51 protein-coding genes (2 of these 51 running past the window's edge) are annotated in these 57,671 nt (G+C 72.7%); 33 read left to right on the forward strand and 18 right to left on the reverse strand.

What is annotated here, in order from left to right; all coding sequences use genetic code 11:
* The 13 genes from FLX07_RS16240 to FLX07_RS16295 form a co-directional block, all read left to right on the forward strand.
* A protein-coding gene (locus FLX07_RS16240; protein ID WP_189105003.1) for an MFS transporter crosses the window boundary here: on the forward strand, positions 1–915 show its 3' portion. It extends 525 nt beyond the left edge of the window; 915 of the gene's 1,440 nt are visible here — the last part of the coding sequence; the start codon falls outside the window, past its left edge; it ends in the stop codon at positions 913–915.
* A gap of 127 nt (positions 916–1,042) precedes the next feature.
* Positions 1,043–1,174: a hypothetical protein gene (locus tag FLX07_RS38430; protein ID WP_256863183.1), complete on the forward strand. Its 132-nt coding sequence runs from the start codon at positions 1,043–1,045 to the stop codon at positions 1,172–1,174.
* A 152-nt stretch (positions 1,175–1,326) separates the two neighbouring features.
* Positions 1,327–2,166 (forward strand): LLM class flavin-dependent oxidoreductase, encoded by an 840-nt coding sequence (locus tag FLX07_RS16245; protein ID WP_142571606.1) that lies wholly within the window; start codon positions 1,327–1,329, stop codon positions 2,164–2,166.
* Between the two features lie 94 nt (positions 2,167–2,260).
* The gene (locus tag FLX07_RS16250; protein WP_142571607.1) at positions 2,261–2,764 is read left to right on the forward strand and encodes a PH domain-containing protein; all 504 of its coding nucleotides are present in this window, start codon (positions 2,261–2,263) and stop codon (positions 2,762–2,764) included.
* Positions 2,761–4,416, forward strand: a complete 1,656-nt coding sequence (locus FLX07_RS16255) for a PH domain-containing protein (RefSeq protein ID WP_208762233.1) — start codon at positions 2,761–2,763, stop codon at positions 4,414–4,416. The genes FLX07_RS16250 and FLX07_RS16255 overlap by 4 nt, the downstream gene beginning before the upstream one ends.
* A 45-nt stretch (positions 4,417–4,461) precedes the next feature.
* The gene (gene speB / locus FLX07_RS16260; RefSeq protein ID WP_142571608.1) at positions 4,462–5,475 is read left to right on the forward strand and encodes an agmatinase; all 1,014 of its coding nucleotides are present in this window, start codon (positions 4,462–4,464) and stop codon (positions 5,473–5,475) included.
* Between the two features lie 73 nt (positions 5,476–5,548).
* On the forward strand, positions 5,549–6,541 hold the full coding sequence (locus tag FLX07_RS16265) for a hypothetical protein (RefSeq protein WP_208762234.1): 993 nt from the start codon (positions 5,549–5,551) through the stop codon (positions 6,539–6,541).
* Positions 6,542–6,639: 98 nt separating this feature from the next.
* Entirely contained in the window at positions 6,640–7,674 is a 1,035-nt protein-coding gene (mreB, locus tag FLX07_RS16270) for a rod shape-determining protein (protein WP_223853439.1), read from the forward strand.
* Positions 7,671–8,579: a rod shape-determining protein MreC gene (mreC, locus tag FLX07_RS16275; protein WP_142571609.1), complete on the forward strand. Its 909-nt coding sequence runs from the start codon at positions 7,671–7,673 to the stop codon at positions 8,577–8,579. Before mreB ends, mreC begins: the two co-directional genes overlap by 4 nt.
* A complete protein-coding gene (locus FLX07_RS16280; protein WP_142571610.1) occupies positions 8,579–9,172 on the forward strand; it encodes a hypothetical protein in 594 nt (197 codons plus the stop codon). The genes mreC and FLX07_RS16280 overlap by 1 nt, the downstream gene beginning before the upstream one ends.
* Positions 9,165–11,261, forward strand: coding sequence for a penicillin-binding protein 2 (gene mrdA / locus FLX07_RS16285; protein WP_223853440.1), 2,097 nt, complete (start codon positions 9,165–9,167; stop codon positions 11,259–11,261). Before FLX07_RS16280 ends, mrdA begins: the two co-directional genes overlap by 8 nt.
* A gap of 61 nt (positions 11,262–11,322) precedes the next feature.
* Positions 11,323–12,489, forward strand: coding sequence for a rod shape-determining protein RodA (gene rodA, locus FLX07_RS16290; RefSeq protein WP_167748248.1), 1,167 nt, complete (start codon positions 11,323–11,325; stop codon positions 12,487–12,489).
* 15 nt (positions 12,490–12,504) lie between these two features.
* Positions 12,505–13,548, forward strand: a complete 1,044-nt coding sequence (locus FLX07_RS16295) for a DUF2293 domain-containing protein (RefSeq protein ID WP_142571612.1) — start codon at positions 12,505–12,507, stop codon at positions 13,546–13,548.
* 103 nt (positions 13,549–13,651) lie between these two features.
* Here FLX07_RS16295 and FLX07_RS16300 read toward each other — a convergent pair whose 3' ends face one another.
* Both FLX07_RS16300 and FLX07_RS16305 read right to left on the reverse strand, forming a co-directional pair.
* The gene (locus FLX07_RS16300; RefSeq protein WP_142571613.1) at positions 13,652–14,554 is read right to left on the reverse strand and encodes a serine/threonine-protein kinase; all 903 of its coding nucleotides are present in this window, start codon (positions 14,552–14,554) and stop codon (positions 13,652–13,654) included.
* A gap of 107 nt (positions 14,555–14,661) precedes the next feature.
* The gene (locus tag FLX07_RS16305) at positions 14,662–16,878 is read right to left on the reverse strand and encodes an N-6 DNA methylase (RefSeq protein WP_142571614.1); all 2,217 of its coding nucleotides are present in this window, start codon (positions 16,876–16,878) and stop codon (positions 14,662–14,664) included.
* 57 nt (positions 16,879–16,935) lie between these two features.
* Between FLX07_RS16305 and FLX07_RS16310 the strand changes: the two genes are divergently transcribed.
* The gene (locus tag FLX07_RS16310) at positions 16,936–17,670 is read left to right on the forward strand and encodes a PP2C family protein-serine/threonine phosphatase (protein ID WP_142571615.1); all 735 of its coding nucleotides are present in this window, start codon (positions 16,936–16,938) and stop codon (positions 17,668–17,670) included.
* An 85-nt stretch (positions 17,671–17,755) separates the two neighbouring features.
* Here FLX07_RS16310 and FLX07_RS16315 read toward each other — a convergent pair whose 3' ends face one another.
* A complete protein-coding gene (locus tag FLX07_RS16315; protein WP_142571616.1) occupies positions 17,756–18,505 on the reverse strand; it encodes an SDR family NAD(P)-dependent oxidoreductase in 750 nt (249 codons plus the stop codon).
* A gap of 84 nt (positions 18,506–18,589) precedes the next feature.
* Entirely contained in the window at positions 18,590–19,159 is a 570-nt protein-coding gene (locus FLX07_RS16320) for a CGNR zinc finger domain-containing protein (protein WP_142571617.1), read from the reverse strand.
* Positions 19,160–19,231: 72 nt separating this feature from the next.
* Between FLX07_RS16320 and FLX07_RS16325 the strand changes: the two genes are divergently transcribed.
* From FLX07_RS16325 to FLX07_RS16335, 3 genes are all read left to right on the forward strand, one after another.
* Positions 19,232–19,996, forward strand: coding sequence for a class I SAM-dependent methyltransferase (locus tag FLX07_RS16325; protein ID WP_142571618.1), 765 nt, complete (start codon positions 19,232–19,234; stop codon positions 19,994–19,996).
* A 77-nt stretch (positions 19,997–20,073) separates the two neighbouring features.
* A complete protein-coding gene (locus FLX07_RS16330; RefSeq protein ID WP_142571619.1) occupies positions 20,074–21,192 on the forward strand; it encodes an acetate/propionate family kinase in 1,119 nt (372 codons plus the stop codon).
* 11 nt (positions 21,193–21,203) lie between these two features.
* Positions 21,204–21,986, forward strand: a complete 783-nt coding sequence (locus tag FLX07_RS16335; protein ID WP_142571620.1) for a PhzF family phenazine biosynthesis protein — start codon at positions 21,204–21,206, stop codon at positions 21,984–21,986.
* 81 nt (positions 21,987–22,067) lie between these two features.
* Here the strand turns inward: FLX07_RS16335 and FLX07_RS38435 are convergent, their stop codons facing one another.
* On the reverse strand, positions 22,068–23,177 hold the full coding sequence (locus FLX07_RS38435; protein WP_268239503.1) for a carboxymuconolactone decarboxylase family protein: 1,110 nt from the start codon (positions 23,175–23,177) through the stop codon (positions 22,068–22,070).
* Between the two features lie 95 nt (positions 23,178–23,272).
* Here FLX07_RS38435 and FLX07_RS16345 point away from each other — a divergent pair, with 95 nt between their 5' ends.
* Positions 23,273–24,544, forward strand: a complete 1,272-nt coding sequence (locus FLX07_RS16345; protein WP_142571621.1) for a sensor histidine kinase — start codon at positions 23,273–23,275, stop codon at positions 24,542–24,544.
* Positions 24,541–25,215 (forward strand): response regulator, encoded by a 675-nt coding sequence (locus tag FLX07_RS16350; RefSeq protein WP_142571622.1) that lies wholly within the window; start codon positions 24,541–24,543, stop codon positions 25,213–25,215. The genes FLX07_RS16345 and FLX07_RS16350 overlap by 4 nt, the downstream gene beginning before the upstream one ends.
* Before the next feature lie 91 nt (positions 25,216–25,306).
* Here the strand turns inward: FLX07_RS16350 and metE are convergent, their stop codons facing one another.
* Positions 25,307–27,595, reverse strand: coding sequence for a 5-methyltetrahydropteroyltriglutamate--homocysteine S-methyltransferase (metE, locus tag FLX07_RS16355; RefSeq protein WP_142571623.1), 2,289 nt, complete (start codon positions 27,593–27,595; stop codon positions 25,307–25,309).
* Between the two features lie 97 nt (positions 27,596–27,692).
* The gene (locus tag FLX07_RS16360; protein WP_142571624.1) at positions 27,693–28,544 is read right to left on the reverse strand and encodes a helix-turn-helix transcriptional regulator; all 852 of its coding nucleotides are present in this window, start codon (positions 28,542–28,544) and stop codon (positions 27,693–27,695) included.
* 85 nt (positions 28,545–28,629) lie between these two features.
* On the opposite strand from FLX07_RS16360, the gene FLX07_RS16365 reads away from it, so the two are divergent.
* The gene (locus FLX07_RS16365; RefSeq protein ID WP_142571625.1) at positions 28,630–29,439 is read left to right on the forward strand and encodes an SDR family NAD(P)-dependent oxidoreductase; all 810 of its coding nucleotides are present in this window, start codon (positions 28,630–28,632) and stop codon (positions 29,437–29,439) included.
* Positions 29,440–29,604: 165 nt separating this feature from the next.
* On the opposite strand, the gene FLX07_RS16370 is transcribed toward FLX07_RS16365, so the two are convergent.
* Complete coding sequence (locus tag FLX07_RS16370; RefSeq protein ID WP_142571626.1) at positions 29,605–30,345, reverse strand: methyltransferase domain-containing protein; 741 nt, start codon at positions 30,343–30,345, stop codon at positions 29,605–29,607.
* A gap of 28 nt (positions 30,346–30,373) precedes the next feature.
* Between FLX07_RS16370 and FLX07_RS16375 the strand changes: the two genes are divergently transcribed.
* Positions 30,374–30,802, forward strand: a complete 429-nt coding sequence (locus FLX07_RS16375) for a MerR family transcriptional regulator (RefSeq protein ID WP_142571627.1) — start codon at positions 30,374–30,376, stop codon at positions 30,800–30,802.
* 101 nt (positions 30,803–30,903) lie between these two features.
* Here the strand turns inward: FLX07_RS16375 and FLX07_RS16380 are convergent, their stop codons facing one another.
* The gene (locus FLX07_RS16380; protein WP_142571628.1) at positions 30,904–31,809 is read right to left on the reverse strand and encodes a MerR family transcriptional regulator; all 906 of its coding nucleotides are present in this window, start codon (positions 31,807–31,809) and stop codon (positions 30,904–30,906) included.
* Positions 31,810–31,926: 117 nt separating this feature from the next.
* Here FLX07_RS16380 and FLX07_RS16385 point away from each other — a divergent pair, with 117 nt between their 5' ends.
* The 11 genes from FLX07_RS16385 to FLX07_RS16435 all read left to right on the forward strand — a co-directional run bounded on the left by FLX07_RS16385 (position 31,927) and on the right by FLX07_RS16435 (position 45,639).
* Complete coding sequence (locus FLX07_RS16385; RefSeq protein ID WP_142571629.1) at positions 31,927–32,748, forward strand: SAM-dependent methyltransferase; 822 nt, start codon at positions 31,927–31,929, stop codon at positions 32,746–32,748.
* Positions 32,749–32,862: 114 nt separating this feature from the next.
* Entirely contained in the window at positions 32,863–33,300 is a 438-nt protein-coding gene (locus tag FLX07_RS16390) for an ester cyclase (protein WP_142571630.1), read from the forward strand.
* A 17-nt stretch (positions 33,301–33,317) separates the two neighbouring features.
* Positions 33,318–34,214 (forward strand): LysR family transcriptional regulator, encoded by an 897-nt coding sequence (locus FLX07_RS16395; RefSeq protein ID WP_142571631.1) that lies wholly within the window; start codon positions 33,318–33,320, stop codon positions 34,212–34,214.
* Between the two features lie 557 nt (positions 34,215–34,771).
* Positions 34,772–35,221, forward strand: a complete 450-nt coding sequence (locus FLX07_RS16400) for a DoxX family protein (RefSeq protein ID WP_142571632.1) — start codon at positions 34,772–34,774, stop codon at positions 35,219–35,221.
* 195 nt (positions 35,222–35,416) lie between these two features.
* Positions 35,417–35,953 carry an RNA polymerase sigma factor gene (locus FLX07_RS16405; protein WP_142571633.1) on the forward strand — a complete coding sequence of 179 codons (537 nt, stop codon included), beginning with the start codon at positions 35,417–35,419 and terminating at the stop codon, positions 35,951–35,953.
* Positions 35,950–36,456, forward strand: coding sequence for a hypothetical protein (locus FLX07_RS16410; protein WP_142571634.1), 507 nt, complete (start codon positions 35,950–35,952; stop codon positions 36,454–36,456). Before FLX07_RS16405 ends, FLX07_RS16410 begins: the two co-directional genes overlap by 4 nt.
* A gap of 348 nt (positions 36,457–36,804) precedes the next feature.
* A complete protein-coding gene (locus FLX07_RS16415; protein ID WP_142571635.1) occupies positions 36,805–39,309 on the forward strand; it encodes a glycoside hydrolase family 9 protein in 2,505 nt (834 codons plus the stop codon).
* A 13-nt stretch (positions 39,310–39,322) separates the two neighbouring features.
* Positions 39,323–42,085 carry a glycoside hydrolase family 9 protein gene (locus FLX07_RS16420; RefSeq protein ID WP_167748264.1) on the forward strand — a complete coding sequence of 921 codons (2,763 nt, stop codon included), beginning with the start codon at positions 39,323–39,325 and terminating at the stop codon, positions 42,083–42,085.
* A 64-nt stretch (positions 42,086–42,149) separates the two neighbouring features.
* Positions 42,150–43,622, forward strand: coding sequence for a cellulose binding domain-containing protein (locus FLX07_RS16425; RefSeq protein ID WP_167748265.1), 1,473 nt, complete (start codon positions 42,150–42,152; stop codon positions 43,620–43,622).
* A 90-nt stretch (positions 43,623–43,712) separates the two neighbouring features.
* Positions 43,713–44,480, forward strand: coding sequence for a ribonuclease HII (locus FLX07_RS16430; RefSeq protein ID WP_142571638.1), 768 nt, complete (start codon positions 43,713–43,715; stop codon positions 44,478–44,480).
* A 163-nt stretch (positions 44,481–44,643) separates the two neighbouring features.
* Complete coding sequence (locus FLX07_RS16435) at positions 44,644–45,639, forward strand: hypothetical protein (RefSeq protein ID WP_142571639.1); 996 nt, start codon at positions 44,644–44,646, stop codon at positions 45,637–45,639.
* Positions 45,640–45,761: 122 nt separating this feature from the next.
* Here FLX07_RS16435 and panD read toward each other — a convergent pair whose 3' ends face one another.
* The 8 genes from panD to FLX07_RS16470 form a co-directional block, all read right to left on the reverse strand.
* Positions 45,762–46,187 (reverse strand): aspartate 1-decarboxylase, encoded by a 426-nt coding sequence (gene panD / locus FLX07_RS16440; protein WP_142571640.1) that lies wholly within the window; start codon positions 46,185–46,187, stop codon positions 45,762–45,764.
* 216 nt (positions 46,188–46,403) lie between these two features.
* The gene (locus FLX07_RS16445) at positions 46,404–46,982 is read right to left on the reverse strand and encodes a sarcosine oxidase subunit gamma (protein ID WP_208762235.1); all 579 of its coding nucleotides are present in this window, start codon (positions 46,980–46,982) and stop codon (positions 46,404–46,406) included.
* A 28-nt stretch (positions 46,983–47,010) separates the two neighbouring features.
* Positions 47,011–49,920: a 2Fe-2S iron-sulfur cluster-binding protein gene (locus tag FLX07_RS16450; protein WP_189105005.1), complete on the reverse strand. Its 2,910-nt coding sequence runs from the start codon at positions 49,918–49,920 to the stop codon at positions 47,011–47,013.
* Positions 49,917–50,195, reverse strand: coding sequence for a sarcosine oxidase subunit delta (locus tag FLX07_RS37035; RefSeq protein ID WP_189105010.1), 279 nt, complete (start codon positions 50,193–50,195; stop codon positions 49,917–49,919). Before FLX07_RS37035 ends, FLX07_RS16450 begins: the two co-directional genes overlap by 4 nt.
* 16 nt (positions 50,196–50,211) lie before the next feature.
* The gene (locus FLX07_RS16455) at positions 50,212–51,474 is read right to left on the reverse strand and encodes a sarcosine oxidase subunit beta family protein (protein WP_142571642.1); all 1,263 of its coding nucleotides are present in this window, start codon (positions 51,472–51,474) and stop codon (positions 50,212–50,214) included.
* The gene (glyA, locus tag FLX07_RS16460) at positions 51,471–52,736 is read right to left on the reverse strand and encodes a serine hydroxymethyltransferase (protein ID WP_142571693.1); all 1,266 of its coding nucleotides are present in this window, start codon (positions 52,734–52,736) and stop codon (positions 51,471–51,473) included. Before glyA ends, FLX07_RS16455 begins: the two co-directional genes overlap by 4 nt.
* A 26-nt stretch (positions 52,737–52,762) precedes the next feature.
* Positions 52,763–55,201, reverse strand: coding sequence for a GcvT family protein (locus tag FLX07_RS16465; protein ID WP_142571643.1), 2,439 nt, complete (start codon positions 55,199–55,201; stop codon positions 52,763–52,765).
* Between the two features lie 222 nt (positions 55,202–55,423).
* Positions 55,424–56,197, reverse strand: coding sequence for an IclR family transcriptional regulator (locus FLX07_RS16470; protein ID WP_142571644.1), 774 nt, complete (start codon positions 56,195–56,197; stop codon positions 55,424–55,426).
* 109 nt (positions 56,198–56,306) lie between these two features.
* Between FLX07_RS16470 and purU the strand changes: the two genes are divergently transcribed.
* Positions 56,307–57,173, forward strand: a complete 867-nt coding sequence (gene purU, locus FLX07_RS16475) for a formyltetrahydrofolate deformylase (RefSeq protein ID WP_142571645.1) — start codon at positions 56,307–56,309, stop codon at positions 57,171–57,173.
* A gap of 17 nt (positions 57,174–57,190) precedes the next feature.
* On the opposite strand, the gene FLX07_RS16480 is transcribed toward purU, so the two are convergent.
* Positions 57,191–57,671, reverse strand: partial view of a response regulator gene (locus FLX07_RS16480; protein ID WP_142571646.1) — the 3' portion only. 170 nt of this gene lie beyond the right edge of the window; only the last 481 of its 651 coding nucleotides appear in the window; the start codon falls outside the window, past its right edge; its stop codon occupies positions 57,191–57,193.

The following is a 57,671-nucleotide window of genomic DNA, read 5'->3' on the forward strand; positions in this document are numbered from 1 at the left end:
ACCAGCCTGCTGTCGGCCGACCTCGGCTGGCGCCTGCTGTTCGGCCTGGGCGCCATCCTCGGCGTGGCGATCCTGCTGGTCCGCCGCACGGTGCCGGAGAGCCCACGCTGGCTGTTCATCCACGGCCGTGAACGCGAGGCCGAGGAGATCGTGACGCAGATCGAGACGAAGGTCCGCGAGGAGAGCGGCAAGACGCTCGAACCCGCCCAGGGGGAGATCCGGATCAACCAGCGGACGCACACCCCGCTCGCGGAGGTGGCGGCCACGCTGCTGCGCCGCTATCCCAAGCGCACGACCGTCGGCCTTTCGCTGTTCATCGGTCAGGCGTTCCTGTACAACTCGATCTTCTTCACGTACGCGCTGGTGCTGTCGAAGTTCTATAAGGTGCCGGACGGCAGCACGCCGTGGTACCTCGTTCCGATCGCGATCGGGAACTTCCTCGGCCCGGTCCTGCTCGGCCGGTTCTTCGACACGGTCGGCCGCCGGACGATGATCGCGGGCAGCTACGTGCTGTCCGGCCTGCTCCTGCTGGGCACCGCCGCGCTGTTCGACGCGCGCGTGCTGACGCCGGTGACCCTTACCGCCTGCTGGATGGTGGTCTTCTTCTTCGCCTCGGCGGGGGCGAGCAGCGCCTACCTGACGGTCTCGGAGATCTTCCCCATGGAGACCAGAGCGCTGGCGATCGCCCTGTTCTACGCGGTCGGCACCGGGCTCGGCGGCATCATCGGGCCCGTGCTGTTCGGCCGCCTGGTGGAGAGCGGGGTCGTCGGCAACGTCGTGGTCGGTTACGTCGTCGGCGCCGTCCTGATGATGGCGGCCGGGCTGGTGCAGTGGTTCATGGGCGTGGAGGCGGCCCGGCGCTCGCTGGAGGACATCGCGGCCCCGCTCAGCGCCGAGCAGCGCCAGATGGTCTGACCGGACGCACCGGTACGGCTCGCACCTTGGAGGCGCGAGCCGTACCGGCCGGGTGTCTCACGCCTCACTTGGGTATCAATCCCCACAGATGTGCACATAAGGCGCATCTCGTACATTCGGGGGAATCATGGCTGACGACGCTCAGAAGAAGAAGCCCGCGAAGTCCACCGGCAAGGCGAAGAGGACGGCCATCAAGGAAGCCCGCTCGGCGAAGCAGGCGAAGAAGGCCAACCGCCCCGCCGAGGGCGCGAGCGAGTGACGGCCGAACGGCCGGTGCCACCATGATCCGGGCCGGGCCCACCGTGGCCCGGCCCTCCTCTTCCGCCCCCCGCCCCCGCGTGTGACGCCTGTCCCCGTCATGGATACTCGGGAGGCAACAGAGCCGATCTCGCTTGTTCCGGAGGGCCGCCCGTGAGGCTTGGAGTCGTCTTCGACCGCGATCTGCCGCCGGAGTCGCTTCCGTCGTTCGCCAGGGAGCTCGACGGCACGGCGGTCTCCGACCTGTGGGTGGTGGAGGATCTCGGCTGGACGGGCGCGATCTCCTCGGCCGCGACGGCACTGGCCGCGACCTCGCGCCTGCGCGTCGGCATCGGCATCACTCCGGCGCCCCTGCGCAATCCGATGCTGCTGGCGATGGAGCTGGCCAACCTGGCCCGCCTCCACCCGGGGCGGCTGGCCGCGGGAATCGGGCACGGCGTGCAGGCGTGGATGCGCCAGGTGGGCGCCGCCGCCGCCTCGCCGCTGTCGCTGCTGGAGGAGACGATCACGTCCGTACGGGCGCTGCTGCGCGGCGAGACCGTCACCCTGCACGGACGCGAGGTGAGCCTGGACGGCGTCCGCCTCGTCCACCCGCCGGCCGAGCCGCCGCCCGTCCTCGCCGGAGTGGTGAACCCGCGCTCGCTGGCCCTTTCGGGACGGGTCGCCCAGGGCACCATCCTTCCCGAGGGCCTCGCCCCGGAGCGGCTGCGGTCCATGATCGAGGGAATCGGCGCGACCGGCGATCATGAAGTGGTGGCGTTCGTCCACCTCTACGTCGGCGACGACGCGGGCACGGCCATGCGGCGGGCGGCGGAGGAGCAGGCGGGGTTCCTCCAGGTGGCGCCGGAGGAGGTCGTCATGGCGGCGGGCTCGCCGGAGGAGGCATCCGCGCAGGTCAGGGCGCTGTGGGAGGCGGGCGTGTCCACGGTCGCCGTCCGCCCGGTGGGCGCCGATCCGCTCTCCCACGTCCACAGGCTGCTGTCCGCCCTCTGACCCGCCCTGCGGCGCCGGGACATGACATTTGTCCCGGGAGAACCCGGATCGGCCTCACTACACCAGGACGCGCGGGATCGGGCAGAGTTGAGGCGTGGACACCCCGACCCTCCGATCTCCTCAGCACCGCGTGAGCCGTACCGCCGTCTGGTACTGGACCGCACGGGCCGCCCTCGGCTGGCTGGTCCTCCTCGCGGCCCAGGTCGTCTGGCTCGTGGCCGACGGCGACGGTGACAAGTGGCCCGCCACCACTCACGTGACCGTTCTCGTCGTCACCGCCGTCGCCGCGGTGGCGCACGTCACCGTCATGCCGCAGTGGCGTTACCGGGTACACCGCTGGGAGGCCACGTCCGCGGCCGTCTTCACCCAGTCGGGCTGGTTCAAGCAGGAGTGGCGCATCGCACCCGTCTCCCGCATCCAGACCGTGGACAGCGAGCGCGGCCCGCTGGAGCAGATCTTCCGCCTGGCCAACGTCACCGTCACCACCGCCTCCGCGGCCGGCCCGATCAAGGTCAGCGGTCTCGACCGGGACACGGCCCAGCGCCTGGTCGCCGAGCTCACCGCGACCGCGCAGGCGACGGCGGGTGACGCGACGTGATCGACGTCATCGAGACGACCTTGGCCTGGCGGCGGCTGAGCCCGCGCATGCTGGTGATCCACCCGTTCCAGGAGGTCGTACGGGCCGCCCCGGCGCTGCTCGGCCTGCTGGTCGCGGGAACGAGCAGCGGCGGGCAGGGCCAGTGGTGGAGCATCGGGGGCGTCGGCCTCATGGTCGTGCTCGGCATGCTCCGCTGGTTCACCACGACCTATCGCATCACCCCCGAGCACGTGCAGGTCCGCCGCGGCCTGCTGACCCGCAAGGTGGTGACCGTGCCCCGCGACCGGGTCCGCACGGTGGACGTCACCTCCCACGTGCTGCACCGCGTGCTCGGCCTGGCCCGGGTGGAGGTGGGGACGGGCACGTCGGAGCGCAGGCGCGAGGGCCGGCTCAAGCTCGACGCGCTGACCGCCGCCGAGGCCGCGCGCCTGCGGGTGGAGCTGCTGCACCGCTCCCCCGCCGCCCCCGTCACCCCTTCCGAGGGGGCTCCGGTGGCCGAGGGGGCTCCGGTGGCAGCGCCCGTGGCGCCCCCCGCCGGGAGCACGCCGGCCGCGGAGACCGAACTCGCGCGGATGCGTCCCGCGTGGGTGAGGTTCGGGCCGTTCACGATGTCCGGGCTCGTCACCGTGGGCGTCATCGCCGGCTTCGCGTCCCGCCTGGTCTCGGAGGGCAACGTCGACCTCGGCAGGGTCGGGCCGGTCCAGGAGACCTGGCGGTGGTTCAGCGCGATGTCGCTCCTGCTGGAGATCGCGACCGTGGTGCTCGTGCTGGCGGTGTTCGTGAGCGTCGCCTCCACGCTCGGCTACGTCCTGGCCTTCGGCAACTTCCGGCTGACCCGGCACACCGAGGGCACCCTGCACGTGACCCGGGGACTGCTGACCACCCGGGCCACCACCATCGAGGAACGGCGACTGCGCGGGGTCGAGGTGAGTGAGCCGCTGCTGCTGCGCGCCGTACGCGGGGCCCGGCTGTCCGCGGTGACGACCGGGCTGCGGACGGCGCAGGGCTCCCAGCGCGGCGGGTCGATGCTGCTGCCGCCCGCGCCGCGCGCGGACGCCGTGTCGGTTGCCCGGCTCGTGCTCCCCCGCGCTGCCGGCACCCCCTCCGCCGCCCCTGCCACCCCTGCCTCCCCGGCCACCTCTGCCTCTGTCGCCTCCTCCGCCGTGGAGGCCTCGCCGGTCACCGCGGACCTGACCGCGCACGGCCCGGCCGCGCTGCGCCGCAGGTTCACCCGGGCGTACGGCGTGCACGCGCTGGTGCTGGCCGTGCTACTCGCGCTGTGGTGGTGGGCCGGGCTGCCCTCGTGGACGTGGCTCACCGCCGCCGCCCTGCTGCCGCTGACCGCCCTGCTGGCGGCCGACCGCTACCGCTCGCTCGGCCACGCTCTGACGTCCGGCTATCTGGTCACCCGCTGGGGCTCGCTCTCCCGCCGCCGGGTGGCGCTGGAGTGCGACGGCGTCATCGGCTGGAACATCGAGCGGTCGTTCTTCCAGCGCCGGGCCCGCCTGGCGACGCTGACGGCGACCACCGCGGCGGGCAAGCAGGGCTACCAGGTGCCCGACGTGGACCTCGCCGAGGCGCTGCGCCTGGCCGCCGCGGGCACCCCGGGCCTGCTCGACCCGTTCCTCGTCAAAGCGCAGCATGTCAGCTAATAGCATGTGATGGCCGATAAGACCGGTTCGATCTCAGGAGTTGGATTGTCCCGCTACGGCCAGATGTTCGGTCCCGACATCACGTTCCTCGGCGTCGAGCGGTGCGACCTCGACGACCCGGCCGGCTACGCGGACGCCGACGTCGTCATCCTGGGCGCGCCGTTCGACGGCGGCACCTCCCACCGCCCGGGCGCGCGCTTCGGCCCGAACGCCATCCGCCAGACCTGCTATCTCCCCCACGACGGCTCCCGCCCCAGCCTGGCGCTGCGCGTGGACGCCCTCAAGGACCTGCGGGTGCTGGACGCCGGAGACGTGGAGACCTACGCCGGGGACATCGAGGGCAGCCTGCGCGCGATCGAGGACGCGGTCGCCAGGATCGCGGCCTCCGGGGCGATCCCCGTCGTCCTCGGCGGCGACCACACGATCGCCCTGCCCGACGCGACCGGCGTGGCCCGCCACCACGGCTTCGGCCGGATCTCGATGGTCCACTTCGACGCGCACGCCGACACCGGCGACATCGAGTTCGGCCACCTGCACGGCCACGGGCAGCCGATGCGGCGGCTCATCGAGTCGGGGGCCGTCCGCGGCGACCGCTTCCTGCAGATCGGCCTGCGCGGCTACTGGCCGGGGCCGGAGATCCTCGACTGGATGGCCGGGCAGCGCATGCGGTCGTACGAGATGACCGAGATCGTCACCAGAGGCCTCGACGAGTGCCTCGCCGAGGCCTACGCGATCGCGCTCGACGACTGCGACGGGGTCTACCTGTCGGTCGACGTGGACGTCTGCGACCCGGGCCACGCGCCGGGCACCGGCACGCCCGAACCGGGCGGCCTGTCGGCCCGCCAGCTCCTCGACGCCGTACGCAGGACCTGTTACGAGCTGCCCGTCGTCGGCCTGGAGATCGTCGAGGTGGCCCCGCCGTACGACCACGCGGACATCACGGCGTACCTGGGCAACCGGGTCGTGCTGGAGGCGCTGTCGGCGATCGCCCGCCGCCGCAGGGACGCCGCCGACGGCACCCGCTGGGACCCCGCGCAGCCCCTCCTCGACGGCCGCTGACCCGCATCGGGCAACCATCGTTCGCCTGACATTTCCGGCCCAGGCCGCGAGCCCGTCTGGTAGGCATGGTCGCGTGACTCGATCGAGAACCGCCGCCGTCCTGGCCGCCGCCGCCATGCTCCCGGCGCTCCTGACCGGCTGTTCCGACACGAATCCCGGCTCCTCCCGGCCGCCCGCGCGGCCCGAGGGCACCTCCACGGGAGCGGACGCGACGCGCGAGACGACCCGGGAAGCAGCGCGGGAAACGTCCAGGAAGACGGCGCGCAGGACGGTCCCGGCGCGGCGGGCGGCCCCCGCGCCGGTGCGGGTGCCGGCCGGGGTGACGGCGGGGTACGCCGTGGTCGACGTGACCACGGGCAAGACGGTCGCCCAACGGCAGGCGCACCACCGGTTCCGGTCGGCGTCGGTGGTGAAGATCCTCATCGCCACCGACTATCTGGAGCGGCACAGGGGGACGATCCCGGCCCGGGACATGGCGCTGCTGACGCCCATGCTCCGCGGCAGCGACGACGACGCGGCGACGGCCCTGTGGCGGCGCGGCGGCCAGGGCGAGATCGTGCGACGGATGGCGCGCAGGATCGGCCTGACCGAAACGTCCCCGCCACCCGCGGCCAAACCCGGTTTCTGGGGCTACACCGCCATCAGCGCGGCCGACATCGCGCTCGTCTACCGGTATCTGCTGCGGCGGGCCGATCCTCGCGTCCGCGACTTCGTCCTCGGCAATCTACGCAAGGCGTCCCAGTGCGCTCGCGACGGTTTCGACCAGTTCTTCGGCATCCCCCGCGCCGTTCCCCGGCCCTGGGCGATCAAGCAGGGATGGTCCGGATATGGCGCGGTTCCTCCCGTCCGGTGCACCCGTGCGAAGGCGACGTCGTTCCGTATCGGGGCAGTCACAATGGGCGGCAACCCGGTTGATTTCGGCCGTCCGGTGCTCCACACTACTGGCGTGATCGGCGACCGGCTGATCATGGTGGTGCTCACCCTGCAGCCCTCGGGGGCGTCCTTCACGCAATCGGCCGAGCGGGTGACGAAGCTGGCGAGAGACCTCTACCTCAGCGTCGCCTAGCGGTCCGCTTCGCACGGGGAAGGACCGTTCCGTTTAGAGGCGGGGCCGCCGGGCAGCGATCACGCGTGCTCTCCCTCCTCTCTGAAAGCTGGTCGGCGATGGGTTTCCCGTGGGGATTGCTCGGCCGGGACATGGCGGTCGATCTCGGCACGGCCAACACCCTCGTGTACGTGCGCAAGAAGGGGGTCGTCCTCGACGAGCCGTCGGTGGTGGCGATCAACCTGCACACGGACAGGATCGTGGCGGTCGGGACCGCGGCGAAGGAGATGATCGGGCGGACCCCGCCGCACATCGCCACGCTGCGCCCGCTCAAGGACGGCGTGATCGCCGACCTCGACGCGGCCGAGCGCATGCTGCGGCACTTCATCCAGGTGGCGCACAAGAACCGCTACCTGGCCAGGCCCCGGGTCGTCGTCGCCGTGCCGAGCGGCACCACGAGCGTCGAGCAGCGCGCGGTCAGGGAGGCGGCGTACGAGGCGGGCGCCCGCCGCGTCCACATCATCGAGGAGCCGATGGCCGCAGCGATCGGCGCGGGACTCAACGTGGGTGACACGACCGGCAACATGGTCGTGGACATCGGCGGCGGCACGACGGAGGTCGCGATCGTCTCGCTCGGCGGGGTGGTCGTGTCGAAGTCCGTACGGGTCGGCGGCGACGAGCTCGACGAGGCGATCGTCAACTACGTCAAGAAGGAGCACTCCCTGATGCTCGGCGAGCGCACGGCCGAGCACATCAAGATCAAGATGGGCACCGCGCAGCCGGGTGGCGACGACGAGGTCTCGCTGCCGATCCGGGGCCGCGACCTGGTGACCGGCCTGCCCAAGACCGCGACGATCAATCGGGCGCAGGTCAGGGAGGCGATCGAGGACCAGGTCCAGACGATCGTCGACGCCGTGCAGAGCACGCTGGACCAGTGCCCGGCCGAGCTGGCGGGCGACCTGATCGACAACGGCATCGTGCTGACCGGCGGCGGCGCGCTGCTCGACGGGCTGGCCGAACGGCTCGAAAAGGCCGTCGGCATGCCGATCCACCTCGTCGACCAGCCGCTCCAGTCGGTGGTGCTGGGCGCGGGCCGGTGCGTCGAGCGCTTCGACGACATGCAGGACGTGTTCCTCCCCGAAACGCGTCGATGAGGGCCGCCGGTCGCCGGGCGCCCGCGCTGCTGGCGCTCGTCTCCGTCGCCCTGATCGCGGCCGACACCCTCACCCCGCTCGAACCGCTGCGTGCGTTCGGGTCGGCGGTGTACGGCGGGCTGGAGGACGCGGCGTCCGCCGGTGTCCGCTGGGCGTCGGGCGAGCGCCGTCTGGAGGAGCTCGAACGGGAGAACACCCGGCTGCGCGCCGACCTGCTGGCCGCCCGCCGCACGGTCCCGTCCCCCGCTCAGGCGGACGGCTACCGGGTCGCGCCGGCCCACGTCATCGGCTTCGGCCGGGACGGCACGATCACCGTCGACACCGGTTCCGACAGCGGCGTGGACCGTGACATGACCGTGTTCGACGGCGACGGGCTGGTCGGCCGGATCCTGCGGTCCGGTCCCGGCACGGCGACGGTCCAGCTCGCCACGGCCTCCGGCGCCTCGATCGGGGCCAGGCTCGAGGGCTCGCGGGAGGTCGGCCTGGTGACCGGCGTCCCCGAGCGCGGCCTGCTGCGGCTGAGCCTGCTCAACCCCTCCGCCGGGGTGAAGCCCGGCGACCGGGTGGTGACGCTGGGCTCGCGCGACATGCGGCCGTACGTGCCGGACGTGCCGATCGGCACGGTGGCCACGGTCGAGCCCGCGCCGGACGCGCTGACCAGGACCGCGCTCGTGCGTCCTTTCGCCCGGTTCACCGCGCTCGATCTCGTCACCGTGGTGCTGGGACCGCAGGCGGACGGGGACGCGGTGGACGCGTCCGCCGGCAGGGGCGCGACCACGGCCCGGACCGCGGAGGGCGACGCGGACGAGGACACGGACGGGGACGCGGACGCGGACGCGGACGCCCCGAAGGGCGGCCCGAAGAGCGGCTCGAAGAGCGGCTCGAAGAAGGCGAAGGCGGCGTGATGAAGGCGATCGTCCTGTCCGTGCTCGTCGTCCTCGTCGCGCCGGTGCTCCAGGTCGCCGTGGTCAACGGGCTGTCGCTGCCCGGCGGCCACCCCGACATCGTGCTGGTCGCCGTCATCGCGCTCGCGCCGCATCTGCGGCCCGGGCCGGAGGCCGGGGGTCTGCCGGAGCGGGGCGCCGCGAGGGGCGGGGCGGGCGCCTTCCTGGGGTTCGCCGCGGGCCTGGCCGCCGACATCGCGCCGCCCGCCGACCACACCATAGGGCGGCTCGCCCTGGTCATGTGCCTTGCCGGGTGGGTGTGCGCCCGTGCCGCCGCGGACGGCACCGCCGGGCGGCGCGCCGCCGTCGCCGCCGTCGTGGCCCTGGGCGCGACGCTCGCCGGAGGCGTGCTCGCGGCCCTGCTCGACGGCACGCCGTGGGGCGCCGCCCTCGCGCCCGGCGCCGCCGCCTGGACCGTCGGCCTGGCCGCGCTCGTGGCGGCGGCGTTCGCCCTGCGGCCCCGCCGCCGGCCGTTCGGGCGGATGCCGAGATCACGGGGTGGATCACGGGGTGGATCACGTGACCCGTACGCGCGGGGGAGGCGCCTTGCGTAGGAGCGTCGGGCGGCCCCCGCTGGTTCGGGGCCGTACCCGGCCCCAGAGCCGCCTCACGCTCGTGTTCGTGGTGGTGACCGCGCTCATGCTGACCCTGCTCGGACGGCTGTGGTACCTGCAGATCGTCACCGGCCCGTCGTACGTCCGGGCGGCCACGGAGTCACGGGCGCGCTCGGTCGTCCTGCCGCCGGTGCGGGGGCAGATCCTCGACGTGCGCGGCCGGCCGCTGGTGGCCAACGAGACCAAACCGCAGGTGTCGGTGGACTACATGGCCCTGATCCACCAGCCCGACGGCGGGAAGGACGTGCTGACCCGGCTCGCCCGGGCCCTGGGACGGCCCTACCAGGAGATCGCCGACCGGGCCCGGCTGTGCGCCGGGGACATGCCCCGGCCGTGCTGGCCCGGCTCGCCGTACCAGCCGATCGTCGTCGCGGACGACGTGAGCGTGCGCACGGCGCTGTGGATCGCGGAGCGGCAGGACGAGTTCCCCGGCGTCAGCACCGCGTTACGGCCGGTCAGGACCTATCCGCTCGGCTCGGCCGCGGCGCACGTGCTCGGCTACCTGCAGCCGCCCTCCCCCGACGACCCCGCGGGCGGCCCGGAGCTGATCGGCCGCGACGGCCTCGAAGCGCAGTACGACCGCGAGCTGGCCGGGCGCACCGGGATCAGGGAGGTGGCGGTGGACAGCACGGGCAAGGTCACCGGACTGATCCGCGAGGAGGCCGCCGTGGCCGGGGACACGCTGGTGACCAGCATCGACGCCCGCATCCAGGAGCTGGCCGAACGGGCGCTGGCCCGGGCCGTGACCGCCGCGCGCAAGCGGGGCGAGCCCGCCGACAGCGGCGCGGTGGTGGTGCTGGAGGCCAAGACCGGGCGGGTGACGGCGATCGCCGACTATCCCTCCTACGACCCGGGCGTGTGGACCGGGGGCATCTCCCAGCACGACTACGAGGACCTGCCGCTGGTCAGCGCCGCCGTGCAGGGGCAGTGGCCGCCGGGCTCCACCTGGAAGGTGACCTCGACGGCCGCGGCCGCCAAGGCGGGCTACTCGCTGCGGGCCTCCTACGACTGCCCGGGCGGCTACACGATCGGCGGCCGGGTGTTCCACAACTTCGAGAGCGCCGAACTGGGCCGGATGGACATGCACCGGGCCCTGGTGGTGTCCTGTGACACGATCTTCTACCGCTTCGCGGAGAAGATGTGGCAGCGCGACGGCGGGCTCAAGCCGGTCAAACACCCGAAGGACCCGATGCAGGCGATGGCCGGGGAGTTCGGGTTCGGCACGCCCACCGGCGTCGACCTGCCGCACGAGGCTCAGGGACGGGTGCCCGGCCGCGCCTGGAAGAAGGCCAACTGGGAGCGGACCAAGGCGGACTCCTGCCGCCGCGCCAAGACCGGCTATCCGGAGATGTCCGACCGCAAGCGGGCGGCCTACCTCAGGGCGCTCGCCGCCGATAACTGCGGCTCCGGCGGGGTCTGGTGGGCCGGCGACGCGGCCAACTTCTCGATCGGCCAGGGTGACGTGCTGGTGACGCCGCTCCAGCTCGCCCGGGGCTACGCCGCGCTCGCCAACGGCGGCACGGTCTTCAGCCCCAGGATCGGCAAGCGGGTCGTACGCCCCGACGGCGCCGTGGTCCGCGCGATCACCCCGCCCGTGGCGGGGAAGATCGACGTCTCGCGCAAGACGCTGCGGTTCATCCGCGACTCGCTCGCCGACGTGCCGCGCACGGGCACGGCGGCGGGCGCGTTCGAGGGCTACCCGTTCGGGCGCCTGCCGGTCGCCGGGAAGACCGGCACCGCCGAGGCGTACGGCAGGCAGGACACCTCGTGGTTCGCCTCCTTCGGCCCGGTGAACAAGCCCAAGTATGTGGTGGTGGTCGTCGTCTCGCAGGGCGGCACGGGCGCGGCCACGGCGGCCCCCGCCGCCCGCGACATCTGGGAGGGCATCGCCGCCCTCACCCATGACGCGAAGAAGCACGACGAAAAGAAGCACGACAAGAAGAGCAAGAAGGATAAGAAGGACGGCGGGAGGACGCGATCCGCCTCCCTGCCTCCGGTCGCGTTCGCCGGGGCGGGTGGCGCGCGATGACAGTCTCGGCACAGACAGGCAAGGCTCAGACAAGCGTGGCTCGACTCCTTGGAGGCGCGCGGTGACGGCGCTCGGCCCCCTGTCCGTACGGCTGCCGGCGAGCCGGACGACCAGGCGCAGGGCGTTGGCGCGCCTCGCCTTCTTCCCCGCCTGGGGGCTGGTGCTGCCCGCGGCCGCGTTGTCGGCGATCGGGCTGCTGCTCGTGTGGTCGGCCACCCGCGGCGAACCGGGCTCGACGCTGCCGCAGCGGCAGGCGCTCAGCGTGGCCATCGGCTTCGTGCTCATGTGGGCCGTCTCACGGATCGGCCTGCGGGTCCTGCGGGCCTACGTCCCGGTGCTCTACCTGCTCGGGCTGGCCGGGCTGGTCGCCGTGCTGACCCCGCTGGGCCGCACGATCAACGGCTCGCACGCCTGGATCGTGCTCGGCGACGGGCTGCAGTTCCAGCCGTCCGAGTTCGCCAAGGGGGCCACGATCCTCGCGGTCGCGACGGCGCTGGGCGAGCCGCGCGACGGCGAGCGCAGGCCGGGCGCCGGGGCCGTGCTGCTCGCCCTTGGCCTCGCCGCGTTGCCGGTGGGGCTGATCGCACTGCAGCCCGACTACGGCACCGCGCTCGTCTTCCTGGTGCTGACCATCGGAATGATCGTGGTGGCCGGCGCGCCCAAAAGGTGGTTCGCGGCGTTCGCCGCCGCCGGGGCCGCCGGGCTGCTCCTGGTGTGGCGGCTCGACCTCATCCGGCCCTACCAGCTCCAGCGCCTGATGGTGCTGGCCGACCCGGACGCCGACCCGATGGGCATGGGCTACAACGCCACCCAGGCCAGGATCGCGATCGGTTCCGGGGGCCTGCTCGGCAAGGGCCTGTTCCACGGCGAGCAGACGGCGGGCCACTTCGTGCCCGAGCAGCACACCGACTTCATCTTCACGGTCGCCGGCGAGGAGCTCGGCTTCCTGGGCGCCGCCTGCGTGATCCTGCTGATGCTCGCCCTGCTCTGGCGCGGCCTGTGGATCGCGGCCAAGAGCCCCTCGCCGTTCGGCAGGCCGGTGGCCGGTGGGGTGGTGTGCTGGCTGGCGTTCCAGACGTTCGTGAACGTGGGGATGACCATGGGCCTGCTGCCGGTCGCGGGGCTGCCGCTGCCGTTCGTGTCGTACGGCGGGTCGGCCACGATCTCCAGCCTGGCGGCCGTGGGGCTGCTGGCCGCCGTGAACCGGCGTACGCGCACGCCGGCATAGGGCAGTCTTGGAGGAATGCGCAGCAAGCTCGGCGGACGGGTGGCCCAGGCGGCGGAGATCGCCCTGGCCACCCGCAAGTACGTGACCCCGATCGACGTCCTCACCGGCCTGCGGTGGCTGCACGACCGCCATGTGGAGACCTGGCGGCAGGGCCGCGCCGACAGCCTGGAACGGCTGGCCGCCGTGGACACCGGCCGGATGGCCGAGGCCCTGTCGCATCTGCGCGCGTGGGCCCTGTCGCGCGATCTGGTGGAGAGCGAGGCGGTTTACACGGCGGGCACCCGCGACCGGCGGCCGCTGCGCTTCACGGCGGCGGGCGAGGAGGACCTGGAGCGCGCGTTCCGCGTCCACTGGCTGTCTCCGGAGCTGAGCGAGGCGCGGCGGCGGCAGATCACCGAACGGCACAGCAAGGCCCCCGACCTCGTGGCGGTCGCGCCACTGGATCCGTGGACCTGCGCCGACTGCGGGGAGACCGGGCCGTATCTGATCATGGAGGACGACCGGCCACACTGCCTGACCTGCGCCGACATGGACCACCTGTGCTTCCTCCCGGCGGGAAACGCGGCGCTGAGCCGCCGCGCCAAGAAGGAGAGCGGCCTGTCCGCGGTGGTGGTCCGCTTCAACCGGCGGCGCAAGAGATACGAGCGGCTGGGCGTCCTGGTCGAGGAGGAGGCACTGACGCGGGCGGAGGAGCAGTGCCTGGCCGACGAGGAGGCGCGGCTGCGCCGCCGCGAACGCGACCGCGAGCGCCGCGCCGACGAGGACGCCGAGTTCCAGACGAGGATGGCCGCGCAGATCCGCCGTCTGTTTCCCCGTTGCCCGGCCGAGCGGGCCGAGGCCATCGCCGCGCACGCCGCCGTACGCGGCAGCGGGCGGGTGGGCCGCACCGCCGCCGCCCGCGTGCTGGACGAGAACGCCATCACGCTCGCGGTGATCGCGAGTGTGCGTCACCTGGACACCGACTATGACGAGCTGCTGATGGCCGGGACGCCGCGGATGACGGCCCGCGAGCGGATCCGCCCCCGGGTCGAGGAGGTCCTGACGGCCTGGCGCGCGTGAGCTCGTCGAGCGGACCCTTGGCCGGCCGTGCGGGGGACCTCTCAGGGGCTCCCTTCAGTGGCCCTTCAGGAACCCCTTTCGGCGGGCCCTTTCTGCGGGCTTCTCAGCAGACGCGGCCGACCATCTGGGCGTACATGCGCCCGGGGCTGGGGACCGACGCCGGGTTGAGGAAGCCGGGCAGCGGGGGCAGGTCGACCGCGAACGGCTGCAGCCGTTCGAACAGCGTGTGCGCGTCGGGCGGCCGGTTGTCCGGCTCCTTCTCCAGCAGTTCGGCGATGAGACGGTCCAGCTCGGCGGGGACGCCGGGAACCCGGGGCGGCCGTTCCTTCACCTGCTTGTCGAACACGGCGTACTCCGTGGGCCCGGTGAACAGCTGGTTGCCGGTCAGCATCTCGTGCAGCACGCAGCCGAGGGAGTACAGATCGCTCTTCGGCCCGGCGACACCCCGCTGAATCTGCTCGGGGGACATGTACGCCGGAGTGCCGAGGATCTGCCCGATCCGGGTGAACTGCGCCGCCAATCCTGCGACGTCCGCCTCGCGCAGCATGGCGAGCCCGAAGTCGAGCAGCTTCACGCTGCCGTCCGGGCAGAGCATGAGGTTGGTCGGCTTGAGGTCGCGATGGCAGATCGACAACTCGTGGGCGGCGGTCAGCACGGCGCACGCCTGGGCGGCGATCGCCGCGGCCCACGGCACCGGCAGCGGGCCGTGCTCGCTCAGCAGATCGGCGACCGTCACACCGTCGATGAACTGCATGACCTGGAAGAGCCGCTGCTCGTAGGTGCCGAAGTCGTACAGCACGGGCGCGCCCGGATGGTCGAGCTTCGCGAGGATCCGCGCCTCACGGATGAAGCGACGCTGCAACTCCTCGTCCGGGCCGTCGGGCAGCCGCAGGAACTTCACCGCCACCTTGCGGTCGAGCCGCCGATCGTGCCCGCCGTACACGGCGCCCATGCCGCCCTGCCCCAGAGGGAGGTCGTCCAGCTCATACCGGTCGCCGATGACCATGCGCCCTCCAGTCGGCCTATCGGGGAAAAGCTACCGGATCCGCCCGCGACGTCGGGCTCGGCGGCCGGATGGACAGGACTCTCTCAGCCAGGAAGCTCCCGGCCGCGTCATCCACGAGGGCGGAGGCGTCCGTCGATCAGCCCCTCGACGCCGAGCCGCGCGAGCGCCTCCCCCATGGCGGCCACCTCGCGCAGGCCGTCCTCCAGCGCGAGCAGCCGCCGGAAGGCCGCGCCGTACGCCCGCTGAACGGCCAGGGGAAGCTGGGGGACGCGGGCCCGGCGGGCCTCCACGCGGCTGCTGCCCAGATGCGGCCGGCCGCCGCCCGCCGCGTAGCGCAGGAAACCGGCCAGGAACTCGGGATCCACCTTGCCGGGATCGACGCGGAAAAGGCTGAGATGGGGGCCCAGGACCGCCCCCTCCCCCGCAACCACCCGGGCGGTGACGGCCGACGCCACGACGTCTCCCGGTCGCACGACGACCAGGCCGGGGGCACGCGGGATCCGCCGCGACGGCGCCGTCCCGGCCGCGACGTCGTCGGCCGTCAGCACGGGCACACCACCCTCGGCCACCTCGCCGTCAGGGGCGTCGGCGGGCACACCACCTTCGCGCACGCCGCCCTCGGGAACACCGCCCTCGAGAACACCGCCCTCGCGCGCACCACCCTCGGGCACGCCACCCTCGGGCACCTCGCCGTCGGAGGCGTCGGCGGGTAGCGCCCGCAGCGTCGAGTGCCTGATGGTGACCAGCCCGGATCTGGCCATCTCGGCCACGGTCGCCCACGACGCGTCCCAGCCCGCCGCGCCGCCGGTGAGCACCTCCAGGTCGGGCACGTCGTCGGCCAGCGCCGCGATCGCGTACCGGAAGCGCTCCCTGTCCGCCGGAAAGCCCTGTGTGTCGACCCGGGGCGACAGGTGCCGCGCCGGGCTCACGTCCACCTCGTCGTCGAGGATGTCGATGATCCTGACCGTGCGGCCGCCAGGTGGCAGCTCGGCCTTCGCGAGGTGGGCCCGCCAGACCGCCTCGGCGGAGGCCGGGTCGTCCCCCGCGTCGGCCACCAGGATCGCGCCGGGCTGCCGCTCCCCGGGCTCGGGACGGCGCAGCAGCCACAGGTCGGGGCCTCCGGGCGCCAGCGTGAAGACCGCGCGCAACGCGCCCGTCCGCAGCAGGTTCGCCCGGACGCGGCGTCCCGGGCGGCGGCTCGCGGCGGCGCCCGGCATCAGGACGGCCACCAGCCCGCCGGGCCGCACGTGGGCCAGGCAGTGCTGCACCCAGGCCAGCTCCGGCTCACCCCGCGGGGGCATGCCGTACTGCCAGCGGGGATCGCCGACGAGGTCCTCGTGGCCCCAGGCCCGCTCGTTGAACGGCGGGTCGCACACCACCGCGTCCACGAGCGTGTCCACGAGCGCGTCCACGAGCCCGTCCCCCGGCGCGTTTCCCAGCGTGTCCGCCGGCCGGTCCGGAGAGAACGCGTCGTGCCGCAGCGCGTCCCCGGGGACGACCCGGGCGTCCCGCCCGCGCAGCAGCAGCCGCAGCGCCGCGAGCAGCGCGACCGTCTCGTTGGCGTCCTGGCCGAGCAGCCGCGCCTTGTCTCCCGCCCCACCGGCCCCGGCGGCGTCCAGCAGGAGCGTGCCCATGCCGCACGCCGGGTCGAGCACCGTACGCGCCCCCGGGCAGGCCAGCCGGGTCATCAGGGCGGCCACGTCGGGCCGGGTCAGTGCCAGCCTGCGGCTGTGCGCCTCGGCGTACCGCTCGCAGAGGAATTCGAACGTGCCGGCCGCGCCGTTCCGCTCGGCCATCCCGGCGACCAGCCGGAGCAGGCCGGGCTCGACCGGCGTCGTGTCCCCCGCGCGCCGGGGCAGGTCGGCGGTCGCCTCGGCCACCGCGCCCGGGAGCCGTGCGGCGAATCCGGGGGTGGCGGACAGCCGCTTCCAGCCGACGGGATCGCGGAGCGTGTAGAGCAGGAACGCCCCGACCTCACCCAGCACCTCGCCCAGGCGCAGGTCGTCGGCCGAGGCGCGCAGCCGCTGCCAGACGCGGTCGCCCTGGGACACCTCGAACGACTTGCCGTTCCTGCGCAGCCACGCCTCCACTTCGGGGAGCGAGAAAAGCGGGCTGGAGGCGGTACCTCCGACCGGTTGGGGGAAGTCCTCGTACCGGCGGCGCCAGTTGCTGACCGCGGCCCTGCCGACATCGGCGAGCCGGGCGATGTCACCCGCGTTCACGGTCGCTTCGACCGCCGCTTCGACGGCCGCCTCGAGCGGGCTCGCGGCGGCCGGGCGCGCCGTCGCGTCCGTCGTGTCGTCCGCCTGGGCGTCGTGGCTCATGGCACGAGCCTAGCACTGTGCTTGTGAAGTGACTCAACCAATGGTTTACTCAAAACCATGACGCACAACCGTATTCGGTACGCCGCTGGGTCGGATGTCGGGCGCTCGCGTGCCAACAACGAGGATTCGGTGCACGCCGGCGAGCGCCTGCTCGCCATCGCCGACGGGATGGGCGGACACGGACACGGCGAGGTCGCCAGTGCGGCCGTCATCTCCACACTGGCCAGGCTGGAGGACGGTCCGGCTCCGGCCGACCCCGCCGCCGTCCTCGCGGACGCCGTGCGGGAGGCGGGGCAGCACCTGGGTGACCTCGCCGCGCAGGACCCGGCGCTCGAACGGATGGGCACCACCGTCACCGCGATGCTGTGGGACGGGCACGGAAAGTTCGCCCTGGCCCATGTCGGCGACTCTCGGGCGTACATGCTGCGTGACGGCGCGCTCTACCAGATCACGCGCGACCACACCCTGGTGCAGTCGCTGGTGGACGACGGGCGGATGAGCCCCGACCAGGCCGCCCGCCATCCACGCCGTTCCCTGCTGCTGCGGGCGCTGGAGACCAGCGGCCTGGCCGAGCCCGACCTGTCGCTACGCGAGGCGCTCCCGGGCGACCGCTACCTGCTGTGCTCCGACGGGCTCACCTCCGTCCTCGAACCCGAGGCGCTGCACCACGTGCTCACCACCGTCGCCGATCCGCAGGAGACGGTCCACCGGCTCATCGAGCTGGCCAACGAGGGCGGCGGGCCCGACAACATCTCGTGCGTGGTCGCCGACGTCGAAGCCGCCGACGCCTGAGACCTCACCTTCCCGGCCCGCGAAAGCGCTCTTGTTCGCCTCGAGATTCCGCAGAATATGCCGAGCGGTGCGCCCCGGGCGGACGTCAGACGGCCCAGCCGCCGTCGACGTTGATCGTCGCGCCGGTGACGTAGCGCCCGCCGTCGCCCGCCAGGTGGGCCACGGTCTCGGCGATGTCACCGGGCTGCGCGTAGCGGCCGAGGACCGTCAGTCCCCGGACGGTGTCGGCCATGGGGCTGTCTGCCGGGTTGGAGGCCGTGTCGGTCGGGCCGGGGTTGACGAGGTTGACCGTGATGCCGCGCGGCCCGAGGTCGCGGGCGAGCCCCTTGGTCATTCCGGTCATGGCCGTCTTGCTCATGGCGTACAGGGCGAAACCCGGGAAGACGGTCCGCTCGGCGACGTTGCTCCCGATCGTGATGATCCGGCCGCCCTCGGTCATGTGGCCCGCCGCCGCCCGCGCGGCCAGGAACGGCCCGCGCACGTTGGCCGCGAGCGTACGGTCGACCTCGTCCGGCCCCAGATCCTCGATCGGCGCGACGTGGAAGACCGCCGCGTTGTTGACGAGGACGTCGAGCCGGCCGAACTCCGCGGCGGCCTCGTCCACGGCGGCGGCGACCGCCGGGGCGTCGCCGTTGTCGGCCCGGATGACCAGCGCCCGCCGGCCCATCGCCTTCACCTTCTCGGCCACGGCGGCCGCGCTGTCGTCGTCGCGCTCGTAGGTCAGCGCCACGTCCGCGCCGCGCTCGGCCAGCTTGAGGACGACCGCCGCGCCGATTCCCCGGCCACCCCCGGTGACCAGGGCCGCCTTGCCGTTCATGTCGTTGAGCTCGTTCATGGGGTCGAGCATGGCGACAACGGCGCCGGGAGGTCCGGCGGCGATCGGACCTGTCGTTCGGGCCCCGCGAGGCCCTGTGAGCGGTCAGGCGCCGCGCGCCCGGAATGCGGCCGTCTTGACCCGGTTCTGGCAGGCCGTGGAGCAGAAGCGGCGGGTGCCGTTGCGGGAGGTGTCCACGTACACGCGGTCGCAGTGCGGCGCGGTGCACACGCCGAGCCGGTCGTGCAGCTCGCCGCCGAGCACCACGGCGAGGCCGGTCGCGCAACTGGCCGCGTAGTTTCCGGCCAGGGTGCCGCCCGCGGCGTGGAAGTGCAGGTGCCAGGGCTCCCCGTCGTGCCGGTCGAGGTGCGGGCGCGCGTCGGTCTCCGCCAGCAGGCGGTTCACGGTGAGCGCCGCCGTGTCCACGTCGCCGCGCGTCACGGCCTCGAACACGCCGCGCAGCCGCCCGGCGACCTCGGCGAGCGCGTCCGCCTCCGCCTCGGTGACCGCGGGCGCCCGCCTGTCGCCGGCCGCGAGGACATCGGCGACCGCGGCGGCCCGCGCCTTTCCCGTGGGCGGCTCGTACGACCGGCCCCGTGCCTCACCTTCGGTCAGCGCGTTGACCAGGCCGACGGCGACCGCCACCACACCATCGGTGTGACTGTTGAAGTTCACTTGACCAGTTACACCTTTGCGCTCTACGTTTGTAACTGCCGAAAGCATACACGCCAGTTACAAGGAGACGGCATGCTCACGTTCGACGTGGCCACCCGGTGGATCGACCGTTGGGACCGCCAGCAGGAGGGCTACCTTCCCGACCGGGAGGAGCGCTTCACCGCGCTGATCGACGCCGTCGAGGCCGGCGTGGGCCGCCCGGACCCCCTCGTGATCGACCTCGGCTGTGGCCCCGGCTCGCTGTCGGCCCGCCTGCTGGACCGCCTTCCCGGGGCCAGGATCGTCGCGGTCGACGCCGATCCCCTGCTGCTGTCGCTCGCCCGGGCCGCGTACGGCGACCGCCACGGCCTGCGCCTCGCCGACCTGGACCTGCGCGAACCGGGATGGAGTCAGGCGCTCGGCCTCGACCGTCCGGCGGACGCGGCGGTGAGCACGACCGCGTTGCACTGGCTGGCCGAGCACGACCTGCGCGCCGTGTACGCCGAGCTCGCGGCCGTGCTGCGACCGGGCGGGCTGTTCCTCGACGGCGACCACTTCAGCTCCGAGGACACCACTCCTGAGCTGGCGCGCCTGGAGCGGGCCATTCACGAGAGCGAGGAGCGGCGGCGCTTCGCCGGCGGCCGTCCCGAGGACTGGCGCGAGTGGTGGGACGCGATCGCCGCCGACCCCGAGCTCGCCGGTGTCGCGGCTCCCCGGCCGGCCACCGCGGCTCACCACGGCTCGGAGTCGCTCCACCTGTCCACTCACGTCGAGGCCCTGCGCGCGGCGGGCTTCGCCGAGATCGGGACGCTGTGGCAGCGCGGCGACAACCGCCTGCTCTGCGCCGTGCGTCCCTGACCTCCCCGGCCCGCCGGTCTCCCCGACCGCCCTGTCCGGCGGGGTTTGCCCGCCGCGTCGCCGGAAAGACGGACGCCATGACACCGACCGTGCTCACCGTCAACGCCGGCTCCAGCAGCCTCCAGCTGCATCTGGTGCGGGACGGCCGCGTGCTGCGGGCCGAGCACAGCGAACACAGCCCGGACCCCGCCGAGGCGGAGCGTACGCTGACGGACTTCCTGTCCGAGGCCGGCGCCGACGTGACCGCGGCCGGTCACCGGCTCGTCCACGGCGGCGAGGCCGTCCGCGCTCCGACGGTCGCCGACGACGACGTGGTGGAGGCCGTGCGCGGATACGCCGGCCTCGCGCCGTCGCACGTGCCGCCCGCGCTCGCGCTGGTCGAGGCGGCCCGGCGGGTGCTGCCGTCCGTGCCGCACGTGCTGTGTCCCGACACCGCCTTCCACGCCGGGCTGCCCGCCGCCGCCGCGACCTACGCCCTGCCCGCCGGATGGCGGCGCCGCTGGGGCCTGCGCCGCTACGGCTTCCACGGGCTGTCGTACGCCTGGGCGGCCCGCCGGGCGGCCGAGCTGCTCGGGCGCCCGGCCGGAGAGGTCAACCTGATCCTCACGCATCTCGGCGGCGGCTGCTCGGTCTGCGCCGTGCGCGACGGCCGCAGCGTGGACACCTCGATGGGGTTCACGCCGCTGGAGGGCGTGCCCATGAGCAGGCGTTCGGGCAGCGTCGATCCCGGCATGCTCCTGTGGCTGCTGTCCGGCTCGCGCCTCACGCTGGAGGAGCTGCGCGACGGGCTGGAGCACGGCTCCGGCCTGCTCGGGCTCTCCGACGGCCTGTCCGGCGACACCCGCGACCTGGTCGCCTCGTCCGAGGAGGCCGCCGCCTTGGCGCTCGATGTGTTCGCCTACCGGGTGAGCCGGGAGATCGCCGCCTCGACCGCCGCCCTCGACCGGCTCGACGCGCTCGTGTTCACCGGCGAGATCGGCTGGGACCAGCCCGAGGTGCGCGAGGCCGTGTGCGGCAGGCTGTCCCTCCTCGGCGTCGAGCCGCCCGCCGTCGACGACGTGGACCGGGACGGCGTCGTCAGCCCGAGTGGCGCCCGCCTGCCGGTCCTCGTCGTACGGCCCCGAGAGGAGCTCCAGGTCGCCCGGGAGACCCTCGCCGCGCTCGGCCGTCCCGCCGGTGAAGGCGGGCGGCCGTAGAATCCGCAGGCATGCGCATCTTCACCGTGGACTCCTTCACCGACCGGCCGTTCCGGGGCAATCCCGCCGCGGTCTGCCTCCTCGACGAGACCGTGCCGGACGAGTGGATGCAGGCGGTGGCCGCCGAGATGCGCCATTCGGAGACGGCCTTCGTGCTGCCGCACGGCGACGGGCCGTGCTCGCTGCGCTGGTTCACCCCCGCCGTCGAGGTCGCGCTGTGCGGGCACGCCACCCTGGCGACCGCGCACGTCCTCTACTCCCTCGGGGAGTCGGGCCGGCTGGAGTTCGACACGAAGAGCGGCGTGCTCGCGACCGAGCAGGCGGACGGCGGGCTGATCGCGATGGACTTCCCGGCGAAGCAGGCCACCCCGTGCCCGCCGCCGGACGGCCTCGTCGAGGCTCTCGGCGTCACGCCGGTGTGGACCGGCCGCAGCGAGTTCGACCTGCTGGTCGAGGTCGCCTCGGCCGGGGAGGTCCGGGCCGCCGACCCCGACATGGCGCGGCTGGCCGAGGTCGATGCCCGGGGCGTCATCGTGACGGCGTCCGGCGAGGGCACCTCCGCCGACTACGTCTCCCGGTTCTTCGGCCCTCGGGTGGGCGTGCCGGAGGACCCGGTCACCGGTTCGGCCCACTGCGTGCTCGCGCCGCACTGGTCGGGCAGACTCGGCCGGGACGCGCTCGTCGGGGAGCAGGTGTCGAGCCGCGGCGGGACCGTGCGCACGACCCTGCGCGGCGACCGCGTCGAGCTCGCCGGGCACGCCGTGACCATCTGGTCCGGCGAGCTGGAGGTCTGACCTCCTCCCCCTGCGGTCGCCCGCTCGTCACCCCCGGCCGTACGCAGGTCCGCACGGGATCCTCGTCCCGGGCGCCCGGTGTCAGGAGACCGGCACGGCGAGGGCGGCCTCGATCCGCCGGACGGCGGTGATCGCCCCGAACGCCAGCAGCCGCACGAGGTCGGCGTCGGACCGTCCGCCCCCGGCCTCCCGCCAGGCGGCGACGTCGGCGTCGGTCACCCGATAGGGCGCGAGGGCGGCCAGCAGGGCGAGCCTGGCGGCCGGGCGCTGCGCGGGTGCGACGTCCTCCAGCGGACCGGCCGGCCAGCCGGACAACGACGGGTGTTCGCCGTCCCAGCCGGCGACGGCCTCCACGACCGCGTCCCTGGCCGTGTCGTCCAGCAGATGGCCTCCCTCCCCCGCCGCCGCCCGCAGCGCGGTGAACGCGGTCCCGGCGGGGGTGCCCGCCGCCCAGGCCGGGACCGGGCCCGACGGCAGCCCACGCAGCAGCGGCAGCGCCTCGCCCCGGGGCAGCCTGCGGCGCACCGTCCTGGCGAGGGCCCTGCCGCCGATGCCGCGTACGAGCCGGGACCGCTGCAGGCCGGCGGGCAGGAGGTCGTCGGTCAGCAGCGACGACACCATCCGGTTGATGAAGTGGAAGGCAAGGGCCGTGCCGATGTACTCGGCCGCGTGGCCGGGCGGACACGGCGGCGCCTGCCCCGAGGTGGCCGTGCCGGTGGCCCAGGCGAACAGCCGGGCGTGCTCCGGATCGGACGGCCTCTCCCCGCGCGCGACCGTCTCGGCCAACTCGTGCTCGCCGGTCGCGTGCAGGAGCACGGTGTGCGCGTCGACGCAGAACGGGCACTTGTTGGCGAGGGAGACCCCGGTGGCGACGACCTCCTTGGCCGCCCTCGGGGCCTGCCCGGCGAGCAGCGACTCACGCAGCATCGCCCAAGTGGAGGCGAGCACCTCGGGAGCCGGGGACAACGTCAGGAACAGTGGCATGCGGGCCATGCCGAAATCACTGGCGATCTGGGCGTAGACCTGGGCGATCAGCCCGGCCGCCGCATCCGTGGGCACCGGGGTCACATAGCGGTACGGCGTCGGCATCTCGGCCTCCTCATCGGTCGTGCTGTCATGGCGACCGATCCTGCCGGGCGCGGCCGCCCCCGTCGTCGTACGGCGGAAGGCGTTGCGAGCCGCTCCCGGCACGGCCACCAGGCGGCGGCCGTACTACGGCGGGAGTAGTGCGGGATCGGTCCGCCGGGAGGAGGCGGGGCGAAAGGGACTCGGTCTACCCTTCTGACATGGACGGTGATCGCGAACGGCAGGCGTCCCCCAGCCCATCGGCGTCCCCGGAGTCACCCCGGTTCTACGCCTCGGATGCCGCGATCGCGGCTGTCGTGGCGGTGCTGCTGGCGAGCGGCACCCTGCTTCCCGGCTCGCCGAACGACCCCGCGCAGGTGGGGGTGGTCGGCTATCTGCTTCTGGTGGGCGGGTCCGCCGCCCTGGCCGCACGGCGGACGGCGCCCGTGACGGCGCTCGTCGTCGCCGCGGCCTGCATGATGACCTACGCCCTGAGGGTGCAGCCCGAGACCGCGACCGCCTTCCCCCTCCTGATCACCGTGTTCTCCGCGGCCACCGCGGGACGGCGTCTGTGGGCGGCGGCGGTCAGCGCCGCCTACCTCGCCGGTGTCCTGCTGGTGGAGCTCTCGGATCTCGGCACGCGAACCCCGCGCGAGGTGGTGGACCGGATCGGCCTGCTGGTCGGCTGGTTCGTCGCCGCCAACGTGGCGGGGGTCGTCTCCCGGCAGCGGCGGGCGTACCTGCGTCAGGCCGAGCAACGCGCCGTCGAGGCGGAGCGCACCCGTGAGGAGGTCGCGCTGCGCCGCGCGGGCGAGGAGCGGCTGCGCATCGCCAGGGAACTGCACGACTCGCTCACCCACAGCATCTCGATCATCAAGGTGCAGGCCGGCGTGGCCGTCCACCTGGCGCGCAAGCGGGGCGACGACGTGCCGGCCGCGCTGCTGGCGATCCAGGACGCGAGTGCGGACGCCATGCGGGAGCTGCGCGCGACGCTGGAGGTGCTGCGCGAACCCGGCCCCGACGACGCGCCGGGCACGGCCCGGGCCGACAGGATCGGCGAGCTGGTCGAGCGGGCACGGTCGGCGGGCGTGCCGGCCACGCTGGCGATCAGCGGCACGCCCCGCACCCTGCCGCCCGAGGTCGACCTGGCCGCCTACCGGATCGTGCAGGAGTCGCTCACCAACGTGGCGCGGCACGCGGGCCCCGCCTCGACGTCCGTGCAGGTCCGCTACCTGCCCGACGCCCTCGTCGTACGCGTCGAGGACGACGGCGGGGGGCTGCCCGCCGCGACGACGCCACGACACGGAGCGGACGGGGCCTCCGGGACGGGCACCGTGGTCCGGGCCGAAGCGGTTCGCGTGGGCGTCGGACTCACCGGCATGCGGGAGCGGGTGGCCGCGCTCGGCGGGCGGCTCCAGACCGGTCCGGGGACGGACGGCGGTTTCACCATCCACGCCGAGCTGCCCTTGCCGATGACGGAGGGGGCGGCGTGATCAGGGTGCTGCTGGTGGACGACCAGGCGCTCATCCGGGCCGGATTCAAAGCGCTGCTCGACGCCGAGGACGGCGTGGAGGTGGTCGGCGAGGCGGGCGACGGCAGCCAGGGCCTGGCGCTGGCCGAGCGGCATGTCCCCGACATCGCGCTCGTGGACATCCAGATGCCGGTGATGGACGGCATCGAGACGACCCGCCGCATCGCCGCCGATCCCCGCCTGGCCGCCACCCGGGTGGTGATCCTCACCAACTACGGACTCGACCGCTACGTGTTCGACGCACTGCGTGCGGGCGCGAGCGGCTTCCTGCTCAAGGACACCGAGCCGGTGGAGCTTCTCCACGCGATCAGGGTCGCGGCGCGCGGCGACGCCCTGCTGTCCCCGGCGGTCACCCGGACGCTCATCAGCGAGTACGTCTCGCGCCCGCCGGACGCCGTGCCGACGACCGCTCTCGCCGAGCTCACCAACCGCGAACGGGAGGTCGTCGCCCTGGTCGCGCACGGCCTCACCAACGAGGAGATCGCCGCGCACATGGTGATCAGCCCGTTCACCGCCAAGACCCACGTGAGCAGGGCGATGACCAAACTCGGCGCGCGGGACCGCGCCCAGCTCGTCGTCTTCGCCTACGAGTCCGGCCTGGTGATCCCCCGCAATTCCGCCAAGCGCGGCTGACCCGTTCTCCCCGGCCTCGGGGACGCGGGGACGCGGGGACGCGGGGACGCGGGGTCGGGGTTCGCCTTTCGCCGCGCCGCCCTGACGAGGTTCAGGCGTGGCGCTCGCGCAGGCGGGCCGCCGCCTCGACCACGTGGGCGAGCGCCGCCTCGACCTGCTCGTACGAGCGGGTCTTCAGCCCGCAGTCGGGGTTGACCCACAACCGCTCGGCGGGCACCGTCCGCAGCGCCTCCGTGAGCAGGCGCTCCACCTCGCCGGCGCCCGGCACCCGCGGCGAGTGGATGTCGTACACACCGGGTCCCAATCCCCTGGGGAACGCGCCGACCGCGCCGAGCAGGCGCCCCCGCGAGCGCGCCGACTCGATGCTCGTGACGTCGGCGTCGAGGGCGTCGATCGCGGCGAGGATCTCGTCGGCGTCCGAGTAGCACAGGTGTGTATGGATTTGGGTGTGTTCGCTCACGCCGGAGGTGGCCCATCGGTAGGCCGCGACGGCCCACTCCAGGTAGGCGGCCTGCTCGGCGCGCCGCAGCGGCACCAGCTCACGCAGCGCGGGCTCGTCGACCTGGATGACGCGGACGCCCGCCTCCTCCAGGTCGCCCACCTCCTCCCGTACGGCGTCGGCGACCTGGAACACCACCTCGCGCAGCGGCAGGTCGTCGCGGACGAACGACCACGCCACGATCGTCACCGGGCCGGTGAGCATGCCCTTGACCGGCTTGCTCGTCAGCGACTGGGCGTACCTCGCCCAGCGGACGGTGATCGGCTCCGGCCGCCGCACGTCGCCGTGCAGGAGCGGCGGGCGGGTGCAGCGCGAGCCGTACGACTGGACCCAGCCGTGCCGGGTGACGGCGAAGCCGTCGAGGTGCTCGGCGAAATACTGCACCATGTCGTTGCGCTCGGGCTCGCCGTGCACGAGGACGTCCAGCCCCAGCCGCTCCTGCAGTGCGATGACCTGCTCGATCTCCGCGCGGACCATGCTCTCGTACGCCGCCTCGCCGATCTCCCCGGCCGCCAGGGCCGCCCGGGCCCGGCGCAGCTCGCCCGTCTGGGGGAAGGAGCCGATCGTGGTGACCGGGAGAAGCGGCAGCTTCAGATGCTCGGCCTGCGCCACGGCCCGTACGGCGTAGGGGGCGCGGCCCTCCGCCGTACGGGCCCGGGAGGCGCGCGGACGTCCGGGTGCGGCGGCGGGTCCGGGCAGGTGATGGCCGGGCGCGGGATGGCCGGGCGCGGGATGGTCGGGGGCGGCCGTGAGCAGAGCGGCCAGTTCGACCACCTCGGCGACCTTCTGCTCGGCGAACGCCAGCCGCTCCCGCAGCGCGGGATCGAGGCCGGTCTCCCGTTCGGCGTCGTAGGGCACGTGGAGGAGCGAGCACGACGTGCTCACCGTGACCCGCCCGGCGCGCTCCCGCGCGGCGTGCAGCGTGGCCAGCGCGCGGTCCAGGTCGGCGCGCCACACGTCCCGCCCCGACACCACGCCGGCGACGACCGTCTTGCCGGCCAGGGCGTCCACACCCTGGGCCGTGCCCCGGACGAGGTCCAGGCCGACGGCCTCGACCGGCGTTCCGGCCAGCACGGGCAGCGCGTCGCCGAGATCCCCGAAATAGGAGGCGACCAGCAGCGCGGGCCGGTGCTCCAGCCGCCCCAGCCGCCCGTACGCCGCCTCGACCGCGGCCAGTTCGGCGGGGGTGCGGTCGGCGACCAGGGCGGGCTCGTCCAGCTGCACCCAGCCGACGCCCTCCGCGGCCAGCTCGCCCAGCAGGCGCGCGTACACCTCGACCACGTCGTCCAGCCGGTCGAGCGGGGTGAACCCGTCCGGGCTGCCCAAGCTGTCCGGGCTGTCCGGGCTGCCCAGGCTGTCCGGGCTGCCGGGGGCGGCCTGCGACAGCAGCAGGAACGTCACCGGCCCGATCAGCACCGGCCGGGTCTCCAGCCCCAGCGCGCGGGCCTCGCGCACCTCGGCCAGCGGCTTGGCGGCGTCGAGCGAGAAGACCGTGTCCGGGCCGATCTCGGGAACGATGTAGTGGTAGTTGGTGTCGAACCACTTGGTCATGCGCAGCGGGGCGATCCCCTCGGCGCCCCGGGCCATCGCGAAGTAGGTCGCCAGGTCGTCGTCGTGCCGGTAACGCCCGGGCACCGCGCCCAGCAGCACCGCGGTGTCGAGCACCTGGTCGTAGTAGGAGAACGTGTTCGACGGCAGTCCCTCCAGGCCGAGCGCGGCGAGCCGCCGCCAGGTGTCCTCCCGCAACCGCCGCGCGGTCTCCTCCAGGTCCGCCCGGCCGGAACGCCCCTCCCAGTACGACTCCAGCGCCCGCTTCAACTGCCGATCCGGCCCGATCCGCGGATACCCCAGCACGGTCGATGCGGGAAAAGACGGCGTCATCACCACTCCTCATGTGTCGAACAGGACGTCCCGCATCCTCCTCGTACGTGGCTTTGCCGCGCCGGATCCATCACCCATGCTTATGGATCACTTCGACCTACCGTGGGGTGTCCATGCGCTGGGTGCCGATGACCGACAGCAGCCGTAGCGCCTCGTCGGACGGCGAACCGGGGACCGCCGTGTAGATCACCATCTGCTGGTCGCGGTCGGCGATGTCGAGGGCATCGCAGTTGACGACGATCGGGCCGACCAGCGGGTGCTGGAAGGTCTTGCACAGCGTGGGCCCGGCCGCCACGTCGTGGGTGGCCCACAGCCGCGCGAACTCCGGGCTCTTCGCGAGGAGTTCGTCCACCAGCCCGGTCACCTCGGGTGCGTCGGGGTAGCGGGCGGCGGCCGCACGCAGGCGCCGGGCCGCGTGCCGGGCGAAGTCGTCGGCGTCGGAGACCCCGTACAACCGCCGTCCCTCGTGGTGCGGGCCGAGGAACACGCGGCGCACCAGGTTGCGGTCGCGCCGGGACACGGCCGAGAAGTCCTCCATGAGGGCGGCCGCCAACTCGTTCCAGGCGAGCACTTCGAGCGTCGCGGACGTCACGAACGCGGCGGCCTGCGGCAGCCGCGCCAGCAGGTCCAGGATGCTCTGCCGCACCTCACGCGAGGGCCCCGGCGGCGGGGCGGGCGGGGCGCCGGCGAGGTGATGGAGATGGGCGCGCTCGGCGTCCGACAGGCGCAGCGCCCGGGCGAGCCCGGCCAGCACCTCGCGCGACGGGCGCGGGCCGCGGGCCTGCTCCAGCCGCGTGTAGTACTCCGTCGAGATGAACGCCAGTTGCGCCACCTCCTCACGCCGCAGGCCCGGGGTGCGGCGCCTGGGCCCGGCGGGCAGTCCCACGTCGGCGGGGCTGATCCGCTCGCGCCTGCTGCGCAGGAAGTCGGCCAGTTCTCGTCGGTTCACACCTCCAGTGTGCGCGAGGCTCGGAGGCGATCCAGGTACTGCCGATGCCTGGATGGGCCGCGCGCACCGGGCCAGGCTCACTGCCATGGACAACACACTCACCACCGGCACATCCACCCCCGCCACGCCCGGCGCTCCGGGCCTGCTGACCGGCAAGGTCGCCTTCATCAGCGGAGCCGGACGCGGCATCGGGGCGGCGGCGGCGCGGCTGTTCGCCCGGGAGGGCGCCCGAGTGCTGCTCGCGGCCCGGACCGAGGCCGAGTTGAAGGCGGTGACCGAGGAGATCCGGGCGGCGGGCGGCACCGCCGAGCACGTGGTGTGCGACCTGGCCGACGCGTCGAGCGTGCGGGCCGCCGTGAGCCGCGCGGTGGACCTGTACGGCCGGCTCGACGTCGCCTTCAACAACGGGGCGACCGGCCAGCAGCCCGGCCCGATGGACCGGATGCCGGAGGACGAGTTCGACCGCGTCTACGCCGTGAATCTCAAGGGCGTCTGGCTGGCCATGGCCGCCGAGGTGGAGGCGATCCGGGCCACCGCGGGCACGGGCGCCATCGTCAACAACTCGTCCGTGGGCAGTTGGGGAGGCAACCCGGAGCTTCCGGCCTACGGTGCGATGAAGCGGGCGGTCAACAGCCTCACCGAGTCGGCCGCCGTCACCTACGGCCCCGAAGGCATCCGCGTCAACGGGATCGCTCCCGGCAACACGCTCACCGAGATGATCCGCGCCTGGGAGGCGGAGTCCCCGGGGCTCCAGGAGCGGCTCACGGCGCGGACGCCGCTTCGCCGCGGAGCCGACCCCGCCGAGATCGCCGAGGCCGCCGCCTGGCTGCTGAGCGACCGTGCCTCCTTCGTGACCGGCGCCGTCCTGCGGGTCGACGGCGGCGCCCGGGTCTGAGCCGGGGAGGATCTCCTCCCCCGCGAGGTCCGGGCCCGCCGCCCCGGCTACAAATGCCTCCGCCGGGGTCCCTCGTCTGGTCCCGCGCGGATTCATCAACTGTCCTTATGGACGCTCGCACTGGTAGCGCCGGACGCCGCCCCCGGCGGCAGGCGGGAAAGGCGCTCACGGGCGCCGCGCGGCGGCCAGGAACATGGGCACGGCGAGGAACAGCCTGTCCCGCCGCGCGCGGCCGGTCTGCTCCGCGATCCAGTCGTCGGCCTGGCACCTGGTGACCGCCCCCGCCGCGTACGCGCCCTCGGCCACGCCGGTGACCATCGGCAGGAGCGAACCGTCCGTGAAGACACCCGTGCGGACCTCGGCGGTGACGTCGGCGAAGCCCGCGTCGAGCAGGAGGGTGCGGTGACGGCGGGCCGCGTGCGGGCTGGGCACGGCGTCCGCCCTCGCCCGCACCATGACCCGGGTGAGAGCGGGGTCGTCCGAGTCGATCACGAACGTGTCCCAGTCCTGCCCCATTAGGACGATCCGCCCGCCCGGGGCGAGCACCCGCCACGCCTCGGCCGCCGCCCGCGCCGGATCGGCCAGGGCGTGGTAGACCTTGTCGGCCCGATAACCGGCCAGCTCGCCGTCCCCGAACGGCAGGTCGCAGGCGTCCGACCGGCGGAACTCCAGGCCCGGGTGCCGCGACCGGGCGACCTCGATCACCTGCCCGTCCACGTCCAGGCCGATCGGTCGCGCGCCCAGGGCAGCCATCTCCGCGACGGCCAGTCCGGCGCCGCAGCCCACGTCCACCACACGGCTCCCGGCGGCCAGGCCGAGAAGTTCGTACGAGCGGGCGCGCAGCGCCGCCTGGCCCGGATGCCTGTCCACACGGTCGAGAAGGGCGATGAGGGATTGGTTCGACATGGGGGACAGCGTCCGACTTAATGTCGGCATGAAGTCAAGCGCGACCATCGGCATCGGCGAGGCGGCCGCCCGGTTCGGCCTTGCGACGCACGTCCTGCGGCATTGGGAGTCGGTGGGGCTGCTGACGCCCTCCCGGGTCGCGGGCGACCGGCGCCGTTACGGCCCCGACGACCTCTTCCGGGTGGCCGTGATACTGCGGGCGAAGGAGGCCGGGCTCGGGCTCGACGAGATCCGCGAGATGATCGCCACCCGCGCGGCGGTCGAGCGGCGGGAGATCCTCCGCCGGCGGCGGGCCGAGCTCCTGCGGCGCATCGAACAGGCCCGCGCGGCGCTGGAGGTGCTCGAGTGCGCGCTGGACTGCGACCACGACGACGTCACCGGCTGCGCGCACTTCCAGCAGGCCGTACGCGAACGGATCGGCCTGCCTGCGCCCGCGCCGATCGCCGGCGGCCGATGACGGGAACGGTCACCCGGCGGCAGCGCGGTCCTGCGGGCCCGGAGCCGTACGGAGGGTGATGACGATCTCGGCGATCGCGACCGATCCGTGCGACCCGGACGTCAGGGGTGGGCGCGAAGGGCGGCGAGGAGCCAGGCGAAGTCGTCCGCGTGGGACGGCTTCGGCTCCCTGCCGTTGATCACCGCCATGAGATGCCGGTAGCGCTCGGCCTCGGCGAACAGGCCGGCCTCCAGGCGTTCCCTGACCGCCGCCCGGCCGTCGGCGTCCATGTCGCCGAGCATGCGGCCGACGACCTCGGCGGCCTCGGGCGAGTCAGGGCGCACCCCGCTCTCCCGGGCCTGACCCACCTGCCAGACGACCTTCTTCGCGAACCACATGAAGGCACCCGGCGCCTGCCCCGCGCGGCCGCGCGTGTTGTGCTCCACCATGTCGCGCATGCGCCGCCGGAAGTCCGGGTCGCGCACGAGCTCGGCGAGCTCCACCCAGGCGTCCACCTGCTCGGGCGTGGGGTCGTCGGGCAGGCCGGCCTCGGTGTGCCGCTGCCGGTTCCTGAGCTCCGGATCGGCGTCCGGGCCGCCGAAGACCTCGTCCACGAAGCTCTCAATGACGCGCCGCCGTTGCTCGGCGGACAGCCGTGCCAGATCGTTCAACCGTTTCGTCTCCTCCGTGCCGGACCGCCGCCTCGCGACGGTGCTGAGCACCGCGCGCCGGATCCGCAGGGTGCGGATCTGCGCGTCCAGTGCGTCCACATGGACGGCGGCGACGTCGGCCAGGGTGACCTTCCGCTCCAGCACCCGCCGTACGTCGTCCAGGCCGAGACCGAGATCCCGCAGCGTCCTGATCAGCTCCAGCCTGGCCACGGCGCCGGCGTCGTAGAGCCGGTAGCCTCCCTCGCTCCGCTCCGCGGGAGGCAGCGCGCCGACGTCCGACCAGTACCGGATCGTGCGCACGGGCATCCCGGTGCGGCGGGAGAGCCATCCGATGGTGAACAGCCCCTCGTCGTCCATGGCACCGAGTCTGGTCTCTCCACCGGCTGGAGACTCAAGGGCGGAATCCCCCGGCTATGCCGCGGGTCCGAAAGTCTCTAATGTGGGGCACCGATCATGTGACGGCAGGAGGATCCGGTGAGCGAAGGCCCGGCGGACGGCCCCGGCGAGGAGAACCGTCCCAAGCTCGACACGAGCGTGCCGCACTCGGCACGCATCTGGAACTACTTCCTGGGGGGCAAGGACCACTTCACCGTCGACCGCGAACTCGGCGAGCAGATCCGGCAGGCATACCCCGGCATCGTCGACATCGCACGGCAGTCGCGGGGCTTCCTCGGCCGGGCGGTGCGGCACCTGGCGGGCGAGGTGGGCATCCGGCAGTTCCTCGACATCGGCACCGGCCTGCCGACCGCCGACAACACCCACCAGGTGGCGCAGCGGGTGGCGCCGGAGTCCCGGGTCGTGTACGTCGACAACGACCCCCTCGTCCTGGTGCACGCGAACGCCCTGCTGATCAGCAGCCCGCCGGGCGTGACCGACTACGTCGAGGCCGACGTACGCGAACCGGACGAGATCTTGAGCGCCGCGTCGAAGACGCTCGACTTCGGCGAGCCGGTGGCGCTCATGCTGCTCGGGATCATGGGCCAGGTGCTCGACGACGAGGACGCGTACGCGATCGTGCGCCGGCTCATGGCCGCTCTGCCCTCCGGCAGCCACCTGGTGTTCGAGGACGGCACGAAGGTCGTCCTCCCCGAGGCGGCCGACGAGGCGGAGCGCATCCGCGCCGAGGGCGGCGACCCCTACCGGTTGCGGACGCCCGGGCAGATCGCGCGCTTCTTCGACGGGCTCACGCTGCTGGAGCCGGGGGTGGTGTCGGTGTCGCGGTGGCGGCCCGACCCCAGCCAGTTCGGGGAGGCCTCCGAGGTCGACGCGCTGTGCGGGGTCGCCCGCAAGCACTGACCCCGGCACGCCCCGCACTGCGCCCCGCCACTGCGCGCCGCCACTGCGCGCCGTGCGCCGGCGTCTACCGCCCGTTGCCGCGGGTAGGAGTTCCAGCACGGGGACAGGAGGCGCATGACCGAGATCGGCGCGCTGCTCGACGCGCTCACGGACGCGATCAACTCCCAGGACGAGGAGCGGGTGCTTCGCTGCTTCTCCACGGGAGCGGTCTTCGTCACGCCCGCCGGGGTGCTGGAGGGCCACGAGCAGATCGGCTGGTACTTCCGGCAGCTCTTCACGGCGTTTCCCGACATCCACAACGAGCTCATCACGCGGGCCGTCCTCGACGACACCATCATCACGGAGTGGACGTTCAGAGCCACCCACACCGGGGTGTTGCTGCTGCCGGGCGGCACGGAGATCATGGGCACCGGCCGCCATGTGATCTTCGGGGCGGCGGGCGGCTACACGATCGGCGAGGACGGCGTGTTCGCCAGCGCGCGGGTCTACTACGACCAGTTGACGTTCTACCGTCAGACAGGCTGTGACCTGCGTCTGCGCAGGACCGCCTGATCTCCTCATACTGGAGCGTGGACTCCGGCCCGCCGCTGCGCGACATCGGCTGCTTCGCCCTCGTCGCCCGGCACCTCAGCTTCTCCCGCGCCGCCGCCGAACTGGGCGTCTCCCAGCCCGCCGCGAGCCAGGCCGTCGGCCGTCTCGAGCGCGCGCTCGGGGTCCGCCTGTTCGAGCGGACCAGCCGGGAGGTCCGTCTGTCTCCGGCCGGCAAGGCGCTGCTGCCGTACGCCGAGGCGTTGCTGGGGTCGGCGGCCGCCTTCTCGGCCGAGGCGAGGCGGCTCGCCGCGCCGGAGGGCGCCGATGTCCGCCTGGCCTATCCCCCGCCGGTCGGCGGCCTCGCGGCGCGGATCGCCCGCCGGATGGCGCGCCACGACCCCCCGGCCGAAGTGGAGCTGTGGCCGGCCGGCCGGACCGCCGCCGTCGCGGCCCTCGCCGCCGGCGAGGTGACGGCGGCCATCCTCGCGGCCCCGTTCCCGCGGGAGCTGACCACCGCCGCCCGTTTCCACGTGCCCGTCGGGCATCTGGCCGTGCCGGCCGGGGACCCGCTCGCCGGCCTGCCCCGCCTCCAGCCAGAACGGCTCGCGCGGCACCGCGTCCTGATGCCGCGCGAACGCCCGCCCGGCGGGATGTGGGCACGGCTCGCCGCCCGCGTCGGGCCGCACCTGCAGCACGTGGCGGCCGACGAGATCGACGACTTCGCCGCCGCGCTCGACCTGGTCGCGGCCGGCGTCGGCCTGCTGCCCACGCCCTCCCTGGTCGTCGCGTCCGTCCGCAGGGACGACATCGCCTTCGTCCCCCTGGACGCGGGCGACCTTCGCCTGACATACGCGCTCGCGTGGCAGGGCGAACGGCTGTCGGCCCGGTTGATGGCACTCGTGCGGACGGCGCAGGAGTGCCTCTGGACGAGGTAGCCCGCCGGTTCCCGGCGGTGATGCGAGAAAGTTTCATGCTGCCCGCCGGCGCGGGGCCGTCCGCGCCCGTGGAGAATCGGCAGGTGGCCAGGGTGGCGTCATGGATTTGCCGACAAGGTGTCGCCATTTCCTGACGGAGGATTACTTGAACTCTTGACTATGGATGCTTATGTGAGCATTCTTGGGGTTACACCGCCCTGCGCGTATTCGCCGTCGAATAAGCGAGGAGCGGCAGCCGTGGCCCATACCGGAACCGCCGAAGCCGCCAGCGACGATGCTGCCTATTTCGGGATTTGACCAGCGGTTCTGGGTCTTTTGCTCGCACATCCGCGCGGCTCAACGCCACCGGACGTCCAATTCGCCGACAATGTGAGCCACGGAACACAGGAAATAACGGCCGATTTACGTTGCCATGACTGCGAATAGGCGGCGGCCGGAGTTTCCCGTTTCCCTTCCGCCGGATCTCTGTATTCCGGCGCGTTCCCATCGGCCGGCCCGGATCACGTTCGCGCGCATGCGCGCGGCACGTCCGGCAGGCACGACAAGAAGGTGATCACATGAAAACGGACCAGATCAGGGGACCAGTCCTCTCGCTTTTCCGCATCGTGGCGGGGCTGCTGTTCGTCTGCCACGGTGCGGCGACGATCTTCGGCGTGCTGGGCGGCAACCGCGGCACCGGTCACGCCATGGCCTTCGGCACATGGCCGGGCTGGTGGGCGGCGGCCATCCAGCTGATCTTCGGGACGCTCGTCCTCGTCGGGCTGTTCACCCGCGTCAGCGCGCTGCTGTGCTCCGGCTCGATGGCGTACGCGTACTTCATGGTCCACATGCCGCAGGGCCTGTTCCCGATCCAGAACGGCGGCGAGGCGGCGGCGATGTTCTGCTGGTCGTTCTTCCTCATCACGGTTCTCGGGCCCGGCGCCTGGGCGCTGGACACGCTGATCCACCGGGCGCGGAACCACCAGGAGGAGGCCGAGACGTACGCGCCCGCGCCGGCACAGGCGTAGCCACACCGCGCCGCCGCCCGCAGGGCGTCTCGCGGCCGGACGTCACGGGCGTCCGGCCGCGAGGCAGGCGGGCCGCCCTCTCCGGCCCGATCACTCCCCGGCGGCCTCCGCCGCGCCGTCCCACCCCTGAGACTGTTGGAAGGCGTGAACCTGAGTGGTCCCCCGTCCGACTGTGCAGGAGGACGGGAGGACGAGATGACCGACGAGCTGCTGGTGGTGCGCGCCCAGCTGGGCGAGCGCGCGGCGCTGGCCGAGCTGGTGGCCCGCTGGCGGCTGCCCGTGTGGACGTACGTGCGGCGCATGCTCGACGCCGAGCGGGCCGATGACGTCACCCAGGAGATCTGGCTGGCCGTGATCCGCGGCCTGCCCCGGCTGCGGGAACCCGGCCGGTTCGCGCCCTGGCTGTTCACCATCGCGCGCCGATCGGTCACCGACCGTCTGCGCGGCCAGTACGCCAGGGAGCACGAGGCCGTGCACGAGGCCCTGGCGGCCGGTGACATGACCGTCGACGATCCCGTGGACGCCGCGGTGGACCGCGCCGAGCTGGTGAGCCTCCTGTCGGGCCTGCCCATGCCGGAGCGGGAGATCCTCGTCCTGTTCTACCTGCAGGACCTCTCGGTGGAGGACTGCGCGCAGATCTGCGAGATCCCCACCGGGACGGTCAAGTCGCGGCTCAACCGCGCACGTCGCCTGTTGCGCGCGCATCTGGAGGAGAAGGGATACCGGCCATGACCGAGGAGCCGCGGCTGTCGGCACGGGAGATGATCGAGCGGCTCGAACCGGCGCTGTCGCGCGCCAGGCGCGTCCGGGCGGTGGTGTCGTTGCTGTCCGGGCTGTCCGGCACGGCGTTCATGATCGCCCTGTGGACAGGCGAGCCCGGCCCGCTCCCCAGCCGTACGCAGGTGGTGTTCGCCCTGCTCATCGTTGCCTGTCTGGCCTGGGCGGGCTACGGCGGATGGCTGCTCATGCGCAGAGTGCCGCTGTTCGCCACCGATCGCGTGATCGCCGCATGGATCGCTCTGGCCGCTTCGCTCGCCACCACCGCCGCCCTCGCCACGATGGCGGTGCGGCGGGGCACCGGCCTCGCCCCCGTACTGGGGGTCGGAGGGCTGTTCGTGGCGGCCGCACTGGTGCTGACCGTGCTGACCCACACCCGCCGGGCGGCGCTGCTGCGCCGGGCACGAGAGCTCAGGCGGACGCATCCGGCGTCCCGCACGCACACGTCCGGGAACTGACCCGGCGAGACGGAAAGGCGCTGGAGATGGCACACAATCCGAAACTCATCCGCCGCCGGTTCGGCAGTAGGGCGCTGCTCGCGGTGACCCTGGTCGTCGCCGGAGTTCTCCTCGTGGGTGTGCTCATGCTGCTGCTGTGAACGCCGCGCGGAACTGAAAGTTTCAGCTCGCGGCGTGCCCTCGGCCGCGCTGACCTGGACGTACCGCTCCGTGACCGGAGCGTGCTTGGATCGCGCCACCTCGCGTACGCACGATCCGGGCGGGAGGTCTGCACGAGATCGTCCCGCCCGTTCCCGGGGCGGCCCCGCGCGGCGGGGCCGGCCCGTCGTCCTTTCCGAGGGGCACGTGATGCGACTACCGCGACGACTGCTGAGCGCGAGCACGGCGACCGCACTGGCCGGCGCCCTGCTGGCCGTCACCTCGACCTCCGCCCCCGTCGCGGCCGCCTCCTTCAACTACGGGGAGGCGCTGCAGAAGTCGTTCCTGTTCTACGAGGCGCAGGAGTCGGGACACCTCCCGTCCACCAACCGGGTGACCTGGCGGGCCGACTCGACGGTCAACGACGGCAAGTCCGCCGGGGTGGACCTGTCGGGCGGCTTCTACGACGCGGGCGACCACGTGAAGTTCGGCTTCCCGATGGCGGCCATGACCACGACGCTGGCCTGGGGCGGCGCGGACTACCGGGCGTCCTACGAGCGCTCGGGCCAGCTGCCGTACCTGCTGAACACGCTCCGGCAGTCGAACGACTACTTCATCAACGCCCACCCCGAGCCGAACGTCCTGTACGTCCAGGTCGGCGACGGCGGCGAGGACCACTCCTACTGGGGGGCGCCGGAGACCGTCGAGGCCAAGGGCCACAAGCGGCCGGTCTACAAGATCACCGCGTCGTGCCCGGGCACCGACGTCGCCGCCGAGACCGCCGCCGCGATGGCCGCCTCGTCCATCGTCTTCCGGCCGACCGACCCGTCGTACGCCGACACGCTACTCACCCACGCCAGGCAGCTGTTCACGTTCGCCGACTCGACCAAGGGGACGAACGGCCGCGACACGGCGTACGTGAACTGCGTCAGCGCCGCCCAGGGGTTCTACAACTCCACGGGCGAGGGCGGGCAGGTCGAGGGCGCCACGAAGATGTACTGGGACGAGCTGGCCTGGGCCTCCGTCTGGCTCTACCGGGCCACCGGCACCGCGAGCTACCTCGACCGGGCGCGCGAGTTCTACCCGAAGATGGGCAGCCAGGAGGACCCGGGCAGCAACGGGCAGCAGGTGCCGGTCTTCAACTTCGGCTTCGGCTGGAACGACAAGCAGTACGCCGTCTACGAGCAGATGGCCGAGCTGACCGGCGAGCAGACCTACAAGAACGACGTCCAGCGCTACCTCGACTACTGGACGGTCGGATACAAGGGCAAGAAGGGCACGGTCACGCCCGGCGGCCTCGCCTACATCTTCTACTGGGCCTCGCTGCGCATGGCCGCCAACACCGCCTTCGTCGCGATGAGGTACGCCGACTTCCTCGGCTCCGGCGACTCGCTCTACGCGCGCTACCACGACTTCGGCAAACGACAGGTCGACTACGCGCTCGGCGACAATCCCCGCCACTCCAGCTACATGATCGGGTTCGGGACGAACCCGCCGCGCAACCCGCACCACCGCGGCGCGCACGGCTCCTGGACCAACGCCGGTCCCGACGGCGAGCCCACCGTCAGCAGGCACGTCCTCTACGGCGCCCTCGTGGGCGGCCCGGACGGCGCCGACGCCTACACCGACAGCCGCGGCGACTACGTGAAGAACGAGGTCGCACTCGACTTCAACTCCGGAATCACCAGCTCGCTCGCCGTCCTCTACGGCGAGTACGGCGGCTCGCCCCTGGCCACGCTGCCGCGCGAGACCCCCGACGGCCCGGAGTTCTATCTGGAGCCGACCATCACCCACACGAGCCGGGAGACGGCGGCCAAGACGTTCGTCATCAACAAGTCGGCCTGGCCGGCGACCGTGCTCGACAAGGCGAAGTTCCGCTACTACTTCACCCTGGACGGCTCGACCACGGCGAGCCAGGTCACGGTGAGCACGTCCTACACGCAGTGCAAGCAGCCGACCGGGCCGCACCTGCTGGAGGGCCGCACCTACTACGCCGAGGTCGACTGCACCGGGACGCTCATCTTCCCCGGCGGCCAGTCGGAGTTCCGCCGCGAGGTGCAGCTGCGCATCGGCGTGGCCGACGGCGCGACGTGGGACCCGTCCAACGACTGGTCGGCCAAGGGCGCGGACCACATGACCCTGTACGGCAACGACGGCCGCCTCATCTGGGGCACGTCACCCGGCGCCGAGCCCTCGCCCAGCCCCAGCGTCTCCCCGTCCGCGTCGCCGTCGCCATCACCCAGCCCGTCGCCGTCGCCGTCCGCGTCACCCTCGCCGTCGCCGTCGCCCAGCCCGTCGGCTTCGCCTTCGCCCAGCCCATCGCCGTCCCCCTCGCCGTCCCCCAGACCCTCGCCCAGCCCGTCCCCCTCGCCGAGTCCGTCGCCGTCGCCCTCGGCCGGCGCCGGCTGCACGGTGACGTACGCGCCCAACGACTGGGGCGGCGGGTTCACCGCGACCGTCACGATCGCCAACACCGGCACCACCGCGATCAACGGCTGGACCCTGAAGTTCGCCTTCTCCGGCAACCAGAAGATCAGCCCGCCCGGCTGGTCGGCCACCTGGACCCAGACCGGAGCCAACGTGACGGCCGCCGGCTTCGACTGGAACAGGACCATCAACCCCGGACAGTCCGTCCAGATCGGCTTCCAGGGCACCTACAGCGGCGCCAACCCCAGCCCGGCCGCCTTCACCCTCAACGGCACCACCTGCTCCTGAGATGAGGCCCCCGATGAGACTCCTGTCCCTGGGCGGGGTGGCCGCAGTGCTGGCCGCCCTGCTCGTCCCGGGCCCGGCGCCCGCTCAAGCGGCGAGCTCGTACAACTACACCGAGGCTCTGCAGAAGTCGATCTACTTCTACGAGGCGCAGCAGTCCGGTAAGAAGCCCGCCTGGAACCGGGTGGAGTGGCGCGGCGACCGCACGCTGAACGACGGAAAGTCCGCCGGAGTGGACCTGTCCGGCGGCTGGTACGACGCGGGCGACCACGTCAAGTTCGGCTTCCCGATGGCGTTCACCACGACCATGCTGGCCTGGGGGCTGGTCGAGAACCGCACCGGCTACGGCACCCAGCTCACGCCCATGCTGAACAACCTCAAGTGGGCCACCGACTACCTGATCGCCGCCCATCCCGAGCCGGAGACGTTGTACGTCCAGGTGGGCGACGGCAGCGTGGACCACGCGTACTGGGGTCCGCCCGAGGTGATCGACATCAAGGGCATGGCGCGGCCGGTCTACAAGATCACCCCGTCGTGCAAGGGCACCGACGTCGTCGCCGAGACGGCCGCCGCGATGGCGGCCTCCTCGATGGCCTTCCGCGCGGCCGATCCGTCGTACGCGGACACGCTGCTGACCCACGCCAGGCAACTGTTCACGTTCGCCGACACGACCAAGGGCTCCAACGGTCAGGACACGGCGTACACGAGTTGCGTGCCAGGCATCTCCGGCTACTACAACTCGACCTGGGAGGGCGGCTCCGACCACCCGGGCGCGACCAAGATGTACTGGGACGAGCTGGCCTGGGCGGCCGTGTGGCTCTACCGGGCCACCGGCACCGGGAGTTACCTGGACAAGGCCCGCGAGTTCTACCCGAAGATGGGCAGCGAGCCCGACGTGGGCCAGGGCGCGGGCGGGACCATGGTGCCCGCCTACACCTTCGGCCTCGGCTGGAACGACAAGCAGTACGGCGTCTACGCCCTGATGGCCGCGCTGACGGGCGAGCAGACGTACAAGGACGACGTCCAGCGCTACCTCGACTACTGGACGGTCGGATACAAGGGCAAGAAGGGACCGGTCACCCCCGGCGGCCTGGCGTACGTCTTCAACTGGGCGTCGCTGCGCATGGCGCTGAACACCGCCTGGGTGGCCCTCGTCTACGCCGACCACCTCGGGCCCGATGACCCGCTCTACGCCCGCTATCACGACTTCGCCAAGCGGCAGGTCGACTACGCCCTCGGGGACAATCCCCGCCACTCCAGCTACATGGTCGGCTTCGGGACCAACCCGCCCACACACGTCCACCACCGCGCGGCCAGCGGACAGTATCTCGGCTACATGAGCGACACCGCCGGCCCGAACCTGCACGTCCTGTACGGCGCGCTCGCCGGCGGCCCGGACCAGACCGACGCCTACACCGACAGCCGTACGGACTACGTCCGCAACGAGGTCGCCATCGACTACAACTCCGGCATCACCAACGTGCTCGCGCGGTTCGCCGAGGAGTACGGCGGGACACCGGTGGCGGGCTTCCCCGCCCCCGAGGAGAAGTACGAGGAGATCCGCGCCGAGATCGGCAACGTCTACACCGGCGTGGACGGCACCTCCATGACCGTCACCATCACCAACACGTCGAACTGGCCGCCGCGCGTCCTCCAGTCGGGCAAGGCGCGTTACTACTTCACGCTCGACGGCTCCACCTCGATCTCCCAGGTGAAGGTGACCGGCGGCGACAGCAACGGCTGCGCGGTCAGCGGGCCGTCGTCCGCCGGGGACCGCACCTACTACGCGGAGGTGGACTGCACCGGCAAGCCGATCTACCCCGGCGACGCCCAGCTTTACAAGCGGGGCACGCAGCTGCGGATCTCGGTGCCGAACGGCGCGACCTGGGACCCGTCCAACGACTGGTCGGCGTCGGCGGCGTCGCACGTGCCGGTGTACGACGGGAACACGCTGGTGTGGGGCACGCCGCCCGGCGGCACGCCCAGCCCGTCCCCGTCCCCGTCGCCTTCTCCGTCCCCGTCCCCCTCGCGATCGCCGTCGCCCTCGCCTTCGCCGTCGTCTTCGGTGGACACCACGCCGCCGAGCGCGCCCACCGGGCTGTGGGTCTGCGGGGCGGACTTCGTCAACGCCGTCCCGATGTGCTGGACGGCCTCGACCGACGACACCGGGGTCACCGGCTACGACGTCTACATGAAGCAGGGCTCCGGCTTCGTCAAGATCGGCTCGTCCACGTCCACGCTGTACGTCGCGGACAAGCTGGTGGCCGGGACCAGCTACTCGTTCTACGTCGTGGCCCGGGACGCGGCCGGCAACACCAGCCAGCCCTCGGCCACGCTCACCGCGACCGCCCAGTCGGGCCTGCCCACTCCTTCGCCCAGCCCGTCCCGCTCGCCCAGCCCCTCTCCGTCTCCGTCTCCGTCTCCGTCTCCTTCGCCCAGCCCGTCTCCGTCTCCGTCGGCCGGTGGCGGGTGCAAGGTGACCTACGGGACCAGTGACTGGGGCGGCGGCTTCACCGCGACCGTAACCATCGCCAACACCGGCACCACCGCGATCAACGGCTGGACCCTGAAGTTCGCCTTCCCCGGCACCCAGACGATCACGCCGCCCGGCTGGTCGGCCACCTGGACCCAGTCCGGAGCCAACGTCACCGCCACCAGCCTCGACTGGAACAAGGCCATCAACGCCGGCCAGTCCATCCAGATCGGCTTCAACGGCGCCTACACCGGCAGCAACCCCAAACCCACCGCCTTCACCCTCAACGGCACCACCTGCTCCTGATCCCGCCGACGGCCCGGCGCGTCCCCCGATGCGCCGGGCCGCCCCAATCGGAAAGGTGAACCACATGCCCGTCAAGGGTCTCCGTCCGGTCGCAGTGATCCTTGGCGCCGGCCTCGCGCTCGCCGCGTCCGCCGCGCCTGCCGCGGGCACCACATACACCAGGGACACCACGGACACCACCCCGCCCAGCGCGCCCGGAACGCTGTTCCACTGCCCGCTGCCCGGCGCGCCCGGGTCGGGCCTCGGCGTCGGCGTGTCGCTGTGCTGGGGCGCCGCTACCGACGACGTCGGGGTGACCGGCTACGACGTCCAGATCAAGCAGGACGGCGTCTTCACGGCCGTCCGTACGACGACCGGCACGGGCTCCATCGTCAGCGACCTCACCCTTGGGCAGTTGTACACGTTCCGGGTCATCGCCAGGGACGCGGCCGGGAACGCCGGCCCGCCGTCCAACGAGGTGACGCAGGCCGCGAACTATCTCAGCGGCATGTCGCCGTCCGCTCCCCCGCCCAGCCCGTCGCCGATCGACCGGACCCCACCCACCCGTCCGGAGGGGCCGGGGCCGTACAGCGTCTACATCAACGGAGCGGCGGGCCTGACCTGGACCCGCTCCACCGACAACGTGGCGGTCTCCGGCTACGACGTGTACGCCTGGATCGACGGCGCCTTCAGCAAGGTGCCGGCCCAGGTCTCCGCGCTGGCCGACGACAAGGTCCTCGCGATCGTGGGCGACCTCACCCCCGGACGCGACTACCTGTTCTACGTGGTGGCGAAGGACGCCGCGGGCAACCTCAGCGCGCCCTCCGACCTGGTCCGCCAGCGGGCCATGGTCGAACCCCCCGGCGCCAGCCCGAGCCCCGGGACCGACACCACTCCGCCCGGCACCCCGACCGGGATGGCGTCCGTGAGCGGGATGTCCATTCCCGGCGGAGTCTTCCTCGCCTGGTACGGCGTCAGCGACGACAGCGGGGTCCCGCCCAAGTACGACCTCTTCCGGCGGACCGACCACGGCTACGCCTACGAGGGCGAGAACGGCCTCCCCCGCGACATCGTCTCCGGCCTGGAAGGCGGCCAGTCGTACACCTTCCAGGTCGTCGCCCGCGACGCCGCCGGCAACCTGAGCAACCCCTCCGCGCCGTACACCGCCGTCGCGCAGCCCAACGCAACGTCCTCACCCAGCCCGTCGCCGTCCCCCAGCCCGTCGTCGTCCCCGTCCTCCGATATCGCGTGCAAGGTCACGTACGCGCCCACCACCTGGGGCGGCGGGTTCACCGCCACTGTCACGATCACCAACACCGGCACCGCGGCCATCGCCGGATGGAAGCTCGGCTTCAGCTTCCCGCTCGCATCGCAGCGGGTCACCAACGGATGGTCGGCCGTCTGGACCCAATCCGGCGCCGCTGTCACGGCCGAGAACTACGAATGGAACAAGACGCTCAAGCCGGGTCAGTCGCTGTACCTCGGCTTCAACGGCGCCTACACCGGCGCAAACCCCACGCCCGCCGCCTTCACCCTCAACGGCACTACCTGCTCCTGAGGCAGGGTGCGGGTGGGGCACCGGGCAACTATTCGTGCTCTGTGACGGAAGCGGCCAGGAAGGGCTCGCCGGGCCTGGGAAGATACGGGGATGACCGACGCCCTGCCCGGACTTGAGCCCGGCGCCCAATCCCCCACGGCACCCGCGACATCCCCGCGGAGAGCGGCCGGATACGAGATCGAGGACGAGCTGCGCGCCGCGGGGGCGGTCCACATCGCGGGCGTGGACGAGGTCGGCCGCGGCGCGTGGGCGGGCCCGGTGGTGGTCTGCGCGGCCGTCACCGCCTTCGGCCCGCCGCCCGAGCTGCCGGGACGCGGGGAGCGCACGGTCCGGCTGACCGACTCCAAGCTGCTCGGTCCGGCCCAGCGGGAGGCGTTCGCGGCGGTCCTGCCGGATTGGGTCACCTGCCACGCGTACGGCGCGGCCGGACCGGAGGAGATCGACGAGGTCGGCATGACCGAGGCGCTGCGCCGGGCCGCGTCCCGCGCGCTGGAGGCCCTGCCGCTGCGGCCCGACGTGGTGCTCCTCGACGGCGCGCACGACTTCCTCGGCCGGCCGTGGCGGGTGCGGTGCGAGGTCAAGGCCGACCAGCGGTCGGTGTCGGTGGCCGCCGCGTCGGTGCTGGCCAAGGTCCACCGCGACCGCATGATGGCGGAGCTCGGCGAGGCGCACCCGGCGTACGGCTTCGCCGCCAACGCGGGCTACCCCTCCCCCGTTCACCAGCAGGCGCTGGCGGAGACGGGCCCGACCCCGCATCACCGGCTCTCGTGGTCGTATCTCGACGACCTCCCCCGGTGGCGGCACCTGCGCAAACACCGCGACCCCCTCGCCGGCTCCGGTCAGATGACCCTCCTCTGACCGGCCTCGCCCCCGGCCCGACCCAGCCTCGACCCCGGCGTCGAGCAGGCCTGGCGGCAGTAGGCGAGGGTTCCTACGGGCTCGACGTCCAGATCGGGCCCAGCGCGTCGTAGCGTGGCGCGTCCCGCCTCTTTGTCAGAGGGGCCCGATAAGTTCTGGCGGCATGGCTCGAACGACGCCGCCACACCCTGTCGACATTGCTGCTGTCTTCCCAGAGATCGCCCCGCTCGCCAGGACGGCCACACGCCTTCATCCGCGCCCTGGAACCCCAGGCCTGTACGACAGTTCGATCGGCGGCCCTCTGCTCTGGCCCTTCGACGAGCCCTGGCCGACGTGTGGCGATTCCCACGAGGACGCCGGGGGCTACTTCACCCGTCTCGACACCGAGCGGCGCCGAAGGCGCATCCTTTCTGCGGCTTGGGGACGGACACGCAAGGGCGAGCGGCTCGCCATCACACCTGAGGAACAGGCCGAACTCGACGGTCTCGACGAGGACTACGCCGACCCCGACACGCCTGCCACCATGCTGGGCGTCGCCCAGCTCTTCATGCGGGATGTGCCCGGCCTGGCAGGACCCGCCGGGGCTGACGTTCTCCAGATCCTGTGGTGTCCGCGCGACCACGAGCCCCACTACTCGCCCTCGCTGATGCTGCGCTGGCGGCGTTCGTCCGACGTGACCGACGTGCTTACCGACCAGCCCGAGCCCGAAGTGATGGAGTACGACACGTATCTGCCCGTGCCCTGCGTTCTGCATCCCGAGCAGGTCGTCGAGTACCCCTACAAGGCCTTCCTGCCCAGTGATCTGAAAAAGCGGATCAGGCTATGGGAGGAGGCCAGCGGGCATCGCTACTTCTACGATTTGTCCATCGCCGATGGCTGGAAGGTGGGCGGTTACGCGGCCTGGAACCTCACCGACCCCTACCCGATGCTCTGTGACGACTGCGGGGCCGACATGGACATGCTCGTGAAGATCGACGGCAGCGAGTGGGACGGGACTGAGCGCTGGCGGCCGTTGGAGGACGCCGGGCCCGAGAACGAGTTCCACGAACATCCGAACCGGTGGGAGCCGACGGGAATCACGATCGGCCGCGGGTATGCACTATGGATATTCACCTGCCCGGTCTCGTTCGACCATCCACATGGCGTGAGCATGCAATAACGGATCCGCGCGACCTGATGTTGCACTGCTTGGGTATCGCTGCCGCGCCTGGGTGCGGGTGGCGCGGCGGCGAAGTTCTCAGCGGGCCGGCGGTTCGGGTGAAGTGGCCGCCGGCGGGCGGGTCAGGGACGGGCGGGCGGAGCGAGGTCGCCGGGGACCAGGCCCATGCCGTCGGGTACGGCGGCGGGGTCGGAACCGACGTGCAGCGGCCTGTTGTCCTTGTCGACGAAGACGACGCGGGGCTTGAGCGCCTTGACCTCCTCCTCGGCGACCAGCGCGTACGCGATGATGATCACAAGGTCGCCGACCGAGATGAGCCGGGCGGCGGCGCCGTTGATGCCGATGACGCCGGAGCCCGCCGGGCCCTCGATCACGTAGGTGGACAGGCGGTTGCCGTTGTCGATGTCGACGATGTCGACCTTCTCACCTTCGACGAGGTCGGCCTCGGCCATCAGGTCCGCGTCGATCGTCACCGAGCCGACGTAGTGCAGATCGGCCTGCGTGACGGTCGCGCGGTGGATCTTCGACTTCATCAGCGTGCGGAACATGATCTCCCACCGGGGTACGGACGGCCCTCCTCACGAGCGTCCTCGATGGTACGTCACGGTCAGAAATGCCCGATCGTCGGCCTTCCACGACGGCGCGCGCCGGCCCGGCGAGGCCCGGCAAGGTGCGACGGCGGGCGGCGGCGGGCGGCGAGGTGCGACGGCAGGCGACAACGGGCGGCGGGGTGCGGCGGCGGGCGGATGCTCGTGAGCAGCCGCCTATCCGCCGGCCACGTACTCGACGGACGCGTCGAGCAGCCACTCCGCGACGTACGCCGCGAAAGACGAGCGCACCAGCAGGCGGAAGCCGTCCGCACCGGCGACCAGGACGACTCCCGCCCTGGCCAGCATGGTCTGGGCGACCCGGCCCGGGCCGAACACGCGAGGGTGCAGGTCCAGCGCGCAGCCGTGGGCCAGCACGTCCCGCGCGCGGTCCCCGGCGACCACCAGGGTGGTGCGCTGGGCCGACACGTCGACGACCGAGACGTGCTCGCCGTCCGCCGCCTCGGTAAGCCGCTCCACAAGCCCCGGGGCGGCGCCGTCGGGACCGACCACCAGCCACTCGTCGGGCCCGAGCCACAGCACCTCGAGGTCACCGCCGCCCGCCGCGGTGCCGGGCTCCACCGGCAGCGGCACGCCGATCGCCGTCCCGATGCGCTCCGCCGCCGGGCTCTTGGGGTCCACCCGCAGGTTGATCTGGGTCAGGAACGGGATCTCGGCCAGGCGCAGGCCGCCGCCCGCGCTCGCCGCCTCGAACCTGGCCGCGAACGCCGCGGCCGGGCTCCTGCGCTCAGCCATCGACGCAGCCACCGACGCAGCCACCGAATCAGCCATCGCGACGCGCTCCTTCCGGGTCGTACAGGACGTGGGAGGTCACGGTGACGGGCACCAGGTCCGCCCCGACCGGTGCGTACAGCCGCTCGCCGACCCGCTCGCGCCCGCCGCTCACCAGCGCGAGCGCGAACGTACGGCCCAGCGCGGCGCTGCGGTAGCTGGAGGTGACGAAGCCGAGCGTGGGCACCGGCGGCTCGGGCAGCGCCGAGGTCTCCACAAGGTGGGCGCCCTCGGGCAGCAGCACGCCGGGGTCCTCCGGCAGGAGGCCGACCAGGTGTTTGCGATCGGGCCGGGAGGTGTCCGCTCGGGCGAAGGACCGCTTGCCGACGAAGTCGGCCTTCTTCTTCGAGACGATCCACTCCATGCCGAGGTCCTGCGGAGTGACCGTGCCGTCGGTGTCCTGGCCGACGATCGGGAACCCCTTCTCGGCGCGCAGCACGTGCATGGTCTCGGTGCCGTACGGCGTGACCTCGCCGGAGGCCATGACCGCCTCCCACAGGGCGAGCCCGGACCAGGAGGACACGTTGATTTCGTAGGCCAGCTCGCCGGAGAAGCTGATCCGGCAGACCCGCGCCTCGATCCCGGCCACCTCGGCGTCCCGCCACGTCATGAACGGGAAGCTGTCGTTGTCCACCGCGAGGCCGGGCGCGAGCCGCGCCAGCACCTCGCGGGAACGCGGCCCGACGAGCGCCACGGTCGCCCACTGCTCGGTGACCGAGGTGCAGCAGACCCGCAGGTCCGGCCACTCGGTCTGCAGCCACTCCTCCATCCAGTCGAGCACCGCCGCCGCGTTGCCGGTGGTCGTGGTGACGAGGAAGCGGTCGTCCGCCAGGCGGATGACGGTGCCGTCGTCGAAGACCATGCCGTCGGGGCGGCACATCACGCCATAGCGGATGGACCCGACCTTGAGGGTGCTCATCATGTTCGTGTAGAGCCGGTCGAGGAGCACGGCCGCGTCGGGCCCGACCACGTCGATCTTCCCGAGCGTGGAGGCGTCCATCGCGGCCACGTCCTCGCGTGCCGCCCGGCACTCGCGCAGCACGGCGGCCTCCATGTCCTCACCCGGGTCCTCACCCGGGCCCTCGCCCCGCCGGGGGTAGTACCAGGGCCGCTTCCACTGTCCGACGTTCTCGAACAGCGCCCCGCGCGCCACGTGCCACTCGTGCATGGCGGTGACGCGCACCGGGTCGTGCAGCGGTCCCCGGTCGCGGCCCGCCAGCGCGGCGAACGAGACCGGCGTGTACGGCGCGCGGAACGTCGTGGTGCCCAGCTCGGCGACGTCGACGCCGAGCGCGTGCGCCACGACGCCGCCGGTCAGCAGGCCGGACGTCTTGCCCTGGTCGTGGGCCGTGCCGGCGGTGGTGTAGCGCTTGACGTGCTCGACCGAGGTGAGCCCCGCGCCCACCGCGCGCAGCACCTCTCCCACTGTGACGTCCCGCTGCAGGTCCACGAAGTGCGTGCCGTAGTCGCCGCCGTCTCCTGGGGCCTCGACTAGCCACAGGTGCTCGGCGGGCGCGGCGGCCGGCTCCTCCCCGGCGGACGGCACGGCTGTCCCGGACGGCACAGCTGGTCCGGCCGGCACGGCGAACCCGGCGGCGGCCAGCGCGCGGCGGCCCGCCTCGGCGCCGTCCTCCAGGCAGGCCCGCAGCGTACGGACGCCCCTGGCGAACCCCGCCGCCTCCACCGCCTGACGCGTCTCGCCGGGCGTGAAGGCGCCCAGCTCCTCGTCGTACCGCAGCGTGCCCCCGGCCTGGCTGAACAGGTGCACCACCGGCGTCCAGCCGCCGGACACGAGCAGCAGGTCGGCGGGGATCTCCCGCGCCTGGCCACCCTCTCGCGAAGCGACCTCGACCGAGGAGACCTCGCCCTCGCCCTTCGCCGCGGTGACCACGTGGCCGGTCAGGACCTCGAGGCCGCGCTCGGCGCAGCGCGCCGCCCACGCCTCGCCGGGAGCCTGCCTCACGTCGGCGATCGCGGCGATCTCCACCCCCGCGTCGGCGAGGTCGAGCGCCGCGGCGTACGCGCTGTCGTTGGTGGTGAACACCACCGCCCGGCGCCCGGGCAGGACGCGGTAGTGGTTCGCGTACGTGCGGGCCGCGCCGGCCAGCATCACCCCGGGCAGGTCGTTCCCGGCGAAGGCGACGAACCGCTCGTGCCCGCCGGTCGCCAGCACCACGCGCCCGGCCCGGATCCGCCACACGCGCTCGCGCGCCACGTCGGCGGGGGCCGCGGCGCCCAGGTGGTTCGTCCGGCGCTCGACCGCGATGACGTGGTTGTCGTCGTAGTGACCGAGGACCGTGGTGCGGCGCAGCACGCGCACCTCCGGCAGGGCCGCCAGCGCGGCGACCTCCTCGGCCGCCCACTCGCGGCCCGGCCTGCCGTCGAGCGTCTCGGCCGTGCCGAGCAGGCTGCCGCCCGGCTCGGGCCGCTCGTCGGCGAGGATCACCCGGGCCCCGGCCCGCGCGGCGACGCCCGCGGCGGCGATGCCGGCCGGTCCCGCGCCGACCACGAGCACGTCGCAGTGCGCGTGCACGGCGTCGTAGCGTGCCGGGTCGGGCCGGTCGGCCAGCCTGCCCTGTCCCGGCAGGCCCGTGGCGACCAGGCCGTCGTACAGCTCGACGGTCGTCGCCTGGAGCATGGGCTCGGGGAAGGGCTCCTCGATCTGGACGAGCGCGTTCGGCTCCTCGCTGCCCGCCGCGTACACGCCGCGCGGGCGGCCGAGCCTGATGCTGCTCGCCACCGCGCGCACGCCGTTGGCGAGCAGCGCCGAGGCCAGCGTGTCGCCCTCCAGGCCCTCGTACTCCCGGCCGTCGAACCGGAAGCGCAGCACTCGCCCGCTCGCTCCCTCACGACGGTGCGGTTGTGCGGCGGCCCCGCCGGTTCGCTCGCTACGCTCGCTCATGCGATCACCGGCCGCGGCTCGCCCGCCCGGTAGACGGCGTGGATCTCGTTGGTGGCGGTGTCACGCACGGCGTTGAACCAGCGGCGGCAACCGGCGGTGTGGCTCCACCGCTCCGCGAACAGGCCCTCGGGATTGTCGCGGAAGAACAGGTAGCGGGCCCACTCCTCGTCGGAGAGGGCGGCCGGGTCCTCCGGATAGGCGACGTGAGCCTGCCCCCCGTAGTGGAACTCGGCCTCGTCCCGCGGCCCGCACCACGGGCAGGCGATCAGCAGCATTGGCACTCCGAGACAATCAGTGGGCGACGGCGGCGGCGCCGTGCTCGTCGACGAGCTTGCCGGTGGTGAACCGGTCGAGCGAGAAGGGGGCGTTGAGGGGGTGCGGCTCGCCGGTGGCCACGGTGTGGGCGTAGCACCAGCCGACGCCCGGGGTGGCCTTGAACCCTCCGGTGCCCCAGCCGCAGTTGACGTACAGGTCCTCGACGGGGGTGAGTCCGACGACGGGCGAGGCGTCGGGGGTGACGTCCACCACGCCGCCCCAGGTCCGCAGCACGTGCGCCCGGGCGAAGACGGGGAACAGCTCCAGCGCGGCCGACATCTGCCGCTCGATGATGTGGAAGGCGCCGCGCCGGCGGTAGGAGTTGGCCGCGTCGATGCCCGCGCCCATGACCAGTTCGCCCTTGTGCGCCTGGCTCACGTAGACGTGGACCGCGTTGGACATGACCACGGTGGGGTGCACCGGCTCCAGCAGCTCCGACACCAGCGCCTGCAGCGGGTGGCTCTGCAGCGGCAGCGACACCCCCGCGTACCCGGCGACGACCGAGGAGTGCCCGGCGGCGGCGAGCGCGACCTTCCCGGCCGCGATCGGGCCGCGGGTGGTCTGGACGCCGGTCACCCGGCCGTCGCGCACGTCGAGGCCGGTCACCTCACAGTGCTCGATCATGTCGACCCCGAGGTCGGCCGCCGCCTTCGCGAAGCCCCAGGCCACGTAGTCGTGCTTGGCGATACCGGCCCGGGGCTGGTAGGTGCCGCCGAGCACCGGGTAGCGCACGTCGGGCGAGACATCGACGATCGGGCAGACCTCCTTGACCTGCTCCGGCGTCAGCCACTCGGCGTCCACGCCGTTGAGCCGGTTGGCGTTGACCCGGCGCACGCTGTCACGCACGTCCTGCAGGCTGTGCGCCAGGTTGAGCACGCCGCGCTGGCTGAACAGCAGCGGGTAGCCGAGGTCCTCCTCCAGCCCCTCCCAGAGCTTCAGCGCGTGCTCGTAGATGCCCGCGCTCTCGTCCCACAGGTAGTTGGACCGGATGATCGTGGTGTTGCGGGCCATGTTCCCGCCCGCGAGCCAGCCGCGCTCCAGCACCGCGACGTCGGTGATCCCGTGGTTCTTGGCCAGGTAGTAGGCCGTGGCCAGGCCGTGGCCGCCGCCGCCGACGATCACCACGTCGTACGCGCGCTTCGGCTCGGCCGAGCGCCACAGCCGGTCGGGGTGGTCGGGCAGGTCGGCTCCCGGAGTCCTGCGCCCTTGGGTTTCGGGGCTCGGAGTTCCGGGGCTCATCGGGCCTCCCCGTTCAGGCCGGGGTAGAGCGGGTGCTTGGCGGCGAGGGCCTCGACCCGGGCGCGCAGCGCCGTCAGGTCCGCGCCGGGACGCAGCACCTGGGCGATCACGTCGGAGACCTCCTCGAACTCGGGGCGGGCGAAGCCCCGGGTGGCCAGGGCCGGGGTGCCGATCCGCAGCCCCGAGGTGACCATCGGGGGCCGGGGGTCGAACGGCACCGCGTTGCGGTTGACCGTGATCCCGGCCTCGTGGAGCCGGTCCTCGGCCTGACGGCCGTCCAGCTCGGATTCGCGCAGGTCCACCAGCACCAGGTGGACGTCCGTCCCGCCGGACAGCACCCGTACGCCCGCCTCGGCGGCGTCGGGGGCGAGCAGCCGGTCGGCGAGGATCCGCGCGCCCTCCAGCGTGCGGCGCTGCCGGTCGCGGAACCACTCACCCGCCGCGATCTTGAACGCGACGGCCTTCGCCGCGATGACGTGCTCCAGCGGGCCGCCCTGCTGACCGGGGAACACCGACGAGTTGATCTTCTTGGCGAGGTCCCCGGTGGACAGGATCACGCCGCCCCTGGGCCCGCCGAGTGTCTTGTGGGTGGTCGTGGTGACGACGTGCGCGTGCGGGACCGGCGACGGGTGCAGCCCCGCCGCGACCAGCCCGGCGAAGTGCGCCATGTCGACCATGAGGTAGGCCCCGACCTCATCGGCGATCCGCCGGAAGGCGGCGAAGTCGAGGTGCCGGGGGTAGGCCGACCATCCTGCGATGATCAGCTTGGGCCGGTGCTCGCGGGCGAGCCGCTCGACCTCCTCCATGTCCACGAGGCTGTCGCTCTCGCGGACGTGGTAGGCCACGACGTTGTAGAGCCGGCCGGAGAAGTTGATCCGCATGCCGTGGGTGAGGTGGCCGCCGTGCGCGAGGTCAAGGCCGAGGATCGTGTCGCCCGGCTCCAGCAGCGCGGACATGGCCGCCGCGTTGGCCTGCGCTCCCGAGTGGGGCTGCACGTTGGCGGCCTCCGCGCCGAACAACGCCTTCACCCGGTCGATCGCCAGCTGCTCGATCACGTCGACGTGCTCGCAGCCGCCGTAGTAGCGCCTGCCCGGGTAGCCCTCGGCGTACTTGTTCGTCAGGACCGACCCCTGGGCCTGCATGACCGAGACGGGCGCGAAGTTCTCCGACGCGATCATCTCCAGCGTGGACCGCTGGCGTTCCGTCTCCGCGCCGATCGCCGCCGCGACCTCCGGGTCGGCCTCGGCGAGCGGCACGTCCATCACCGAATCGTTCACTTCAGTCCTCACTAGCTGCGCAGCCGTTCCATGGCGGGGTCGAACAGGGGCTCCTCGGCGACCACGGCGGTCACCCGCCGGTCGAAGTAGCCGATCTCCAGCGTCCGTCCCGGCGTGGCCAGCTCGGCGGGCAGCCAGGCGTAGGCGATGCCCTTGCCGATGGTGTAGCCGAAGGCCGCGCTGGTGACGTAGCCGACCGCGCTCTCGCCGTCGTAGACCGGTTCCTTGCCCATCACCACCTGGGTGGGGTCGTCGACGGTCAGGCAGGCAAGGCGGCGGCGCACGTTCTCCTTGCGCCGCTCCAGCGCCTCGCGGCCGATGAAGTCGCCCTTGTCCGTCTTCACCGCGAACCCGAGCCCGGCCTCGTACGGGTCGTGCTCGAAGGTCATGTCGGTGCCAAAGGACCGGTAGCCCTTCTCCAGCCGCAGGCTCGCGAAGGCGCCCCGCCCGCCGGCGATGATCCCGTGCCGCTGCCCGGCCTCCCAGAGCGTGTCCCACAGCTTGGCGCCCATGTCGGCGGTGGTGTAGAGCTCCCAGCCCAGCTCGCCGATGTACGACAGCCGCAGCGCGGTGACCGGCACGGTGCCGATGTACGCCTTCTTCGCCCGGAAGTAGCGGAAGCCCTGGTTGGAGAAGTCGGCGTCGGTCAGCGGCTGAACGAGGTCGCGGGCGCGCGGGCCCCAGACGCCGAGGCAGCAGGTGCCCGCGGTGATGTCGCGGACCATGACCGAGCCGTCCGGGGGCAGGTGGCGGTGGAACCAGTCGAGGTCGAGGTTGCCGTTGGCGCCGACCTGGAACACGTCACGGCCCAGCCGGGCGACGGTCACGTCGCTGCGGATGCCGCCGTCGGTGTCGAGCAGCAGGCAGTAGGTCACCGAGCCGACCGACTTGTCCATCTGGCCCGTCGTCAGCCGCTGCAGGAAGGCGAGGGCGCCGGGGCCGGCCACCTCCAGCCGCTTCAGCGCGGTCATGTCGTACAGCGCGACGGACTCGCGGGAGGCCTGGGCCTCCGCGCCGACGATCGGCGACCAGTAGCGCGCCGCCCAGTCGCCCGGCGTGGGGATGTCGCGTCCCTCCAGCAGGCGGGCGTTCGCGCCGTACCACTGCGGCCGCTCGTAGCCGACGGCCTCCAGGAAGAAGGCGTCCAGCTCGCGCTGCCGGGTGTGGAAGGGGCTGAGGCGGAGTGGCCGCGGCTCCTCCATCGGCTGGAGCGGGTGGATGATGTCGTAGACCTCGACGAAGTTCTGGCAGTCGCGGGCCAGCACGTAGTCGGGCGCGAGCTGGTGCGGCTCGAACCGGTTGACGTCGCACTCGTGCAAGTCAAACGAGGTGCAGTGGCCGTCGACCAGCCATTCGGCCATCGCCCTGCCGACGCCGGCGGAGTGGGTCACCCAGACCGCCTCGGCGACCCAGAAGCCCTTCACGTCGGGCGACTCGCCCATGAGGGGCATGTGGTCCTGGGTGAAGGAGAACAGGCCGTTGATGCCCTCGTCGAGCTTCGCCGCGCGGGTGCCGGGCAGCAGCCGCTGCGTCTCGGTCCAGGCGTCCTCGAAGTCCTCCGGCGTGAACGTCATCACCGACGGCATGACCTCGGCCTCGACCACGGACAGCAGGTCCTCGGGGCCGACCGGCATCGGCCGGTGACCGTAGTAGCCGATGCCGACGCCGTCGAACCGCTGGCGGTAGTAGAGGTCGGCGTCCTGGTGCCGCAGGATCGGCAGCGTCGCCTCCTCCTCGCGTCCCGCCAGGTCGGGCACCTGGCCGGTCCAGGCGAGCTGGTGCGCGAGCGGGGTCAGCGGCAGCGGCATCCCGACCATGCCGGCGACCTTCGGCCCCCAGATGCCGGCGCAGCAGACCACGACGTCGGCGGGGATCTCGCCCTGGTCGGTCACCACCCCGGCCACCCGGCCGTCCTCGGTGCGGACGTCGAGCACCTCGTGCCGATCCAGCACCCGTACGCCGCGGGACCGGGCGCGCCTGAGCTGCGCCTCGACCGCGCGTACGGCCTTGGCGACGCCGTCGGTGGGGATGTGCAGGCCGCCGAGCACGGCGCCGGGATCGAGCAGGGGGAAGAGCTCGGCGCATTCGGCGGGGGTGAGCAGGCGCGACTCGACGCCCCAGGACGTGGCCCAGCCGTGCCTGCGGTGCAGCTCGGCGAGCCGTTCCGGGCTGGTCGCGACCTCCAGGCCGCCGACCTGGAGGAAACAGGGCTCGCCGTCGAGGTCGAGCGAGCAGAGCTTCTCGACGGTGTAGCGCGCCATCTCGGTCATGGTCTTCGACCCGTTGATCTGAAAGACCAGTCCCGGGGCGTGCGAGGAGGAGCCTCCGGTCGCGGGCACCGGGCCCTGGTCGACCACGGTGACGTCCGTCCAGCCCCGGGCCGACACTTCGTCGGCGAGCGCCGCACCGACGACGCCTGCTCCGATGATGACGACGCGCGGGCCCGTCATACCCACCTCCGTTGCTGCATATTCTGTTGCGCAATTCGCAACATTATGCGTTTAACGCAACAAGCGTGACGTGTCGCAACCCGGGTGTCAAGGACCAAGAACGGGACAAAACCACACCCCTCATCGCGTGCACAGCGGCCTGGGAAGGGCGGGCCCGCGCGAGGAGCGGCACGAGGCATGAACGTCAGTACGGAACACCACCCGGCGCCTACCGAAACCGCCTTACCCGAACCATCCCATCCGGGCAGACACCTCTCGGGCCGCCGTCATGACCTGCTCGGCGACCGCGGCGATCGCCGTCTCGGGCATCCGGAAGGTCGGGCCGGACGCGCTGATCGAGGCGATGACGGAGCCGTCCGCGCCGAGGACGGGCGCCGCGACGGCGCTCAGGCCGTCCTCAAGTTCGTCCACCGCCGTCGCGTACCCACGACGGCGCACCTCGGCGAGTTCCGCGCGCACCCGGCCGGGATCGGTGACGGTCCTCCCGGCGAGCACGGGCAGCGTGGCCGCCAGCACCTCCTCGCGCAGCGCCGCGGGCGCGTGCGCGAGCAGCACCTTGCCGTTGGACGTCGCGTGCAGAGGGATCCGCTGACCCACCCAGTGGTGCAGCTGGAGCGCCGACGGCCCGGCGACCTCGTCGACGTACAGGGCCTCCCGGCCGGCGAGGACGGCCACGTTGACGGTCTCCCCCACCGCGCGGGCGAGCGCCGGCGTGACGGTGCGGCTCTCGCGCACCAGGTCGAGCCGGGCGCTGGTCGCCCCGGCGAGCCTCACCACGCCCACGCCGAGCCGATATCCGCCGCGGTCGCCGTCCTGCTCGACCAGATCGTGGCGCTCCAGCGTCGCCACCAGACGGAACGCGGTGGACCTGTGCACACCGAGGCCGGCCGCGAGCTCGCTGACGCCGAGCTCGCCGTCGCGGGCGAGCAACTTCAGGATGGTGAGCGCGCGGTCGACGGACTGTACGGCCGCCCCGTCACCTGACCCGTTGCCCATGGCACAACTCTACGCGGATCGCGCATCAAGCTCTTGACCTGTCCCATCCGGCAGGTCACTCTGTTGCGTATACGACACCATGTTGCGTATAGCGCACTCAGGAGGCTTCATGTCCGCTCGCCCGGGTCGCGAGTTCGTCCTCACGTTCTCCTGCGTCGACCGGCCGGGGATCGTCTACGCGGTGAGCGGCTTCCTCGTCCAGCACGCGGGCGACATCCTGCAGAGCCAGGAGTTCAACGACCGGACGAACGGCCACTTCTTCATGCGGGTCCACTTCGCGGTGCCCGAGGGCCGCGGCGACATCGAGGAACTGCGCCGCGGCTTCTCCTACGTCGGCGACTCCTTCCACATGACCTGGCAGCTCAAGGACGCCGTGACGCCGACGAGAGCCCTCGTCCTCGTGTCGAAGTTCGGCCACTGCGTGAACGACCTGCTCTACCGCCAGCGGGTCGGCGCGCTGAACGTCGAGATTCCCGCGATCGTCTCCAATCACCGGGACCTCGAACCGCTGGCCGAGTTCTACGGCGTGCCGTTCCACCACGTGCCCGTCACCCCCGGCACCAAGCCCGAGGCCGAGCAGCGCGTCCTCGATCTGGCCGAGGAGCTCGGCACCGATCTGGTGGTGCTCGCCCGCTACATGCAGATCCTCAGCGACGACATGTGCAAGCGCCTCGAAGGCCGGGCGATCAACATCCACCACTCGTTCCTGCCGGGGTTCAAGGGCGCCAAGCCGTACCACCAGGCGCACGAGCGCGGCGTCAAGCTGATCGGCGCGACCGCGCACTACGTCACCGCCGACCTCGACGAGGGACCGATCATCGAGCAGGACGTGGCGCGGGTGGACCACTCGCTCGACCCGGGCGAACTCGTCACCGCGGGCCGCGACGTGGAGGCGCAGGTGCTGGCCAGGGCCGTACGCTGGCACAGCGAGAACCGCGTGCTCCTCAACGGCGACCGCACCGTCGTCTTCCGCTGACCCTTTGCCGAGTACGTTCACGGACGCTTGGGAGCACCGAGCAGGCCGCGGTTGTACCCCTCCGCCACCGCGGCCGCACGGTCGTTGACGTCGAGCTTCGCGTAGATGTTGAGCAGGTGCGTCTTGACCGTGGCCTCGGTGATGAACAGCCGGGCGGCCGCCTCCCGGTTGGTGTGCCCGGCCGCGACCAGGCGCAGCACCTCCAGCTCGCGCCGGCTCAACGAGCCGGTCGACGGCGCCGGGGCGCGCAGCCGGCTCATCAGGCGGGCGGCGACCGACGGAGACAGCGCGACCTCGCCGCGGGCGGCCGCGCGTACGGCGCGCAGCAGTTCGTCTCGCGGTGCGTCCTTGAGCAGGTAGCCGGTGGCGCCGGCCTCGATCGCGGGCAGGACGTGGCTGTCCGTGTCGTAGGTGGTCAGCACCAGCACCCGGGCCGGCACGCCGCGCCGGCTCAGCTCGGCGATCGCGGTGACGCCGTCCATGCCGGCCATCCGCAGG

This window comes from Microbispora bryophytorum (assembly GCF_006874465.1).
GTDB classification, from domain to species: domain Bacteria; phylum Actinomycetota; class Actinomycetes; order Streptosporangiales; family Streptosporangiaceae; genus Microbispora; species Microbispora bryophytorum.

Coding starts and splice junctions, on each gene's coding strand:
- FLX07_RS38430 (WP_256863183.1), top strand. CDS start 1,043: ATGGCTGACGACGCTCAGAAGAAGAAGCCCGCGAAGTCCACCGGCAAG.
- mreB (WP_223853439.1), top strand. CDS start 6,640: ATGGGTTTCCCGTGGGGATTGCTCGGCCGGGACATGGCGGTCGATCTC.
- mreC (WP_142571609.1), top strand. CDS start 7,671: ATGAGGGCCGCCGGTCGCCGGGCGCCCGCGCTGCTGGCGCTCGTCTCC.
- FLX07_RS16280 (WP_142571610.1), top strand. CDS start 8,579: ATGAAGGCGATCGTCCTGTCCGTGCTCGTCGTCCTCGTCGCGCCGGTG.
- FLX07_RS16295 (WP_142571612.1), top strand. CDS start 12,505: ATGCGCAGCAAGCTCGGCGGACGGGTGGCCCAGGCGGCGGAGATCGCC.
- FLX07_RS16300 (WP_142571613.1), bottom strand. CDS start 14,554: ATGGTCATCGGCGACCGGTATGAGCTGGACGACCTCCCTCTGGGGCAG.
- FLX07_RS16305 (WP_142571614.1), bottom strand. CDS start 16,878: ATGAGCCACGACGCCCAGGCGGACGACACGACGGACGCGACGGCGCGC.
- FLX07_RS16310 (WP_142571615.1), top strand. CDS start 16,936: ATGACGCACAACCGTATTCGGTACGCCGCTGGGTCGGATGTCGGGCGC.
- FLX07_RS16315 (WP_142571616.1), bottom strand. CDS start 18,505: ATGAACGAGCTCAACGACATGAACGGCAAGGCGGCCCTGGTCACCGGG.
- FLX07_RS16325 (WP_142571618.1), top strand. CDS start 19,232: ATGCTCACGTTCGACGTGGCCACCCGGTGGATCGACCGTTGGGACCGC.
- FLX07_RS16330 (WP_142571619.1), top strand. CDS start 20,074: ATGACACCGACCGTGCTCACCGTCAACGCCGGCTCCAGCAGCCTCCAG.
- FLX07_RS16335 (WP_142571620.1), top strand. CDS start 21,204: ATGCGCATCTTCACCGTGGACTCCTTCACCGACCGGCCGTTCCGGGGC.
- FLX07_RS16345 (WP_142571621.1), top strand. CDS start 23,273: ATGGACGGTGATCGCGAACGGCAGGCGTCCCCCAGCCCATCGGCGTCC.
- metE (WP_142571623.1), bottom strand. CDS start 27,595: ATGACGCCGTCTTTTCCCGCATCGACCGTGCTGGGGTATCCGCGGATC.
- FLX07_RS16365 (WP_142571625.1), top strand. CDS start 28,630: ATGGACAACACACTCACCACCGGCACATCCACCCCCGCCACGCCCGGC.
- FLX07_RS16370 (WP_142571626.1), bottom strand. CDS start 30,345: ATGTCGAACCAATCCCTCATCGCCCTTCTCGACCGTGTGGACAGGCAT.
- FLX07_RS16375 (WP_142571627.1), top strand. CDS start 30,374: ATGAAGTCAAGCGCGACCATCGGCATCGGCGAGGCGGCCGCCCGGTTC.
- FLX07_RS16380 (WP_142571628.1), bottom strand. CDS start 31,809: ATGGACGACGAGGGGCTGTTCACCATCGGATGGCTCTCCCGCCGCACC.
- FLX07_RS16390 (WP_142571630.1), top strand. CDS start 32,863: ATGACCGAGATCGGCGCGCTGCTCGACGCGCTCACGGACGCGATCAAC.
- FLX07_RS16400 (WP_142571632.1), top strand. CDS start 34,772: ATGAAAACGGACCAGATCAGGGGACCAGTCCTCTCGCTTTTCCGCATC.
- FLX07_RS16405 (WP_142571633.1), top strand. CDS start 35,417: ATGACCGACGAGCTGCTGGTGGTGCGCGCCCAGCTGGGCGAGCGCGCG.
- FLX07_RS16410 (WP_142571634.1), top strand. CDS start 35,950: ATGACCGAGGAGCCGCGGCTGTCGGCACGGGAGATGATCGAGCGGCTC.
- FLX07_RS16415 (WP_142571635.1), top strand. CDS start 36,805: ATGCGACTACCGCGACGACTGCTGAGCGCGAGCACGGCGACCGCACTG.
- FLX07_RS16420 (WP_167748264.1), top strand. CDS start 39,323: ATGAGACTCCTGTCCCTGGGCGGGGTGGCCGCAGTGCTGGCCGCCCTG.
- FLX07_RS16425 (WP_167748265.1), top strand. CDS start 42,150: ATGCCCGTCAAGGGTCTCCGTCCGGTCGCAGTGATCCTTGGCGCCGGC.
- FLX07_RS16430 (WP_142571638.1), top strand. CDS start 43,713: ATGACCGACGCCCTGCCCGGACTTGAGCCCGGCGCCCAATCCCCCACG.
- FLX07_RS16435 (WP_142571639.1), top strand. CDS start 44,644: ATGGCTCGAACGACGCCGCCACACCCTGTCGACATTGCTGCTGTCTTC.
- panD (WP_142571640.1), bottom strand. CDS start 46,187: ATGTTCCGCACGCTGATGAAGTCGAAGATCCACCGCGCGACCGTCACG.
- FLX07_RS16445 (WP_208762235.1), bottom strand. CDS start 46,982: ATGGCTGAGCGCAGGAGCCCGGCCGCGGCGTTCGCGGCCAGGTTCGAG.
- FLX07_RS16450 (WP_189105005.1), bottom strand. CDS start 49,920: ATGAGCGAGCGTAGCGAGCGAACCGGCGGGGCCGCCGCACAACCGCAC.
- FLX07_RS37035 (WP_189105010.1), bottom strand. CDS start 50,195: ATGCTGCTGATCGCCTGCCCGTGGTGCGGGCCGCGGGACGAGGCCGAG.
- FLX07_RS16455 (WP_142571642.1), bottom strand. CDS start 51,474: ATGAGCCCCGGAACTCCGAGCCCCGAAACCCAAGGGCGCAGGACTCCG.
- glyA (WP_142571693.1), bottom strand. CDS start 52,736: ATGGACGTGCCGCTCGCCGAGGCCGACCCGGAGGTCGCGGCGGCGATC.
- FLX07_RS16465 (WP_142571643.1), bottom strand. CDS start 55,201: ATGACGGGCCCGCGCGTCGTCATCATCGGAGCAGGCGTCGTCGGTGCG.
- FLX07_RS16470 (WP_142571644.1), bottom strand. CDS start 56,197: ATGGGCAACGGGTCAGGTGACGGGGCGGCCGTACAGTCCGTCGACCGC.
- purU (WP_142571645.1), top strand. CDS start 56,307: ATGTCCGCTCGCCCGGGTCGCGAGTTCGTCCTCACGTTCTCCTGCGTC.